Raw genomic sequence first — 57671 nt, 5'->3', positions numbered from 1 at the left:
AAACGCTGTCCTTGTCCCAGCACAAAGTGCCCTATTCGACAATCTCGATAGGCTGGAATAACAAAGTCAAAATCAACAATAAAATGATTATTTTCGTCTGGGTAACCAGAAAGTAACCCTGCCACTTCTGTATTTTCCATCATAAAGTAAAAGCGACGATTCTCTTGCTGCATTTTTTTAAAAAAACGAGGAAAGTGAAATTCAATGTCTTGACGATGATAATCAAGGAAAAAGTCCACATAGTTAGAGGGCATACTCACTTCTAAGACAGAGAAATGTTGCTCGGCTTGCATTAACATTTTTCGTAAATAAACAATATTGGTGATTGCAATAAAACCATTCAAAAAAGCCACAGGCGAAGCGCCAATAATTATTCCATAAATGCAAAATGAAGATGCGCCAAATAGGTTATACCAACGAAGCCGCACAATTGAGTTTCGAGTTAACGAAAATGCGATTAAAGCAGATGCACAATAGCCAAAAATTTCTACACCAGTAAGTTGCAAATGAAATATCCTATTCTAATGCTGGTTAATTAAACCATTTCAGTTAAACATAATTGGATTATACGCGAGTTCTATGGCAAATCCTGCTTATCCAAAGAATAATTACTGCCCACCTAACAACTAGGCATAATTAATATCAACTCACGATTGCTTGGCCAAGCAAGGTTATGGGACAATAACCGCATCTGAAGATTTAAAAGCTAAACATATGACAGCACAACTGATAAACGGAAAATCGATTGCCAAGCAGGTAAGAGAAAACGTCGCTTCTCAAGTAGAAGCCATTACGGCCGCAGGAAAAAGACCACCCGGCCTTGCAGTTATCAAGGTGGGGCACGATCCAGCCTCGGGCGTGTATGTTGCAAATAAGCGTAAAGCCTGTGATGAAGTTGGTTTTGTTGATAAAGCCCATGATTTACCAGCGGATATTACTCAGCAACAGCTGTTGGAATTAGTTGATACTCTCAATCAGGATGCTGAAGTCGACGGTATCCTAGTGCAATTACCTTTACCTGCTGGTTTAAATGCTGAAGAGGTATTAGAACGCATTCGTCCTGATAAAGACGTAGATGGTTTCCACCCCTACAATATCGGACGTTTAGTGCAACGTATGCCAGCTCTACGCCCTTGCACACCAAAAGGTATAATGACCCTAATTGAATCAACAAAACGGCCAGAAAAAGGCTTAGACGCAGTTATTGTTGGTGCTTCGAATATCGTCGGTCGTCCCATGTCCCTTGAGTTACTGTTAGCCGGATGTACCGTCACCACTTGTCATAAGTTTACCCAAGATTTAAAAAGTCACGTGCAAAGAGCCGATATTTTGGTGGTCGCCGTTGGCAAAGCCGAATTCATTCCTGGCGATTGGATTAAGCCCGGTGCAATTGTCATTGATGTGGGTATAAACCGTCAAGCAGACGGCTCCCTAGTTGGCGATGTAGAATTTGACGTTGCGAAGGAACGTGCTGGATGGATCACTCCGGTTCCTGGCGGTGTAGGTCCAATGACTGTGGCCAGTTTGATTGAAAACACCTTAGAAGCCTATGTGAAGTACCGCAGCTAGTGTCGGGCGCAAGTGAACAACTGGGTTACCAAGCTATTGAAGAGACAAAAGCTTGGTTAGATCAAGTAGTTATTGGCTTGAACTTTTGTCCATTTGCCAAACGAGAAGTGCAACGCAACGCCATTCGTTACGCCTATAGCGATTCGAAAAAAAGCAAAGATGTGCTCAAGCTATTTGCTCAAGAAGTCCAGATATTAGATAAAAATGCGGAGATTGAAACCTCACTCATTTTGCTCACCAACGGCTTTAAATCGTTTTTTGGTTATTTAGACGTGCTTGATTTAGCCCAATATTGGTTAGAAGAAAATGGCTATTCAGGGGTTTACCAGTTGGCGAGTTTCCACCCTGAATATGTATTTGATGGAGAACCGGAAGATTCTGCAGAAAACTATACCAATAGATCACCCTACCCGACCATCCACTTGCTACGAGAAGCCAGTTTAGAAAAAGCAATTAAGGCTTATAAACACCCTGAAAAAATTCCTCAAAACAATATTCATAAGGCGCAAAGTATGGGAGCAAGTGCCCTTAACGCCCTACTGCTATCCTGCATGAAAAATTAAAGGTGTGAAAACCCAAGTAAAGTAACGAAAGTGGTGGAGCTCCGAAAAAGAACTTTAAGACATGTTAGGTGGTGTGTTCACTCACCTAACATCTAAATTGAAGTGCAACGTAAATTCCTTATTGTGGTGATTCACCTTCATCAATTGGATATTCTTGCGGTAGCTGAGTTTGCGACCTCTTATCTTGAATAAAATCAGAGTAAGTTTTATCTATTTGCCCTGCAGAAAAGCTAGATAACTGATAATTAACATCATACCAATACTTACCGAAATCACCTCCAAAGCGAACATACGCAGCATCTGCGTGTTCCCACAGCCACATATTTAGAATACGGCCATCTTCTAGACCCACTTCAAAAGTGGCCGTCACTGATTGCGGATCAAATCCGGATTCTCCAGCATCTACAATTTTCTCAAATTTCAGATTAACTAGATTATCGACAAAAGCACTTAAAATACTTTGGTATTTGAGCTCTTCACTTTCGCCTAAGCCTTTTAACGTAAATCCATCTTCTTGTTCAAAATCCTTTTGAATTTCAAAACCTGCATTGCCTTCACGGCGCAGGTAACTCACTTGCTCTTTTAAGACATCCAAAATAGGTTGTTTTAACCACGCGTATTGATCCGTTGGTAAGTTAATGATGCGGTCCAACAGCCAGGTTTGTTTCTCGCCAATTAAGCGTGCAAATGATCCTTGGCCTAGGCTCGCACGCGCCCCAACTAACACCTGATAATCTTTAGTGCCAATGCGTATTTTTATGAGTGTGCCTTGACTGTCTACCTGGTCAATATCCTGCAAACCTAAACGCCCAAAGTTTTCGCTTTTGGCCGTTTTAGCTTCGAATAAGACCGCTTTTGATAAACCATCCACCAGCTCCGACAATGCTTTTTGCTGCAGCGGATACTCACGCTCACTCACGGGTAATACAGTTATCCATTGACCTTGCGATTGACGAGCATCAATTAAGCTTCCATTTGCATTGGAAACCTGTATTTGTTGAATCTTTTGAGCTTGTTCAGCAAGTTCAGGAAATAATTTCAGTTTTTCAGCAGACGCCTGATTAGCGCCTATAGTTAGAAAGTAAATAGCTGCCGCTAACGCCGCTATGATAACGACTAACGAAACCAATTGTTTATTCATAGGGTAGCCCCTCATCACCTTTAGAGCGTGTTCTCAATAGTCTTGCAAGTAGCATCAGAACAAGCATTAATACGATAGGGGCGATGGCAATATTAATAAACTTCAACCAATTTCCCAGTTCTTCAATATCCTTATCCAATTGATGCCTTACTTCACGCAAGGCTTTGCGAATTTCTGTGCGCTTTTCAACAAACTCATCTAATGCTTGCTGCTGTTCCGGCGTCATAACTAAGCCAGCGCCTTCCACTTGCTGGTTTTGCAATTGCGCAAGTTGCTGTTCTGTTTCATCTAATTGCTGCTGTAAAAGCTGTTCTTGCTCACGAAACTTGCGCTCTGCTTCAACTTTTAATGCATCTACGGTATTAAATGGACGCGCGAATGTACCGCGACTACGAATACTAATCAGCGCATCACTACCGCTTAAATTCTCTACCGCATTGGTAACAAAATCGCCATTATTGGCAAAAGGAGTGTAAACAGTATCACCAAAGAAATTCGCCTGCTGCACCCAAAATCGGTTAGCCAACAGATCTGTATCACCCACCACAATAACGTTTAATTGATCAGTGGAGGACATATGAGCACTTTCAACTACGCTATCATCTGGGGCTTGTTTATAAGCTGAAGAAGCCCTCCCTTGTAATCTAGCGGCCAGTACATGTTGCCGATTTTGGTTTGTGAATTCCCGAGCCAGCGCATTGGGATCTTGTAAAGAGGAGTAAGTGAACACGTCCATAAATCCCGAGTTAGCCGAAGATCGCATCAACGGAGTCCATTGTAAGTTGCTGCTATTAGACTTACTAAAGGCCCCAAACGAAGCACCATTAATAATCTCTAAATTGGCAGTGGTAACGTCGTCACGGTCGAGCTGTTGAGACTGAATCCCGACAAAACCAAAGTGTCTAGCCACACCACCATCAGCAGTGCGTATGTCTAAGCCAAGCTCAGCATCAAGCAATACCTGACTATCATCAAACTGCAATCCCCAGGCATCGAATAAAGGAGTTAGGTTAGAATTATTGTCACCCGAAGCAGCCATACCGGCCATCATTGCCATTGGATCGGATTCATTTTTTGGGTCCACAAACACAATCAACTTTCCACCTTGCATAACGTATTGATCTACTGCGTATAACAGCTTTTCATTTAACGATTGAGGATGGATTAACATCAGCACATCTGTATTGTCCGGTATAGTTTCAGCACTATTTGAAACCTGCTCCACTTCATACAGTTGTTGTAACTGAGTGTAAAACGTCCAAGCTGGGTCAAATTGACCTGTCATTGGATTTTGTCCACCTGCTAGAGGCAAGTCAGTTACCAAGGTTATTTTGACCGATTCAGGTTGTGATAGTTTGTGGATTAATTTACTGATTTCATATTCAAGAAACTTTTCTTTTTGAGGGTCAAAGAAACCAATGATTTCTTGGTCATCCAAAGCGTTAGTCGCGGCTAACCCCAAATATATGGCGTCTCCCATATTACCGAGCGTTGCAGCGGTAAGTCCAAACTCGTTTGCTTGGTCTTCAGCTTCTGAAAACGGCTCCGGATCAACAACATGCAAATTAATTTTACCATCAGCTGCTTTAGCGTATTCACGGAACATGGTTTCTACACGAGTGGCATAATTGCGCAGTGAAGTCATGCTTTTAGATGACTTATCCGAAAAAAAGAAATATAAATTAATGGGTTCATCAATATTAGAGACAATTTCCTTACTGCCATCCGATAGAGAATAAACTTGGTTTTGGGTTAAATCGAGACGAAGTGGACTCAACAACTGATTGTTCAGCACCGTTAAAGCAAAAAATAAAACCGCTAATAAAATTAAAATGATAGAGGTGGAAAATTTACTCATCTTATTAATCCGCCTTTTTACGTTCAATAATCAATAAACTGGCGTACAACCAAATTACAATTGAAATGCAGAAGTAGCCCACGTCATTGAGGGCAATAACACCTTTGGCAAGTGACTCATAGTGAGTTAAAAAGCTGAATGAAGCCACCGTATCAATTAACATTGATGGAGCCCAATTTTTAAATGCATCCAATACAATATTGCTACCACTGACCACAAACAAAAAGCACACAACCACCGCTAGAATAAAGGCCACCACCTGATTTTTAGTCATCGCTGACATACACATTCCAATTGCTAAAAATGCTCCGGCCATTAACCAACTTCCTAAATAAGCCGCAACCACAACACCATTATCAGGTTCACCTAAGTAATTGATGGTTAGCCACAATGGGAAGGTTAACAAGAGTGATAAGCCAAGCACCGCCCAAGACGCTAGAAATTTGGCAATAACCGCCTGCAAGCTACTAATTGGTAAGGTCATCAATAGCTCGATACTTCCGCTTTTACGCTCTTCAGACCAAGTACGCATAGCGATTGCTGGCACTAAAAATAAATATAACCAAGGGTGGAAATTGAAAAAGGGTAACAAGTCTGCTTGCTCACGCTCGTACAAATTACCAATAAAAAATGCAAAAACTGCAGATAGAATCAAAAATATAGTAATAAAAACGTACGCGACTGGAGTAGCAAAAAAGCTCGCTATTTCACGTTTAAATAGTGTCGAAATCATCCCCATTATTGCTTCGCTCCCTGTGTCAGTTCTCTAAACACTTGGTCAAGGCGGCCCCGCTCAACATACAAAGTATCTACGGGTAGCCGACGTTCATGAATATGTTGGTTTACGTCATGCAATACATCACTGCCTGGTTCTGTTAACAAGGTCACTTTACCTGTGGCGTGATCCGGCAGAATATCAACTATCCCTGGCACATCTAAAAAACCAGAGGTATCGGATGGATAGCTCAAATGCAGCGTAATGGCATTATGGTATTTGGATTTCTGGATGAGTTCTTGGGGTGTGCCATTAAATTTCATCTGGCCCGTAGCGATAATCATCACCCGGTTACACAGCGCCGAAACCTCTTCGAGAATATGGGTAGAAATAATCACGATTTTGTCTTTCGCTAGATTTTGAATGAGTTCGCGAACCTGATGTTTCTGATTTGGGTCAAGTCCGTCTGTGGGTTCATCTAAAATCAATATCTGTGGATCATGCAATAGTGCTTGGGCTAATCCGACGCGACGTTTAAATCCCTTAGATAAATTATCAATGGGTTTATCTAACACCGATTGTAAATCAATCTTATTAATCACATGACTAATTCGTTGCCGTTTTAAGTCTCCTTTTAAGCCTCGAATCGCAGCAATAAAATTCAAAAACTGCAAGGGTGTCATATCGCCATATGCGGGCGCCCCTTCAGGCAAGTAACCTATTTTTTGCTTTATTTTTTTCGCGTCTTCGTAAATTGATAAGTCATCTATTAATATTTCACCATCATCCGGTGTAATAAAACCTGTGAGCATTTTCATAGTTGTAGACTTACCCGCACCATTTGGCCCTAGGAAGCCAACAACATCACCAGGTTGGATATCGAAGCTAAGATGATTAACGGCGACAAAATCGCCAAAAATCTTCGTCAAATTTTTTACATAGATCATGTTATTCCCATTATGATCAGTGAGTTGTCCAAATTCATAGTGAATATGGTACTCAGAAAAAAGAAATCAAGAATTTACGCGAACAATTAAGAAAATTTTTATTTTTAGTAAGACGTCAGAATGTCGCACTTTTAATGCAAAAAGTGTATTAAAAATGCGACCTGATGCCAATATCTTTTAGAGTATCAAAAAAAGAGACCTAAACTCGGTAAAATGTTAATTTGTTCCAAGTTTAAGCCTAAGGTTGGTTCGGGAAGTGAACAATGAAATTGTAACAGATAAGCTTTTATATAAAGGTTTCAATTTAATGTCATTGTGTAGCAAAATGTGTCTTCTCATTCTCAATCATAAATTAAAATAAAACATAAATTTTACAAAGGCCTACATGCCCATTGAAATAAGCCCCATCGGGCATATCAACACCCCATACAAAGAGAAATTTGCCATTCCTAGGCAGCCAGGTTTAGTAACAGCTGCTATGGGTCAGATAATCTTTGCCCAAGGATTTAATTCTGCAGATTTTATTCGAGGTATCGAACAATTCAGTCATTTATGGTTGGTTTTTCAATTTCATCAAACTGCCAATAAATCCACTTCGCCATTGGTGCGTCCACCTCGTCTAGGCGGCAATGAAAAAGTAGGTGTGTTTGCATCACGCAGCACACATCGCCCTAATAACATAGGTATCAGTGCAGTTAAGTTTGAAGAGGTTATATTAGTCAATTCTCAAACCCGTATTGTGGTTTCGGGAATGGATTTACTCGACAACACGCCGATTATCGATATTAAACCTTATATTCCCTATTCAGACAGTATTCCCCATGCAGAAGCGGGATATGGACAAACTAAGCCACAAGAGACGCTCGCGGTAATATTCTCCCAAAATGCACGTGAGCAATTGGCTATTTACCAACAACAGCACCCACGTTTAGACACTTTGATTGAGCAAATATTAAGTCAAGATCCCCGTCCGGCGTACCACAAAACCAAAACCACTGATCGCCTATATGGGGTCGCCTTATATGATCTGAATATTCAATGGCGAGTGCTACAAAATACCTGTGTTGTAGAGCAAATAAGTCGGTTACAAGACTAGAACCTGTCATTTCTGTTGAATCTGCTATTCATCCCTCGGGTTAGCTAGCCTTTTGTCGCTCAACTAAACCTTTTTCGGCAACTAGAAGAATATCTCTTTTGCCTTTTAAAGGGTGCTGGTAGAATGTCGTCCGTTTACGATTTAAGAGCAAAATAAGGACCTACTAAGCTGATGCGTACCAGCCAATATCTATTATCTACCCAAAAAGAAACTCCTGCTGATGCGGAAGTAATTAGTCACAAATTAATGTTACGGGCAGGTATGGTTCGTAAACTTGCTTCTGGTTTGTATACTTGGCTGCCCAGTGGTTTGCGCGTGCTGAATAAAGTGGCTGATATTGTTCGTCAAGAAATGAACAAAGCCGGGGCAATAGAAATGTTAATGCCTGTAGTGCAACCTGCAGATCTTTGGCAAGAAAGTGGGCGTTGGGATGAGTATGGTCCGGAATTATTGCGCATTAAAGATCGACATAACCGCGATTTTGTTTTAGGTCCAACTCACGAAGAAGTTGTTACTGCATTGGTTAAAAATGAAATTAGCAGTTACAAACAATTACCCATAAACCTTTATCAAATTCAAACTAAATTTCGTGATGAAGTTCGTCCTCGCTTTGGCATAATGCGCGGTCGCGAATTTACCATGAAAGATGCCTACTCATTCCATACCTCAGAACAGTCATTGCAACAGACTTACGACGGAATGTTTCAGGCCTACTGCAATATTTTTGAACGACTGGGACTAGAATATCGACCGGTAATAGCAGATTCAGGTTCAATTGGTGGTGCAGTTTCCCATGAATTCCATGTTCTAGCAGAGTCTGGTGAAGATGCTATTGCCTTCAGCAATGGGTCTGATTATGCGGCTAATATTGAAATGGCTGAAGCTATTTCACCCGTTACCGAAAAAGCACCTATCATGGCGGTTAAAACAGAAGTCGCTACACCTAATGTGAAAACCATTGAACAAGTATGCGAGCATTTTAATATCAGTGCCGACAAAACTGTCAAAACGATTATCGTATTAGGTGAACAAGATGATAAAGGTCAACCAGGATTAGTAGCACTTGTATTGCGCGGTGATCACACTCTAAATGATATCAAAGCCGAAAAGCTAGATTCAGTATATGCCCCCCTAACAATGGCAAGTGAGCAACAAATTTTCCAATCTCTAAATTGTGAAATTGGTTCAATCGGGCCAATGGAGCTATCTATTCCTGTGGTTGTGGATCGAAGTGCCGCTCACTTAACTGATTTTGTTTGCGGTGCGAATAAAACTGGATTCCATTTTACAGGTGCAAATTGGGAAAAAGACATTGTCGATTATCAAGTTGCCGATTTACGCAATGTAGAAGCTGGTGATCCTTCTCCTGATGGACAAGGCTCATTGGAAATTAAACGAGGCATTGAAGTTGGGCACATCTTCCAGTTAGGCGATAAATATTCCGAAGCCATGGGCTGTGGTGTGCTTAATGAACAAGGCAAGCATCAAGTACTAACTATGGGTTGTTATGGAATTGGAGTGTCACGAATTGTGGCGGCTGCCATTGAACAAAATCATGATAAGTACGGCATTATTTGGCCTGAAGCAATCGCTCCTTTCAAAGTTGCTTTGATCCCAATGAACATGCACAAATCTCACCGCATTCAACAGGTTGCAGAATCACTTTACGAACAATTAGTGGCAGCGGGAGTAGATGTGTTGTTTGATGATCGTAAAGAGCGCCCTGGTGTCATGTTCAACGATATGGAATTAATTGGTATTCCTCACACCATTGTGATCGGTGAACGCAACCTAGATGAAAACAACGTTGAATATAAAAATAGACGGACTGGTGAAAAGCAGACAGTTAGCATCGAAGATGTCTTATCCCTTATACAAAATCAATAATCTGTAAGTTACAATGCCAACTCTTTGGTTGGTATTGTGTCTCCTACATCCTATATCCATATGCTTTTCAATAACTTTGAATAACTTTACATCTTATTTGTTGAATTGCTCGGTGATACGCTATGCTAATATCTGCGAATAACAGGTTCGTGCGGACAAACTGAAACTAAGAGATGGATTATGCAATTAACGTTTTACGGTGTAAGAGGTTCAATACCAGCACCGGGTCCGGAATATGTAAAATATGGTGGTAATACAGCCTGTGTGCACATTGAATTAGATGATGGCACAGACATTATTCTAGATGCAGGTACAGGAATTAAAAACCTCGGTCAGAAATTAATTTCCAAACAAAACGATTTACATTTGTTGCTTACCCATAATCATTGGGATCACATACAAGGTTTCCCGTTCTTCGCACCTATATACCAGCCAGGCAGAAACATATTCATTACCCCTGGTATGACGACACTAGAAGAAAATAACGCTATTTTAAACCAGATGTCCGGTAGTTACTTTCCTGTTCATCACGATACGTTACAATCCAATATCGAACTCAAGCCGATTCCTGAGGGGGTAAATAGTTGGCAAATTGGCAGTGCTAAAATTCATCGCCATCCAATGAATCACCCCGGCAGCGGGAGCTCTTATGTGATAGAAGCCGATGGCGCTAAAGTTGCCTATATCACCGACAATGAGCTTTATCCTCCCTACCGCAAAGAAACAGACTTTTTACAATGGGTAGAATTCGCGATGAATGCGGATATTATTGTCCATGACGCTCAGTATATGTTGTCTGATATGCCAGGAAAATCAGGATGGGGACATTCAGTAGCAGAAGAAGCGGTAAAGTTGGCCTTAGGATGCAGAGCTAAACGTTTAGCTCTTTACAGCCATGACCATATTAGAACCGATGATGATATTGCCGCCATTGAATCCCATTGTCAGGAAGTCATTGCAATTGCAGAAGATGATCTTCAAGTGTTTGCCGCTGCAGAAGGTCTGGCAATTAAGTTTTAACGATTACCCCTGCAAGTTATGGTCGACAACACAGTTGCGCCCTTTTTCTTTAGCAAGGTATAAACGTTCATCAGCTTTGACAAGTAAATCGTCTAGGTTGATTCCATCAGCGCCGTAATGGGAAATGCCAGCACTGAAAGTTATATTGACAGTTTGTTTATTGTATATAAACGGAGTTTCTAATAGTTTCTTACGCAAAGAATCGACTTGATGAAAACTGTCATTTGGTTTAGAGCCTTGCATCACTAACGCGAACTCTTCTCCTCCAAAGCGAGCGAGTAGATCACTTTTTCGGGTATGCTTTTGCAGAAAATTAGCCACAAAACACAGCGCAGCATCGCCACCATGATGACCGTGCAAGTCATTTATATTTTTAAAAAAGTCCAAATCAAAAAGCACGACAGACATATCAAGATTATGCCGTTTAGCATACTCACTAGTTGCAACAAACGAATCAACAAGCCTCATTCTATTGGCTAGCCCAGTCAATTTATCGGTACCGGCCAATTCCATTAATCGCTCTTCGTTAGTCTCACGATTACACTCGTAAACATGGGCTAAGGCTATCATTAGCACGCTGCTCAATACTACATTCAAAGACACAGTAACATTTAATGGAATATCGTCCGTTAGAAATTTTAAATGAAATATACAAATTCCGAGAGTCATAAAAACAATGGAAAAATAAAATCCAGGTTTTCTTCCCATTAATAGATAAGAAATCACAGGAATAGTCAAAATCCAAACATAGATCGACTGAGAAGAGTTAGGCACTGACAAGGCGAACATCATTATAGAGAAAAAGGGTAAAAGGTAGGCCATTACCCAGAATTGAAAACGTGTTGTATTCATTATTCGCCGCCACACTAAAAAGGAAAAAATTCCGTATCCCATCTCTAATCCGGCTAAAAGGTACAATCCTCGATAATTATTGATCAAACCAAAAACAAAACCTCCTATAAAGGTGATCATTAACAATACTTGCAAAACCTTGCGTCGGTATTGAGTGTTGTGGTCAAAATCACTATGCATAAATAGTCTCGTACGACATAAATAAGCCTACAGATTTACCCGTACAAGGGCAGCTAATCTATTCGCCATTTATTACTAAAAGAAACAAAAAACAATCTTGTTATAAGTGACAGTCTAATATTTTTGAAGGTAAAAGGGTATGTAATCCTTAAAGTTTAAGAATTAATCTTGACACAATCTAGGATCAGACTGCAGATTTTTGCCGCTAAGCGACTAAGTTAGGCCGCTTTATAGCAATTTTTTCCATTTTGTTTTGCTGCGTATAAGGCTTTATCCGCTCGATTAAACAATATCTCTTGATTATCGCCGAATTGATACATAGTACTGCCAATACTGCAGGAAATATTGTACTTAGATAAAACTACATTTTTACTCATAAGCCTCTGAATACGTTCAGCTATCTTACTGTTTACAAGTGCATCACTACCAGGTAAAAGACAGCAAAACTCATCACCACCAAAACGAAAAGCGTAATCACTATTTCGTAATGATTGATTTAGTACAGTTGCTACAGCAATCAAAACTTGATCGCCTTCATGATGACCAAAGGTATCGTTTACTGATTTAAATTTATCTAAATCGATGACAAGTAAACCAAAGCTTTCGCTGGCGCGTTTAGCGTGGCTAAGCAGCCTTATTAACGAATCTTGATAATGTACTCTATTACCTAAAGCCGTAAGATGATCTTTAAGAGCAAGTTGTTTAATTCTCTGAAAATCTAGGGCATTTTTTAAAGGAAACTTAAATAAACGATGCAAATCGCTGAGCATCGCGCTTTCTCGCAAGCTTAATACGTTAGAGAAAGAGTAGATTAGAGTCGCAAAAATAGTATGGCGACTTACCTGATCTAATGTTTTGTTATGTATGGATTTTTCTGTATTACCAAAGGTTAAAAAACTATCAGGATAATTAATTGTTAAGCCTTTTAGATTGATTTTTGCTTTCAACAGATGATAGAAAAGTTGAGAGAGCTCCTGTAAATCAATACTCGTAGACAGTTTCAACATGACTTGATGGGACTCAGTATGACTCAAGCCACTTTTATGAGAATCTGCGCCAAACAAATTATTGTCAGTCAATCCAGCGTCAAAAACCTGTGTCATATGCTCCAAAACGAGTGCTCCTGCCAATTTTTTGGCGAATTCGTGGCTAAATTGCCAATGAGTTAAATAGAAATGTCTTATATTTGATTATTTAGCAATCACTGTGCCATTGATCGCTGCTAAGATTAAAGTAGTTGTGTTGCTATAGTTGAGCACTGAAGTTAATCATCTTGACTTAAACCAATACAACAACAAAATTAGCGAAATAAAGAGAATAGATTTATGCATGTGGGTTTCGCAAACATATTAATATTGATGACCGTAGCCGTTTTAATTGTATGGGGTTTTAGGCGCATAAACTTGCCGCCGATACTCGCTTATTTAGCCTGCGGCGTGGCCGCGGGACCACACATGTTAGCCATCATCGATCACCCAGAAGAAATCCACTTTTTTGCCGAATTAGGCATTGTCTTTCTGCTATTTTCCTTGGGGTTGGAGTTTTCTCTTCCTAAAGTTATGGCGATGCGACACTTGGTATTCGGCATTGGTTTAGCACAAATGATAATCACAACGCTGTTTTTTATGGGCGTAGCCAGTGTATTCGGGTTTGACTTAAAAGCTGGATTAATAATTGGAGGAATGCTCGCCCTTTCTTCGACTGCCATTGTCATTAAACAAATGAGTGAAAGGGGAACCCTAAATACCACGCGAGCGCAAATGGTCGTCAGTATTTTGCTATTTCAAGATTTAGCTGTGGTTCCCTTACTTATTTTAGTGCCACTGCTATCAGATCAATCTCATACCAGCCTATGGTTTGCCATAGTAATGGCGTTATTAAAAGGCACAGTGGTAGTCGCTATTTTAATGTCCGTGGGTAAATGGCTGTTACCCAAAATATTCAATGAAGTGGCTCGGACTCGCACCGATGAACTCTTTGTACTTACCACAATTTTAGTTGCCCTTGCCGCTGCAGGTCTAACCTATTCCTTTGGATTATCCATGGCCCTAGGAGCATTCTTAGCAGGCATGATGCTAAGTGAAAGTCAGTACAGGCATCAACTAGAGGCTGATATTCGACCCTTTAGAGATATTCTCATGGGGTTGTTTTTCATCACCGTTGGCATGCGTTTGGAAATGCAAACATTGGCATCACAACTACATTGGGTGCTGCTTGGCCTAGTCATTATCATGCTATTTAAAACCTTAATCATTGCTGTTTGTGGAAAGCTATTTAAGGCAGATAAGCTCGATGCTTGGTCAACGGCCTTAAAGCTTTGTCAGATTGGCGAATTTAGCTTCATCATTGCCGCGCTGGCAGTCAACCATCAAATACTCAGTGCTGAGCAAGGCTCCCTTCTTATGGCTATCGGGGTGTTGAGCATGGCAATGACCCCGTGGCTCATTGAAAATAGCCTTTTGATGGCAAAATATATTATCGGAAAACCCCACTTACAATTAGCGCCTGAGGATGAAGATAATTACCATCCAAATATGCAAGATCACGTTCTTATTCTGGGTTTTGGCCGTGTAGGCCAATCTGTCAGCCGATTATTAACAATCGAAAAAATTCCCTATTTGGTGGTGGATTTTGACCCTGTTCGTGTCAATGAAAGCCGCAGTGCTGGACAAACCGTGGTATTTGGAGATGTCTGCCAACCAGATATTCTAAAGGCCGCAGGAATAGATACGGCTAAGCTGGTATTGATCACCTTCGATGAACATCAAAAAGCCTTGGATGTGATCAAAATTATAGCTGAAATGCATCCCCAATTACCTATAGTGGTAAGAACCAGAAAAGACTATCACTTAGAAGAACTATATGCCGCAGGTGCTAGCCAAGTTGTACCTGAAATTCTCGAAGGGAGTTTAATGTTGGTATCACAGATCCTACATTTATCCGGCATCCCCATGGCTCGGATATTAAAACGGGTGCGCTCTGAACGAAAAGACCATTATCGGCATATGCACGGTTTCTTTCCCGGAGAAACCACTGAAATTAGTCAAGGTACTAAGGATAAGCTCGAATTTATGCACGCGGTACAACTAACCGATGGAGCTTTTGCCGTTGGTAAATCAATTGCTCAACTCGAACTGAGTAAACGTAAAATTAGCATTCATGGGTTACGTCGTAACCACCATGAAATCACCAAACCAGACCTGACTCAGCCACTGCAAGCAAACGACGTTATTGTTATTTCTGGCAAACCACGGCGAGTAGAGCGTACAGAACATTTTTTATTAGAGGGAAGTTAAACGTCTATTTAATCCCGCTCCCTAAAGCGCTGACTGACCAACCTATACACCTTTAGAAAGCCAGGTTTTATAGTTACAAATAAAAATGCAGCCATGTAGGCTGCATTTGGGGATTGGCTATTAGTTGAGGGAATCAGACTAATTGCATCATCTGCATTAGCTTAGACTTTAGTTAACCAATTATGGATATCAGGTGCTTCGCCCCATTGGATTTGATTAAGCGCCTGACGCAACTTATTAGCCTTAGGACCAGCTTCCCCACTGCCCACTTGAATATCTTTACCATTATGGATTAAAGTGCCAACCGAAGTCAGAACCGCAGCGGTACCAGAAAGTGCAGCTTCAGTGCCCGGCTTGGCTACGCGCTCCAATAATTCATCAACTGAAAGGTTACGCTCACTCACTTTCATCCCTAAGTCGGCTGCTAAGGTCAGTAGAGTCGCCCGAGTAATACCATGTAAAAATGAACTATCTAAGGCTTTAGTGATGATTTCATCGCCATCTATCAAGATAAAGTTGGCAGCACCGGTTTCTTGTACATCACCATCAGGACAAAACAAAATTTGGTCAGCATTAAATTTCGCTTTGCCTTCCAATATTGGCCCTAGCGCACTAGCATAATTTCCACCACTTTTAATCATGCCCATATGAGGCGCACAACGCATACCGTCTTCGGCTAGAAGTAATCGTAATGGACGAGCGCCACCAGCAAAGTAATCCCCCACTGGTGATAACAAAACATACAGCATTGAGGTCGCTGACGGTGCAGCGGCTTTACCAATAGATGGCTCAGTACCAATATGGGTGGGTCTGATATACATTGAACCTGGAGGCTGAGGTACTTCGTCAGCGTATTTTTTTACCATATCAATAATCATTTTCGACAATTGGTTTTCATCAAAGTCGGGTAAAAACAATAATTTAGAGCTTTGCGCCATACGTTTAATATTTTCTTCCATACGAAAAATATTAACGCTACCATCTTTATGTCGAAATGCTTTCAGTCCTTCGAAACAGGTACTGGAGTAATGCAAGACATGGGCTCCGGGATGCATCTGTATACTTTCAGCGCTGACGTATTCAGCCTTACTCCAGTGATTATTTTCAAAGGTAGCAAGTGCCATTTCAGGCATAAAAACAGTTCCAAATGCAGCCATAACAGTCTCAATTCTCCAATATTTGAATAAGGTCAATTAACCGACAGAATTTAAAATTAAACCCAGCATGTAATATCTTACTGATTTTACGCTAGAAGCAGGGGCAAACACTAGCGTTGAAGAGATAAAAATGTATTTTAGTGCTCATGATTAGCTACGAGTGAGCGTGAAAACCCAAAATCGTCGAAAATTGAATCAAAGTTGCGGTGGGTTTGGTCGAAAGTGAAGCATTGTTCTAAGTTCACAGGGAATTTCGCTGGCAAAAATAATGTGTTGTTCACATAACACGGCAATGACCTTGTCTTGCCAAAATAACATCAAGCTCCGCTCTCTTTCCCAAACGGGCACATCCCATTGTTTAAACCATTGTTTTAATAACTTCGAATGAGGCGAGCCAAGTGGTTTGAATTTCAGGTTGTTGGCGCGAGAACCGATGAGTAGTTGGTCAATGTATTTTTCGTCAATATGTAAATGCCCCAAGTCATTAGGCAAGCGGGTGTTACTGGCAGTTAAGGTAAGTTTGACATCAAGCTCTGGTTTTCGTTTTTTTATACAATACAGATGTTCTCTAAAGCGTCGCAACTGGTAAAGACCTATATCAATGATGGGATTGCCATCTGGTTTGGCACCAAGAAGCTTAGGTAATTCGCCTAACACCGTTTGAGAGGGCATTTCAACTTTCTGTTCAGCCAACCAGAACCGTACTATTTGGTTTTGCCAAGCCTCAGAAAGTCTTTGTAATTTTCCGATATGGATGGCAAATCGTTGATTAACCATGGCTTGTAAATGTTTGGCATTAACCTCATCAAGCAATTGTTGTTGCTCTGCACACAACTGAGCAGACCGATTGGCGGCAGATGCTAGGTTTGGCCAGCGTCCCAATAAAGGTGGAATTATTTGGCTACGCAAAAAGTTGCGATCGAATCGGGTATCTTGATTCGACTCATCTTCTATCCATTGCAAGCCTTTTTGCTGGGCTAATTGCACAATATCCTGTTTTTCTAATTCTAAAAAAGGTCGAGCAAGGGTAATACTATTTTCATTTACTGTTGATTGCGCCATGGCAGATAAGCCTTTGGGACCAGCACCACGTTTTAATTGCAGTAAAATCGTTTCCAATTGATCTTGTACATGCTGCCCTAACAAAATCACACCATGGTGTTCAGTCATGGCTTCTAGAGCCTGATAGCGAACTTTCCTAGCAGCGGCTTCAAGCCCGCCGTTAGCACTAGCATCTACTTTCACCTGTTGAGCTTTAAACTGAATATTAAGTTCGTCACACACTTGTTGGCAGTGCTTTTGCCACTGATCAGCATTGGGACTTAAGCCGTGATTAACATGCACTGCAAGATAATGATGTGCAGGATAGATGCTTACCAATTCGGCAACTGTGACCAATAACAAGTGGGAGTCAACGCCACCGCTATAGGCAATAACAATTTGTTTGGGGGAGCCTTCTAGAAATTGAGAAACTAGCTCAGTAGTGTGGTTTTGCAGGTTCATAAGGCAAAAACCGCCTTGTAAACACAAGACGGTTTGCGAATCGCTGTAGTATTTAGGTTAACAATAACCAAAAGACATAATTCGCTCATAACGTTGTTCGAGCAATTCATCTTTGGACAAGCTCAACAATTGTGACAATTGTTGTTTAAGCGTCGCTTTAAGGTTCGCAGCCATGGCATCATGATTACGATGAGCACCACCTAAGGGTTCCTCAACGATATTGTTAATCAGACCTAAGTCTTTAATTTGTCCTGCGCTAACTCCCATAGCTTCAGCAGCTAGTGGCGCTTTTTCTGCACTTTTCCATAAAATAGACGCACAACCTTCAGGAGAAATCACCGAGTAAGTACTGTATTGCAGCATGTTGACTCTGTCACCAACACCAATGGCAAGTGCCCCACCTGAACCGCCTTCACCAATTACCGTACAGATAATAGGTACACTTAAATCGGCCATTTCTTTCAGGTTACGAGCTATTGCTTCACTTTGACCACGCTCTTCAGCGCCTACCCCTGGATAGGCTCCTGGCGTATCAATGAAGGTAACAATAGGTAAGTTGAAGCGTTCGGCCATGTGCATTAAACGCAAGGCTTTACGGTAGCCTTCTGGTTTAGGCATACCGAAGTTACGACGAATTTTTTCGTGGGTATCACGCCCTTTTTGATGTCCAATAACCATCACTGGTTGACCGTCAAAATCGGCTAGTCCACCTACTATTGCCTTATCGTCAGCAAAGGCACGATCACCGGCTAATTCGTCAAACTCTTCAAACAAACGCGGAATATAATCCAATGTATAAGGTCGCATTGGGTGTCTAGCAATTTGTGAAACTTGCCACGCTCCCAAATCGGAAAATATTTTGGCAGTCAATTCTGCGCTTTTTTCCCGCAACTTCGTGATCGACTCTTCAATACCGACATCAAACTCACCGCCCTGATTGACTAACCGTAGTTCTTCAATTTTTGCTTCTAGATCAGCGATAGGTTTTTCGAAATCAAGATAATTCAAACTCATTCCAAACCTTATATTTGTTTACAAACACACTATTGGTGTTAACTAAATTGCAGCTCTACCGCCTGTTTTGGTAGCATTTGCTGCAATTCATAAATTAATTGGTCTTCTGGTGTCACATACCACTGTGCGCCAAACGCTAAAACCATTTCAGCATCGGGATGAACAACCCGCATATTAACTGGGCAGCTCCCACCTTGATAATTCTGCAGAATTGCTTGCAGTTTAGCCACTCTTTCATCGTTACACCAGTCAGATTCTACTTCTAACCCTAAGCATTTTACATTTTTCTCTCGAGCCTGAACGATATCCATAGCGTCACGACCCGATATTGTATTGCCACCTGAGAAATCATCAAAGCTGACCTGTCCGGAAATCAGCAGAATTCGATCAGGTTGTAACAATTCTTCGTACTTCTCAAACATATCAGGGAAAAAGCGCGCATCCATTCGAGCACTTTTATCATCTAAAGTAACAATCGCCCAACGACGCCCTTTTTTGTTAGTCATCACACGCACACCGATAACTAAACCAACAGCAACAGAAGTTGTATCTTTGTTAGTGGGTTTTAAGTCCACCAAACGAGCTGAACTGTAATGTTTTAACTCTTTTTCATACTGATTTATTGGATGACCTGTCAAGTATAGGCCAAGAGTTTCTTTTTCTCCGTCTAACCATATTTTTTCTGGCCATTCAGGGACATTTGCAAACGCTTGCTCCACTTGATCCGGTTCGGTGGTTAATAAACCAAACATATCAGATTGACCATGGGATTCCGCTTTAGCATGTTGATCGGCAGCAGCTATGGCTTCAGGAAGCGTCGCCATGATACAGGCTCGATGTGGTCCTAAATTATCCATAGCACCCGCCATTACGAGCTTTTCAAGAACCCGTTTATTGATTTTTTTCAAATCCACTTTAGCACAAAAATCAAACAGGTCAGAAAACTTAGTATGTTCTTTACGGGCAGCAATGATAGCTTCGATAGGACCTTCCCCTACCCCTTTTATCGCTCCAATCCCATAAACAATACGACCTTGTTCATCTACCGTAAACTTATATTGTCCGGCATTCAAGTCAGGTGGCAATATGGTTAAGCCCATACGGTTACATTCATCTACCAAGGTGACGATTTTATCGGTATTGTCCATATCCGCTGACATTACCGCGGCCATAAACTCAGCTGGATAATGGGCTTTTAACCACAAGGTTTGATAAGACACCAATGCATAAGCTGCTGAGTGTGATTTGTTAAAACCATATCCGGCGAATTTTTCCACTAGATCGAATATTTTCATCGCGAGATCAGGGTCGATATTATTGCCTTTCGAGCCTTCAGCAAACACACTACGTTGTTTGGCCATCTCTTCTGGTTTTTTCTTACCCATCGCCCGACGCAGCATATCTGCTCCACCAAGGCTGTAACCCGCCATAGCTTGCGCTATTTGCATTACTTGTTCTTGATACAAAATAATGCCGTATGTGGGCTCTAATATTTCTTTTAAACACTCGTGTTGATATTCAGCATCCGGATAAGAAATCTCTTCTCGACCGTGCTTTCTATCAATGAAGTTATCTACCATCCCCGACTGCAATGGACCCGGTCTAAAGAGTGCTACTAAAGCGATAATATCTTCAAAGCAGTCAGGTTTAAGACGCTTAATCAAATCCTTCATACCGCGGGATTCCAACTGGAATACCGCCGTGGTCTCTGAATTGAGCAGAGTTCTAAAACTCTTAGGATCTTCTAAAGGAATGGCCGTGATGTCAATTTGTTTGCCACGACCTTCGGCAATCATATCTATGGCCCATTGAATAATCGTTAGCGTACGTAACCCTAAGAAATCGAACTTCACCAATCCCGCAGTTTCAACATCATTTTTATCGAATTGGGTAACCGGGTTTTTACCTTCATCGTCGCAATATAATGGCGCAAAGTCGGTAATCTCAGTTGGAGAGATAACCACCCCTCCAGCATGTTTACCGGCATTACGGGTAACGCCTTCTAAGATCCGTGCCATATCGATGAGGTCTTTAACCTCTTCGTCTTCTTGATAAAGCTCAGGCAATCTGGGTTCAACGGCAAAGGCTTTTTCTAAGGTCATGCCTGGATCAGACGGAATTAATTTAGAAATGCGATCCACAAAACCATAAGGATGTCCTAACACTCGGCCCACATCACGGACAACGGCTTTAGCTGCCATGGTACCGAAAGTAATAATTTGTGACACCGCCTGACGCCCATACATCTCGGCGACGTGGTCAATTACCTCATCCCGTCGGTCCATACAAAAGTCGACGTCGAAATCAGGCATGGAAACCCGCTCGGGGTTAAGAAAACGTTCGAATAACAAATCGAATTCCAAGGGATCCAAATCGGTAATATCCAAGGCATAGGCCACCAATGAACCTGCACCTGACCCTCGGCCGGGGCCCACTGGAATACCGTGATCTTTACTCCATTGAATAAATTCCATTACGATCAAGAAATAACCGGGAAAACCCATTTGGTTAATAACGGTTAACTCAATTTCCAAACGTTCGTCGTATTCGGGTCTTTTTTCAGCCCGTTCTTGTTCATCTGGGAACAAAAATTTTAAGCGTCGTTCTAACCCTTCCCAAGACACTTTCACCAAATAATCTGCATCTGACATGCCGCCGGTGGGGAATTTAGGCAAAAAGTATTTACCCAAAGTTACTGTCACGTTGCAACGCTTGGCTATTTCAACGGTATTTTGCAATGCTTCTGGAATATCTGAAAACAGCTCACACATTTCCTCGGGACTGCGCAGATACTGTTGTTCACTATAAAGTTTAGGACGACGTTTATCGTCTAGGGTATAACCATCGTGAATACACACTCTAATTTCATGAGCGGCAAAACCTTCTTTAGCGATAAAACACACTTCGTTGGTGGCCACTACTGGCAGGTCATGCTCCAACGCCCAATCAGTCGCTCGTTGAATATATTCTTGTTCACCAGGACGGCCAGTACGAGTTAATTCTAGGTAATAACAATCTTCAAAGTGGGTTTCATAAAACTGGGAAATTTGCGCAGCTAAGGGCATATTACCTTTGGTTAAAACTTGCCCCAAATCACCGGACAACCCACCAGATAAAATAATCACCCCTTCTTTATGCTCAACCAACCACTGTTTATCAATAACGGCTCTGTTTTGCACGTGACCACGTTGATAAGCTTTGGAGATCAACAGGGTAATATTTTTATAGCCTTGATTATTGCTTGCCAATAAGGTCAGTCTAAATAACTCGTCACCTAACTCTTCGCTTTGCACCCAAAAGTCAGCACCGATTATGGGTTTGATCCCATTTGCATGGGCGGCATCATAATACTTTACCAACCCGCACATATTCATTTGGTCGGTAATTGCCACAGCGGGCATGCCCATTTCTTTTACTTTTCCAAGGATAGGCTTGATCTTATTCAGCCCATCCATCATCGAGTAATCAGAATGAACCCGCAAATGTATAAAATTCACAGCGTCTTGAGAAACTTCAGACTGCATGGATAACTCCATTTTTTTGTATCAAAACCTGTTGTACAGGTTTAAAACTCATACGGTATTCTTTGGTGGGTCCAAGTTCAGCCAAGCGCAGCAAATGTGCTTTGGTTGGATAACCTTTATGTTGATTAAAGCCATACTCTGGATATTGTAAATGTAATTCTGCCATTTCCCTATCCCGGGTCACTTTGGCAATAATAGATGCAGCTGAAATCTCAGCAACACTACCATCACCTTTAACAATAGCTTCACTCGCGTATTGCCAATCTGGACATCGATTTCCATCTACTTTGACGAAATCAGGTTGAATTGACAAGCCTTCTACTGCGCGTTTCATTGCTAACATGGTGGCATGTAAAATATTGAGTTGATCAATTTCTTGCGGATTTGCCCGTCCTATCGACCAAGACGATGCATTTTCAATAATTTCATCAAAGAGTAAATTGCGTTTTTTTTCACTTAACTTTTTAGAATCATTTAATCCTAGAATAGGCTTGTTAGGATCCAATATTACTGCAGCGGTGACAACATCGCCCACTAAAGGACCGCGGCCAACTTCATCAACTCCGGCAATCAAATAGTTATCACTCATATTGAGCACCGATTAATTTTAAGACTGCCGTAGCGGCTTGTTTATCCGCATCTTGTTTTAACATTTTATGTAAACCCACAAATTCCTCGGGTATTTTTAGGCTATCACCTGCAAACATTGGGATAAGGTATTCGGAGATGGTCTCTGGATTAACGTCTTCTTGCAACAGTTCAGGGACTATGGGTTTATCAGCTAATACATTTGGTAGCGAAAAATAATTGGGTTTATACATGACTTTCATTATTTGATGGGTAAGCCATTTTAAACGATAGGCAACCACCATAGGGCGCTTACATAACATTGCTTCAAGGGACGCAGTCCCTGAGGCGAGTAAAATGCCATCGGCAGCAATCATAACGTTTCGAGATTGCCTCATAAGCACAGAAATATGCATGTTCTTGGGATAGTCAGACGAGTTCTTAAATGCAGATACGATGTCTTCTATTTGATTTTTCCGAAGTTCGTTAACCGCTGGAATAACCACATGTAAATCTTCTACTGTCGCGCACACTTTACTGGCACTTCGCAAAAAAACCTCAAGCAACATGTTCACTTCACCCGCGCGACTGCCCGGCAACAACGCCAGTACTTTCGCGTCTTTACTCAAGACTACGCCATCTAATTGCTGGCGAGCGAGAGTTTGACTAGGATAAATGTCAATGTCGTCAGCCATAGTGTGACCAACATATTGGCAGGGAAAGCCATGTTTGTCATAAACGGCTTTCTCAAATGGGAAAATACTGAGCACCAAATTGGTGGCCTCAGCGATGCCGTAAATTCTGTTTTCACGCCAAGCCCAAACCGTTGGGCTCACATAATGAACTGTTTTCACGCCTAACTTTTTGAGTTTCTTTTCTAAGGGAAGGTTAAAATCTGGCGCATCAACACCGATAAAAACATCAGGTGGATTATCTGTAAAATGTTGCAGTACCGTTTTTCGAATAAATAATAGGCGACGAATGCGAGACAGTACTTCCACTATCCCCATCACAGAAAGCTCTTCCATTTCAAACAAAGTAGAACAACCTTGCTCGAGCATATTCGGCCCAGCAATTCCTTCAAACTGTGCATCTGAGTGAATAGCTAGTATCTGTTTTATCATACCAGCAGCTAATACATCACCAGAGGCTTCCCCGGCAACGATAGCAATTTTTAATGGACGCTTAGACATATCAGATTGGCTCGCAGTTAGCGATAAAACTAAACACTAGAATGTAAACTAGGATTAGCGGATGATTCCTCGACTGGAGTTTGCAACGAACTCTGCCATTAATCCCACTTCTTTTGTGGTTTCGGCCATTTTGCGTAACTCTTGCACGGCTTCTTCGGCGCGGTTGCCACTGCGGTAAAGCACTTTATAAGCACGTTTAATACTCATTATTACCTCTTTATCAAACCCTCGGCGACGTAAGCCTTCAGAGTTAATCCCTGCCGGTGTATTGTCGATTCCGTTGATCATTACATAAGGAGGAATATCGCGCAATATAATCCCACCGCCTCCGGTAAAACTATTAGAACCAATTTTGCAGAACTGATGTACAGCCGTGTTACCACCTAAGATAACAGAACTGCCAACATGCACATGTCCAGCTAGAGTTGCATTATTAGCAAAGATATTATCATCGCCAATAACACAATCATGGGCGACATGAGCATAAGCCATAAATAGATTATTGGAACCTATTTTGGTTAGGGATTTGTCTTGAACAGTACCTCGATGAATAGTAACTGATTCTCGAAAAACATTATTATCACCGATTTCTAGTCGTGTTTTCTCGCCAGCATATTTTTTATCCTGGCATTCTTCACCTATGGAACCGAATTGGAAAAAACGATTGTTTTTACCAATTATACATGGGCCTTTAATAACCACATGTGACTCAACAACCGTTCCACTTCCTATCTCGACATCTTCACCAATAAGGGAATAGGGACCAATTTCAACGTCTGATGCCAATTTAACAGACGGATGCACAATAGCTGTATCATGGATCACAGGTTACATCTTCCTCATTGCACACATAAATTCAGCTACGCATGCTTCTTGACCATCTACGCTGGCTACGCCTTTGAATTTCCAAATACCGCGCTTTTCTTTGACCACACATACATCGAAATCTAATCTGTCACCGGGAACAACCGGGCGTTTAAAGCGAGCGTTATCTATACCGGCGTAGAGGTATAACTCATCACTATTACCTGCAGTTTTAAACCCTAATATGCCAGCAGCTTGCGCCATGGCTTCAAGAATTAACACACCAGGGAATATGGGTTTTCCGGGGAAATGACCGGTGAAACAAGGCTCATTAAAGGTAACATTTTTATAGGCTTTAATGGTTTCACCTAAAACGTACTCAGTCACCCTATCAATCAACAGAAAAGGATACCTATGGGGTAAAAGTTCCATGATTTCTTCGATTTCGATAGCGTTCAAATTGTCGGCCAAAGGCTGATCTCCTTTAAGAAGTAATGGGTGTCAACCCAATCACTTTGTAGTTTGTTGTTTTTCTAAAACTTTGACACGTTGAGCAATAGACGAAATTTTCTTGAGTTGAACCGCATTTTTACGCCACTCTAGATTTGGCACCGCTGGTATACCAGAGGAATACAAGCCAGGTTCAGTTACACTTTTCGTAACCATACTCATTCCAGTAAAGTGTGAGTTATCACAGATTTCAATATGTCCGTTAAAGCCACATAAACCTGCAACACTACAATTCTTGCCCACTTTTGTACTACCGGCGATAACTGAACATGCTGCCATAGCCGTGTTTTCGCCTATTTCTACGTTGTGTGCAATTTGTATTTGATTATCAATTATCACACCATCTGCGATAATCGTGTCTTCTAGAGCACCGCGATCGATTGTAGTACTTGCCCCAATCTCTACACGATCCCCAATAACTACACGTCCCAACTGAGGGATTTTAATCCATTTACCCTTTTCATTGGCATAACCAAAACCATCACTACCAATAACAGTAGCAGATTGCACTAAACAGTTTTCGCCCATAATCGTGTTGTGATAAAGGGTGACATTAGCCCAAATTTTGGTTTGGCTACCTAAACGGCAATTTTTACCAACAAAGCTACCCGCGCCTATTTGAACATTGTCGCCTAGCACAACCCCTGTTTCGATGACGGCTTGGGCTCCCACGCTCACATTATCACCCATTATGACGTCATCTGCGATAACGGCTGATGGGTGAATACCTGATGCGGCATCGGGAGTCGAATCAAGTGCCTGTGCAATTAACGCGAATCCTACATATGGATTTGCATGAACCAGCGCTGTACATGGGCAATTGGATAACTCATCTGGATGTAAAATAACAGCCTGTGCTCTGGTGTCAGCCAGATCACTACGATACTTGCTATTCGACAAAAAGGAAATCTGACCAATGCCCGCATTTGCCAATGTACTCAAACTATTAATCTGGGTATCTTCAGTATCATTGCCAGATAAATGGATGGTAGCACCAATAAGATCTGCCAATTGTTTTAAACTGAGTGACTGCATACAGGCTCCGGTAGTTACTTCATTTGACTAACTTTTTTCAATACTTTTTCAGAAATATCATATTGAGGAGTTGCAAAAACTACGGCTTGTCTATCTAAAACCATATCAATTTTTTCTTCTGTAACAACGGCTTGGATAGCTTGTTGAAGAATAGTCACAATTTTAGTGTTTTCTTCTTGTCTACGTTGTTGAAGTTTTTCTTGTAAAGGTTTTGCAAGTGCTTCAAATTCAGCGTTAGCAGCTTGTAAACGCTCTTGTTCTGCTTTGATTTGCGCTTCACTCATAGTGGGTGCGTTTTTCTTAAGTGATTCAAGATCTGTAGCGATCTTCTGACGCATAGCATCCACTTTTGAACCTTCGTCTTTAAATTCAATTTGTAACGCTTGTTGGCTAGCAATTGCTTGCGGCATTTGCTGAATCACAGCTTCACGGCTTACAACAGCAATCTTCTGCTCTGCGAAAGCAGCTGAACTTAATAAAGCACTACTTAAAAGTGCAGTAACAACTAAGGTTTTAAATATTTGTTTCAAGGGAAACTCCTTTCTGGTTTAAATTACGTTCTTAGCTCAAGCTAAGTATTTGATTAAGAATCTTTGTTTAAAATAGCGTTTAAAACGTTTGTCCAATGTTGAAAGAGAAGAATTTTACGTCGTCTCCAACACGTTCTTGTAAAGCTCTAGAGAAACTAAACACCATTGGTCCCATTGGCGAAAGCCATTGTACAGAAACTCCGTAAGAAGCTCTATAGCGAGTCCAATCACCATAATCGGCTACTGGATCTTCGCTTATCTGAGTTAAATCACGATATAAACTATAGTCAAATTCAGTATCCCACACATTACCGGCATCAAGGAATAAACTAGAGCGCACTGAATTATCAAACTCTTCACCTACAAAGGGGGTAGGCACAATTAACTCTACGCCACCAAGTAACATCGCGTTTCCACCTAAGGAACGAGAAGATACGGCAACTTGATCAGATTCGGGACCTAACAAGATAATGTCGCCGTCAGGACCAATAATACTGGTTGGCGCTAACTGCACTCCGCGGGGTCCAACGGTATTATTTTCGAAGCCACGTAAGGTATCGCTACCACCTGCAGTAAAGTTTTGAGTGAATGGTAATATCTGTTCGATCCCATTTGTTTCACCATAACCGTTACCGTAACCTGCACGTAATCGAGTTAGTACAGACCAGCGCTGATCGCGCGTTAGAGGGAAGTAGAATTTCGTATCAAAAATAGATTTGAAATAATTTACATCCGAATTCGGGGTCGTAATACTAAATGAAGCACTTTGTGACGAACCAGCCGTGGGGAAAATCCCTCGGTTTAAGGTACTACGAGTCCATGACACTGAAGCTAAGAAACTAGAATAATCAATAGGCGCATCTGGATCTTCTTCGTTGACAAATTGGTTATAGAAACGATCGGTTTGCTCGTAGTTGCTACGTCGAGATAGCTCAACATCACTGAAGCTCAGGCCAAAGTTAATACGGTTAAATTCGTTAATTGGATAACCCGCATTAATACCAATAGAATATTGTTTACTGTTGTATTGAACGAGGTTTGCACTACCAGCATCAAACTCACTGTATGAGATATTGCCACCCAAACTGATGCCATCAATGGTGAAATAGGGGTCTGTGTAAGATAACTGTATACTTTTTTGATAGGAAACCGTACTCACATTAAATGCTAAGCGCTTACCCGTTCCTAAGAAGTTATCCTGCTGAATACCCGCTTGTAAGCTTAGTTTTGTCCTATCACCGTAACCCACACCGGCATTAAATGAACCTGACGCTTGTTCTTTCACTTTATACACCACGTCAACTTTGTCATCTTCACCTGGTAAACGAATGGTTTCGAAATCCACTTCTTCCATATAGGTCAAACGTGACAAGTTATTTTTAGATGACTCCAAAGAGCTATTTGATAACCAAGTACCTTCCATCTGACTCACAGACTGACGTAGTACTTCATCAGCGGTAACGGTATTCCCTTCAAAGGTGATGCGGTTCACGTAAATACGCTTACCAGGGTCCACCGATAAGGTTAATTTAACGGTTTTATCTTCATCGTTTATTTCTGGAATGGTAGTAACAGTAGGATAAGCATAACCAAAACGACCCAGGTATTTACTGAAGAACTCTTCAGTGTATGTTACCTCAGCTTGGTTATACAACTCGCCAGCGGTAAGAGGTAATACTGCTCGCATATACTCTTCATTACCCAGCAAATCACCAATCAAATCCACTTCGGAGATGGTGTATTGTTCACCTTCAGAGATATTCATTGTGACATAAATACCGTCTTTTTCTGGTGTCATGGAAACCTGTGTTGAGTCTACTTGATAACGTAAATATCCGCGATCCAGATAGTAACTTCTTAAGGTTTCCATATCACCAGATAAGGTTTGCTTTTGGTACCGCGTTTCAGACAAAAAGTCCCACCATGGTGTATCGAATTTTAATTCCATTTGTCTAAGTAACTCAGCATCAGAGAACACTTCATTACCCACAATATTAATTTGTTGAATTTTGGCAGAGTCGCCTTCTTCAAACAGTAACTTCAAATCGACTCGATTACGAGGCAGTGGGGTTACAATGGCACTTACGTCAGCATTGTATTTACCAATGCTGTAAAAAAAGTCCTTTAAGCCGTTTTCTATTCCAGTTAAAACGGTTTTATCTAATGGCTCACCGACGCGGATATTATTGCCGTCCAAACTTTCTTGTAATTGTTCATCTTTTATATCGTCATTGCCGTCAAAGATAATATTACTGATGGTAGGTCGCTCTTTTACCTTAACCACCAAAGTGTTGCCATCACGAAGAATTTCGATACTTTCAAAGTGAGTAGATGAATACAGGCTGCGAATCAACTGAGCCGAGCGGAAGCTATTCATGGTATCACCTACTTGCACAGGCAAATAGGTCAGTGCGGCTCCCAAAGCAACCCTTTGTAAACCTTCAACTTTGATGTCGGATACGACAAACTCTTGGTCTGTAGCAGCTAATGCAAAGCTAGCACTGGACCATATTAATCCGGCTACAACTAACTGTTTAAACTTCATTTATTAATATTCTTCCTAAGCACTCATAGCCTACTTCGGCAATGTAGTTTGTGTCATCCACACTATAAACGCGCAATGTCATTATAAAAAGCTACTGTCATTAACAGTAACAAGATGATCCCGCCAATTTTAAATCCAACTTCCTGCACGGATTCCGGAACCGGTCGCCCAGTTAAAAGCTCTATAAAATAATAGAGTAAGTGCCCACCATCAAGCACTGGAAGAGGGAAAAGGTTAATAATTCCCAAATTCACACTAATTAGCGCTAAAAAGCTCAAAAATGCAACAATCCCAGCGCTAGCAGTCATACCCGCCCCCTGAGCTATCGATATGGGCCCACTTAGGCTTTTAACCGAAACATCACCGGTAAAAAGCTTACCAATCATGTTAAAACTCAATGTTACGAGTCGCCAAGTTTCACTTATTCCTTCAGATAGACCTTCAATTGGACCGTATTGTTTGTGAAATAAATATTCTTCAGGATAAGGTTCTAAATAGGTTATTACCCCTAATAAACCTGTATCAGGATCATCTGGTTTCACACCAATAGTCGCTGCTACCTGCTGCTCAACTCCATTTCTATCTATGGTGATAGTAACATTTTGTTTTGGGTGCTGCTCTATCAGCTCAACTATTTGTTCCCAATTTGCCACAGTAGTTCCATTAAACTTGAGAATAATGTCATTCACTTGCAATCCAGCTTGGGCTGCTGGCGAAGATTCGCTGACTAAAGCCAGCTGTTTTGTGGGATTGGTTCGAAATGGAGCAAACCCTAAGCTCGCCATTGGAGAAGTGGTTTCTGGGTCAAATTGCCAGTTTGTTAAGTCTAAATCTAATACTTTACTGTAACCACCTTTGCTTATTACTTGCACTTGAGTGTCAGAATTACCAATAAGCCGCATAACTTCATAGTTTACTGCTTGCCAATCGTTGGTTTCATGCCCAGAAATATGAGTAATTTGATCTCGCTCTTCGAAGCCTGCTTGAGCAGCAATAGAATTAGGCTCAATATTGCCAACAATGGGCTTAACGGATTGTTCGCCAATCAACAACATCAAATAGAGCGCAAAAATCGCAAAGATAAAGTTGACCATTGGACCGGCGGCAACAATGGCAATGCGTTTGAGTACATGTTGTCGGTTAAATGCGTAGGGTAAATCGGCTTCACTGACCTGCTCTACCCGCTCATCGACCATTTTAACGTAACCACCTAAGGGAATAGCGGCAATAACATACTCAGTCCCAAGTTTATCGGTACGTGACCATAACGCTTTACCAAAACCAATGGAAAACCGTTCCACTTTCACGCCACATCGACGCGCAACCCAAAAATGTCCCCATTCATGGACGGCAACAAGTATCCCAAGGGCAACAACAAATGCGGAAAGGTTACGAATAAACTCAAAAATCAAACTATGCTTCCTATAAATTGTTTTGCAAGGATCCTAACCTCTTTATCTACAGCCAAAATCCCCTCTATGTCGTGCAATTGTTGCTGTTCGATGCGCTGCAGCATTTCTTCATTTACTTGCGCAATTTGAGTAAAGCCTATTTGCTGCGACAAAAATGCCTCTACAGCCACTTCATTGGCAGCATTTAATGCGGTTGTTGCATGTTGTCCTGCATCACAGGCATCAATTGCCAGTTTCAAGTTTGGGTAACGCTGAAAGTCAGGAACCTGAAAACTAAAATCGGCTAACGTGGAAAAATCTAACGGCTTGACCCCTGCAGAAATACGATTAGGAAAGGCTAAGCAGTGAGCAATTGGTGTTTTCATATCCGGGTTGCCCATTTGTGCCAGCACTGAGCCATCAGCATATTGCACCATGGAATGAATTATACTTTGCGGATGCAATACTATTTGAATATCTGACGATTTTAAGCCAAATAGCCATTTTGCTTCGATAAACTCTAACCCCTTATTCATCATAGTGGCCGAGTCTACAGATATTTTTCGCCCCATATCCCAATTAGGATGGGCACAAGCCTGGTCTGGGGTAATATCTTGAAAGCGATCTAAAGCACGATTTAAGAATGGGCCACCAGAACCGGTTAACAATATTTTGGCGATACCTGATGTAGCTAAATCTCCATGTTCGAAATCTCTGGGGAGACATTGGAAGATAGCATTGTGTTCGCTGTCGATTGGCAACAATTGCGCGCCGCTTTTATTCACTTCTTGAATAAAAATATCGCCACACATTACCAATGCTTCTTTGTTCGCCAACATAACTTTTTTACCCGACTTAACTGCCGCTAATGTGGGTAATAAACCTGCTGCACCAACAATTGCAGCCATGACACTATCGACATTAGAAGCAGACGCAACTTGACACAAGCCTTCTTCACCTACTAATAACTCACAATTTAACTGAGCGCTTTTCACTGCCTGTTGAGCAGTCCCGTAAGATTTCGCATCTGAAATGACGAGATAATCGGGCTGAAACTGAGATGCTTGAGAGATGAGTTTGTCAACATTGGAGTGGGCAGTTAATGCAACCACATTGTACTTTTCAGGGTGAAGTTGAACAACATCTAATGTGCTTTGACCGATAGAGCCTGTAGCCCCCAAAATCGCGATATTCTGCATTATGCCATCCACAAAACATAGCAGTACGCAAACACTGGAAATGCAGCAGTGAGACTATCAATGCGGTCCAAAATTCCACCATGACCTGGCAGTATTTTACCGCTATCTTTTATTCCTGCGCAGCGTTTAAACATACTTTCATTTAAATCACCTAATGCGGAAACGCCTACCGTCAAGCCACCAATTAAAACATGCATCCAAATTCTCCCTGGATCTACTTGGTAGTGCAGAGCAGCAAAAGCAATGATTGCCGTAGAAGCTGCGATGCCGCCAGCTAAACCTTCAAGGGTTTTTCCCGGAGAAACATTAGGACGCAATTTGTGACGTCCAAATTTAACGCCCACAAAAAAGGCTCCAATATCTGCGGCCCAAACAATTCCTAATACATAAAAGATGAGTGACACGCCATACAATGGGTCGATGTCGTACATGTGTGAGCGTAGGGAAACGATGGCAACAAAGGTAGGAATTAGTGTAAATACGCCGAATAAGCAGCGTATGGCCTTACTGGTTCGCCATATTGATGAAAAGCGCGGATACGCAATTATCATGAGTAAGGAAACAAACCACCAAATTGCTGCTACACCTAGAATATATACGTACAGGCTATTTAGTGCACCTTGATACCAAATATTTTGTGTTGGTACCCAGTAAACTAAGAAAAGGCAACAAGAAAGAATGAAAAACGCATAAATTGCTTTTTGCGGTCTAGGCTTAATACTCGACATATTAGCCCATTCATATCCACCTAAACCGACCACTAGGGCTATAAATAATTCAAAGCCCAGTAATGGTAGAAATAAAATACAAATTAACGCTAGAGGAGCTAAAATAACTGCTGTAATTATTCGCTGTTTTAACATAATTAGCCTTTGAGCTTGGGGAAAAACACGATCATTTCGTTTCCACCTGCTCTCCTGTCATACCAAAACGCCTTTGACGTTCGGAATAATCATTTACAGCAAGCTGAAATGCCTGCTCATCAAAATCTGGCCAAAGGGTATCAGTAAAATAAAGTTCAGCATAAGCACATTGCCACATTAAAAAATTACTGATCCTGTGTTCACCACCAGTACGAATGAGCAAATCAAGTTCAGGTTGATCAGCTAAAGACATAAACTGGTTAAAATCAGCTTCTTCAGCATTGTTTACATTCAAACCTTGATCTGCGGCTTGTTTAGCAAATGCTTTAGCGGCATTTAAAATATCCCAACGGCCACCGTAATTGGCTGCAATATTGAGAGTTAATGCACTATTATGCTCTGTGAGTTTTTCGGCCTTTCTAATTTTTTCAACAAGTTTGTTATCGAAGCGTGATGTGTCACCGATCACTTTTAATCGAACATCGTTTTTATTTAGCTTTTTGGCTTCGCTATTTAGCACAAAATTGAATAAATCCATTAATACACCCACCTCTTCTGCGGGCCGATTCCAATTTTCACTGCTAAATGCAAACAAGGTAAGTGACTCTATGTCATTTTGACGGGCAAAACGAACGGCAGATCGCACAGACTCAACACCGGCTTTGTGGCCGAAAGTGCGGATCTTACCTTTCTTTTTTGCCCAACGGCCGTTGCCATCCATAATAATGGCAACGTGTTTTGGGGTATTTAGATTACTCATAAGGGAATAGGAATTAACCTTAAAGGTTATATTTCCATCAACTCTTTTTCTTTATCTTGCAAAGCGCCGTCGATGGTTTTTACAAATTCGTCGGTTAATTTTTGAATTAACTCTTCACCTCTGCGGCCGTCATCTTCACTTAATTCTTTTTCTTTCACCAACTCTTTAAGATCAGCGTTAGCATCGCGGCGAATATTACGTAAAGCAATACGCCCCTGCTCAGCTTCGTTTCTAACTACTTTGATTAGGTCTTTACGACGCTCTTCTGTTAACGGTGGTAAAGGAATTCGAATAGCAGCTCCTGAACTCATTGGATTTAATCCAAGGTCAGATTGCATAATCGCTTTTTCCACAGCCGCAGCTGCACTTTTATCAAATACCGTTAAGGCTAGTGTTCTTGCATCTTCGGCAAAAATATTAGCTAATTGTTTAAGTGGTGTATCGGCACCGTAATATGGCACCATAATGCTATCTAAGAGCGCTGGATGAGCGCGACCAGTTCTAATTTTACTTAACTGGCTTTTCAGTGCACTGATGCTTTTTTCCATGCGTTGTTTTGCATCATCATGAATTTCATTTATCACTGCAATCTCCCTAATTCTTATAATTCTAATCGTTTTTTTAGATCGTTGTTATTGATTATCTGTGCCTTGATGGGAAATTGTTGTCCCTTCATCTTCACCTAAAACAACACGACGTAAAACGCCTGGTTTGTTCATATTGTAGACGCGAATAGGCAAGCTATGGTCGCGAGCCAAGGTAAAGGCAGCTAAGTCCATGACTTTTAATTCTTTTTCTAAAACTTCTTGATAACTTACGTTTTTAAGTAATACGGCTTCTGGATTCGTCACTGGGTCATCATTGTATACCCCGTCGACCTTAGTACCTTTAAGTACAGCATCCGCCTCTATTTCTATTCCTCGTAAGCAGGCCGCTGAATCAGTGGTAAAAAATGGATTACCTGTGCCAGCAGAAAAAATTACTACACGCCCAGATTTTAAAAGGCTAATGGCCTCAGTCCAGTTGTATGCATCACACACACCGTTAAGTGGAATGGCTGACATTAAACGGGCATTTACAAATGCTCGATGGAGAGCATCACGCATGGCTAAACCGTTCATTACTGTGGCCAACATACCCATGTGGTCACCTACGACTCGATTCATCCCAGCTTTCGCTAACCCTTCACCGCGAAATAAATTTCCACCGCCAATTACTAATCCTACTTGCACACCCATTTCAACTAATTCTTTGATTTCTTGGGCCATTCTATCTAGAACTTTGGCGTCGATACCGAATCCTTCGTCACCCATAAGGGCTTCACCACTTAACTTTAGCAGAATTCTTCGATATGCAGATTTTGGTGCGATACTCATTTATTGGCAATTCCTTAGTCAATTGGATAAGGGGTGCAAACCCGCTAAATTTATCCGCGTAAATAGTACATATAAAAAGGCACCTCATATTGAGGTGCCGATAGTTTATATGACATTGGCTTTTCGCAAAAGCGAAAGGCTCAATTATTTCTTCGCCGCTTCCATTTGCGCTGCTACTTCAGCTGCAAAATCTTCTTCTTTCTTCTCGATACCTTCACCAACTTCGAAGCGTACGAAGTTGATAACGTCAGCACCTTTAGATTTCAAAAGTTGGCCAACAGTGTTTGAAGGATCTTTAACGAAAGGCTGACCAGTCAAGCTAACTTCGCCAGTGAATTTCTTCATGCGACCGATAACCATTTTTTCAGCGATTTCAGCAGGCTTGCCAGATTGCATAGCGATTTCAAGCTGAATTTCTTTTTCTTTCGCTACAACTTCAGCTGGAACATCTTCAGGTTTAACAAACTGAGGACTAGCCGCTGCAATGTGCATCGCGATGTCTTTTGCCAAATCTTCGTCACCGCCATTTAAAATAGCGATTACGCCGATACGACCACCGTGCACGTATGCACCAAGGTTGTCGCCTTCAACAGAAATAACACGACGAGGAGAAATATTTTCGCCAATTTTTGCTACTAGAGTGTCACGTGTATCAGAAACAGTAACGCCATCGATTTCGCTGTTATTAAGCGTATCCATGTCGTTGATTTTATTTGCAGAAGCAACATCAACTAATTTGTTAGCAAAGGCTAAGAAACCATCATCGCGAGCAACGAAGTCAGTTTCACTGTTGATTTCCATCATAGTTGCTACACCATTAGCAACTTTAGTCATGATCACGCCTTCGGCTGCAATACGGCCAGCTTTTTTAGCGGCTTTTGCTTGACCAGATTTACGCATATTTTCAATTGCTAGCTCGACATCACCGTCGGTTTCTACCAATGCTTTTTTACAATCCAACATGCCTGCGCCGGTGCGCTCGCGAAGTTCTTTTACTAGGGCTGCTGTCACTGCCATTTTGGTTTCCTCAGCATTTATAAATGGTTCTTAACTTAAGAAACAGGGGCCGTAAATAATTACCGCCCCTGATGAGATGTTTGTCATTTTACTGCACTTACGTCACAGAAAGATGACACGTTCACGACAAGCAAGTCGTGACGTTTTAATTACTCAGCTGCTTCAACGAAATCGTCTTTCTCAGCTTGTACTTCAAGGTTTTGTTCGCGACCTTGGCTTACAGCGTCAGCTGCAGCGTTCAAGTACAATTGAACAGCACGAATTGCATCGTCGTTACCAGGAATGATGTAATCAACACCATCTGGGTTAGAGTTAGTATCAACTACTGAAATAACAGGGATACCCAAGTTACGTGCTTCAGTGATTGCAATGTGCTCATGATCAGCATCAACAACGAACAAACAGTCAGGAAGACCACCCATGTCTTTGATACCACCTAAGCTGCTTTCTAGCTTAGTCATTTCGCGTTGAAGCATTAATACTTCTTTTTTGGTCAACTTTTCGAAAGTGCCGTCTTGAGACTGTTGCTCTAGCTCTTTCAAACGCTTGATTGATTGACGTACTGTTTTCCAGTTAGTCAACATTCCACCTAACCAACGCTTGTTAACGTAGAATTGGTCACATTTCTGTGCTGCTTCTTTAACTGCATCGCTAGCTGCGCGTTTAGTACCTACAAAAAGAACTTTACCTTTTTTAGCAGAAACACCGCTAATGTAGTTCAATGCTTCATTGAACAAAGGTACTGTTTTTTCAAGGTTGATGATATGAACTTTGTTACGAGCACCAAAGATGAAAGGTTTCATTTTTGGGTTCCAGTAACGAGTCTGGTGACCGAAGTGCACGCCCGCCTGGAGCATGTCACGCATAGATACGTTTGCCATTATTAATTTCCTCAAATTGGGGTTAGGCCTCCATACATCCCATCTATCGATCCGTTCAGGCGGCAAACCCGAAACAGACACCCCGACAAATGTGTCGATGTATGTGTGTTATTAGTTAATTTCGCATTAATTCATAGCCTAAAATCACGCTATTGAATTTGCGGTGCGCTTTATACCATGCTACACCCTGTCACGCAAGTAAAAAGCGATAGGCGGGCCATGGAAAACAACATAAATAAACTAAACCTGCATTTCCTCTACTCATCTATACATTTTTGAGCTGAAAAGATACAATTCAACCCATTATTGCAATGAGTTATTTTTTTAGGACGCAAAATTGACAATCACGATTAAAACACCAGATGAAATTGAAAAGATGCGTGTGGCAGGCAGATTGGCCGCTGACGTATTACAGATGATTGGCCCCTATGTTAAAAAGGGCGTAACAACTAATGAACTCAATCAAATCTGTCATGATTATATTGTCAATGAACAGCAATGTATTCCTGCACCTTTAAATTATGGGCATCCCCCTTTCCCTAAATCTATTTGTACGTCAGTTAACCATGTTATTTGTCACGGCATTCCTTCGGACAAAAAACTAAAAGACGGCGATTCCATCAATATTGATGTCACCGTTATTAAAGATGGTTACCACGGCGATACTTCAAAAATGTTTGTTGTAGGTAAGCCTAGTATTTTGGCTGAGCGATTAATTAGAGTGACTCAAGAGTGCTTATATAAAGGTATTGAACTGGTCAAACCCGGCGCTCGTTTAGGCGATATTGGCCACGTAATTCAGCAATATGCCGAGAAACATAATTACTCCATCGTGCGCGAATATTGTGGTCATGGTATTGGAGCTAACTTCCATGAGGAACCACAAGTGGTTCATTATGGACGACCGAATACGGGTGTTGAGTTGCAAGAAGGCATGTGCTTAACCATTGAACCTATGGTAAATGCAGGCAAACGTTATTCAAAAATATTACCCGATCAATGGACTGTGGTAACGAAAGATCGCAGTTTAAGTGCCCAGTGGGAACATACCTTATTGGTTACTAAAAACGGGGTAGAAATTCTGACTCTTAGAGACGACGAGACCATTGAACGAGTGATAAGTCATTAATTCAGAGTATTTTTTACTTATTATTAATGATTATGACTAACGTAAATTAGTTATTTGCTATACAACTTAGGTTAATGGACACTTTGTTTTACAGATTGAAATTTTTTAGTCTGTTTATATTTGGCGTACAGTCGTCTTATCCAGCTTTTTGAGGTACTAACATTGTCATTAGATCAGCTTATTGAAAACATTCAGAAAATCACTGATATTAATGACATTAGCAGCTTCAAAAAGTGCGTTACAGATAGCGTAGAATGGTTGACTCAGGAATTCACTAAAGTTCCTGTGGATCAGTTAGTTCATGAGAGAGCTGTTTTCATCGATGCATTACTGTTGCGAGCGTGGAGATTAGTAGATTTAGATCATCAAAAAGGATTAGCCCTAGTTGCCGTTGGCGGATATGGTCGAGGCCAACTACAGCCTCATTCTGATGTAGATCTGTTAATTTTAAGCGATAAAACCATCAATGCTAAACTCCAGGAAAAGATCAGTATCTTCATCACCTTCTTGTGGGATATCAAATTAGATGTAGGTCAGTCCGTTCGCACAATCAAAGAAACCTTCAATTTAGCCAAAGCAGACACCACCATCGCTACAAATTTAGTGGAATCAAGATTATTAATAGGTAGTGAATCTAGCTTTGACGAACTGCAAAAAAAGATAAAAGGCAAAGGGTATTGGTCCAGCAAAGACTTTTTCACGGCTAAATATGAAGAACAAATAGAACGCCACAGAAAATTCAACGATACCTCTTATAACCTTGAACCAAACGTCAAAGAAAACCCAGGCTGTTTGCGGGACATCCAGTCCATTGGTTGGGTAGCTAAACAACATTTTAACGTTTGGAATGGCCATGAATTGGTTGAACACGGTTATTTCACTGAAAGAGAATGGGCAGAGTTAATAGAGTCTCGCTCTCACCTTTGGCAAATACGCTTTGCATTGCATTTAATTTCCGGCCGCAGCGAAAACCGCTTATTGTTCGATTATCAGACTGATGTAGCTGAACGACTTGGATATGGTGAAGGAAAACAAGCAGTAGAGAGAATGATGAAATCCTTCTTTCGAACCGTACGCCGCGTGTCTGAACTTAATGGTATGTTACTGCAATATTTTAAGCAGGATATTCTAGAATTAAAAGTTAAAAACCATCGCATTATCGATGATAACTTTGAATTATTAGATGGATTAATTAGCCCCCTTCAAGACGATGTTTTTACCGCTCCTGAAGATATTCTTTCATTCTTATTACTCATTGCTAACACCCCAGATTGCACAGGTCTACACTCAAGTTGTTTACGCCAACTTCGTAATGCACGTAGAAAATTAAATGGTCAATACTACTGTGAAATCCCTAAATGTCGTGAGTTGTTTATGCAGCTTATGCGACACCCTAACTTTTTTGGTTTAGGCTGGGATTTAATGCATAAACACGGCATCCTGCAAGCATATTTGCCCCAATGGGACAACATCGTGGGCATGATGCAATTTGACCTATTCCATGCTTACACGGTAGATGAACATACCCATAGATTAGTTAAACATGTTTACAGCTATCACAGTGACGAAAACCGAGATTTTCCCCGCTGTAAAAAGATTGTTAGAGAAACAGATAAACCAGAATTATTATATTTAGCTGCTATTTTCCATGATATTGGAAAAGGTAGAAATGGCGATCATTCAGTTTTAGGTGCGGCAGATGTAGTCACCTTTTGCCAATCCCACGGCATCGATGGCGATGATGCTGAACTAATTAGATGGTTAGTAGAAAATCACTTGCTGATGTCTGTGGTTGCCCAACGCAGAGATATATATGACCCAGAAATTATTGGTGATTTTGCCCGAGCCGTTAAGAGCCAAAATCATTTAGAACACTTATACGCCTTAACTCTAGCGGATATACGAGCTACTAATAATAATCTTTGGAATGATTGGAAAGCATCATTAATCAGAGAATTGTATTTGTTAACCCAAAAAGCCTTAGATAACGGCCTTCAGTGCGGCATAACCTTACTTGAAAGAGTTAATAAACATCAAGTAGAAGCCAGAGAGATGTTGAACAAACAAGGGGTGACTGGCACACAAATAGACCAATTTTGGCATCGCTTAAGTAATGACTATTTTGCGAGATTCAGCCCGATCCAATTGGCATGGCATGCAACAGAAGTAGCAAAAGCGGAAAGCAAAGACGAGAATAACCTCACTATAGCGCTAAATGATTCCACAGCAAAAGCTGGCACTGAGCTATTAGTTTATGGTAAAAACCGTCCCGCACTTTTTGCACAAATTGCCTCGGTGTTAGATAGCCGAAATTGTTCGATACACGATGCACAAATTACCATTACCGACGATGATTATGTTTTCGATAGCTTTATTTTGTTAGAACAAGATGGCTCTCGCATATCCTCCCCTAGCCGTTTGAAAAGCTTAGTGGAAGCGATAGAAGACCAACTTGCTAAACCTGGCAGAGAACATAACAACAGGCGTAAAATGTCGCGTCGGATGAAACAATTGGACGTTGCTACTAAAGTTCGCTTTTACCAAAGTAACAGCGACGTCACTATGGTGGAGTTAGAAGCATTAGATGCGCCTGGCTTACTCGCCAAAGTAGGCCACTTATTTGTCGAGCTAAACTTAACCTTACACGTGGCAAAAATTTCGACCATTGGTGAGCGGGCAGAAGATTTGTTTATTATTGCCAATGAACAAGAGCAAGCCCTCACCACTGAGCAACAAGTTCAACTTAAAAAACGATTAACCCATTTATTAGATCAACCCTCAACTAGCGGTGAAGCATGTCAGAGTTAAAAAACCAAATAGAAGCAGCGTTTGAAAATAGAGCTTCGATTACAGCAGCGTCTGTAGATGACGCAACCAAGCAAGCGGTCATTAGTGCCATAGATTTATTGAATTCTGGTGAAGCCAGAGTTGCAGAAAAGATAGGCGGAGAATGGGTTGTTCACCAGTGGCTGAAAAAAGCGGTGCTATTATATTTTCGCATCAATGATAACGATGTTATGGAAGGCGCAGAAAGTCGCTTCTTCGATAAAGTACCATTGAAATATACCGACTATACAAAAGCACAATTTGAAGCCGAAGGTGTACGTATTGTTCCACCAGCAGCGGTAAGAACCGGTTCTTTCGTAGGCAAAAACGTAGTTGTTATGCCTTCATATGTAAACATAGGCGCTTTTGTTGACGAAGGCACTATGGTTGACACTTGGGCTACTGTTGGTTCTTGTGCACAAATCGGTAAAAACGTGCATTTGTCGGGCGGCGTTGGAATCGGCGGTGTTTTAGAGCCGTTACAAGCCAACCCAACCATCATTGAAGACAATTGTTTTATCGGCGCACGTTCAGAAATTGTTGAAGGTGTGGTGGTTGAAGAAGGCAGTGTTATTTCCATGGGTGTATACATCGGCCAAAGCACGCGTATCTATGATCGCGAAACTGGCGAAGTCCACTATGGCCGCGTTCCAGCAGGTTCAGTTGTAGTATCGGGTAGCCTACCAAGCAAAGATGGCAAATATAGCCTCTACGCTGCCGTAATCGTCAAAAAAGTTGATGCACAAACACGCTCAAAAGTCGGCATCAACGCACTTCTACGCGCGGCAGAATAGCCTACTCACAACCCATAACGGGTTGTAAAAAAACACAAACCAACCCTGTAAATTAATTCTTTTTTACAGGGTTTTTTATATTCCCCAACACAGCTGTGTTCAGCAGATTCCTTAACTAGACACCCATGTTTAATTACATGGACACCCACCATAAACTACTTAAACCCAATATCGTGGACAGGCATGTTTTAACTACGTGGACAGGCTCACTTTTCTTAACTAGACACCCATGATAATTACATGGACACCCACCATATATTGCTTGAACCCAATAACGTGGACAGGCAATAACGTGGACAGGCATGTTTTAACTACGTGGACAGGCACACTTTTCTTAACTAGACACCCATGTTTAATTCCATGGACACCCATGAAAAGGGGGCGATGAAATTTGCGTTGAGGAAATTAGTTTTGCTTAGAGGTTGCGATGAGTTTGTCTAGCTCTTGCCACAATTCATCACACAAACCTTGGCGGTAAGCAGATGTGCGAAATACATCGTGTTCGCGGCAATACATACTAAACATTTTCGAATTTTGGTCTTTCACACTGGTTTTTACATTTGACAGGCGGTCACACACTTTTACGATTAGCGCCAACTCTGTTTCGCCAGTCACTTTTGCCATTTTTTGGTAGGTTTTCTTTTTGCGCTCTTGTCGAGTTGCGCCTTTTTCGTCGGTTACAACGGCCACACAATCAGCAACTAATTTGCCAAACTGATATTCAATATCCTCAATCGTAGCAGAGGTATCTTCCACAACATCGTGGAGGTAAGCGATCACTTCGGCATCTTTTCCAAATGCCTTTGCTTTAGCGGCTACATCATCCAAATGATAGGAATAAGGATGTTTTCCATACTTTTGGTCAGCATGTAATTTTACTGCAAACTCCCTGGCTTTCACTTGCTCCTTGGCCATTAAAACGTTCTCCCGTTAAAGGTTAGGAATGTAACAGCGATGGATTTAGGAATGCCCCTAAAGCCCGTTAAAAATTAGTATAAAGCTATTTTCCGTCAAAAAGATAGCCCTGATAAAAAGGGCTACTTTTTGTAGGACAGAGTGGTTTTGCTAGATGGAAAAGTAAGGATACGACTGCAAGAAGTCATTTAACCTTGCCGTTATCCTTGTTGAGCTTTTCAACAGATAGATGTTGATTGAATTTTTAAGCCGTTAGTTTAGGCAAAAGACTTTCAACCCAAGGCACCACTTCTAATTCCGGTTCTAAGGTTTCAATGGCATCAACAATAAAAAGATCGGCAACGGGTTGTCCTTGAAGCTCAAGAAGTACTTCAAATATTTGTTTGCCAGCACCACAAAAACTATCGCTGTAACTACTATCGCCAAGGCCTACTACTGCAAAAGGTTTTTGGTCCATCAATGGCATAGTGTCTTTCATGTCCATGATTAAAAATTCTAAATTCGGAGGTACGTCCCCTTGTCCCGTTGTTGAGCTAATAAAAAGAACCGATTTGGTTTGTTTAAAGTTATCCAAGGTACCATCAATAAAGAGTTCTACACTGTGTCCCTTTTCGGCAATCATTTCCTCAACTTGCTCTGCAACATGTTGAGCGTTACCGTATACAGAGCCCACAAAAATTCCCACATCTACCATCGTAAAACGTTCCTTAGATTGTTTAACTAGCGGTTGGGCCAGTTAGTTGTTTTAGTTCATCGAGGCCAAGGCCCCATTGTTCAATTAACGCTGACATTCTTATATCAAATTGACAACGAATTTTCAGCGTATTTTGTGTGATTGGATGACTAAAAGTCATTTCACTGCAGGTTAGCCCTAATCCAACAAGGCCACAATGATCCCGTATAAATGCATTTTGTTTGCCGTCTCCATGTGTGGTATCCCCTACGATTGGATGCCGGATATGCGCCATGTGTCTTCGCAACTGATGTTTACGACCGGTCAATGGATGCAATTTAACAAGTGAGTAGCGAGCGGTCTGATAACGACCTACAGCAAAAGGTAACTCAAATTGCTGCAAACATTCGTAGTCAGTCACCGCGTCTTGAGCGGGTTTATCTTGACGTGCCTTTTTATCAGCAATTTTATCCAGTTTCTCTTTCAAGGGATAATCAATTCTGCCGCTATCAGGGCAATAACCACGAACAATTGCGAAGTAAGTTTTAGCAATATGTTTGTTAGTGAATTGCTCGGTTAAGGCTCTAGCCACCTCAGACGATAAAGCAAATATCAATACACCTGAGGTGGGTTTATCGAGGCGGTGAACAGGAAAAACATGCTGTCCCAACTGATCACGCAGAATTTGCATTGCAAACTGGGTTTCATGACGATCGATCATACTGCGATGAACTAATAAACCAGCGGGTTTATCGATTGCGACTACATATTCATCTTGATATAAAATGGTTAACGTCATGACTTGGGGTTACCTGCATTAAATAATAAATCGATTTCATTGATAGCTTTATATACCAACGGATAATCCTCTTCCCGCAACGAGTTTTGTACCGCGGGTAAAATCACCATTGAGTTAGGCAACGCCAAACCCAGGTTAGTTAATTCTGTCATCTTGGGAATAAACACAAACTGTAGCCATTGTTCAATGCTCAGAGTGTCAAAGGCAAAAGGGAGTTCACTTTTTAATGCATCTTGCGAAGGAGCTTGAGCCGCCCACAATTTTTCCTTTCGCATTACAACTTCCAAATTGTTTAGCCGGTTTAGTATTTCAGTACGGGAGATTGTCATGACACTTTATTTATTTTTACCTTAGACGGGTGTTCATTTTGAGATGGTTATTTATCTGTGATTTCTTTTTAATCACCACACAAAAAGATATACTCTGCCACTTCACATTTAGCACACTCAACATATTACCCTAAACTGATTATGAGCAAGCACGAAATTTCTTCTATTAGTGAATTTTTACTCCACGCAGGTACTGATTATCGCGTGTTCGATATGGGTCGTACCATTCGAGAAATTCCAAGCCAAGAATTCTTAGAACAAGAAAATGGCCAAATTAAACCCGCTTTCACCAGAGCACAACATGGGTGGTTTGGCATTGTCTTTTGGGATAAAACTCGCTCCGAACAACAATATATTTGGTTTGTGAAGCTTCCTACTGATGAAAATGGTTTTATCGTCTCTGCCTGCCGCAATCACTTTTTACAGATCATTGTTGATGCTTTAGGTGCGGAATTAGAAAACGCAGATAAAAAGAATGGGCAACTTCCTGAAAACCCTTACTCTTTTGTGCCAAATCAAAATCAAATTGCTGATTTTAACAGCAAAAGTAAAAAGGTTTTAAGCTTAGGGCAATCCCAATACTTTGACGCAGCCAAAGCTTATATTCAATCACCCATGGTAATTGATTGGCAGAGTATTGCACTACAAGGGTTAAGCGATTTAGTGGCAGAGATAGACTCAGCGGAAATACACAACGCCATTTGCCGCCACTTTTCACAGTTTCCAGAACAAGTGCAGTATCAGCTACTTATTAGCATGGAAAATTACCCTTTACCGGATGCCTGCGTGCAAACCATAGTGACTTGGTTAAACCAACATCCAGAAGATGAAGTGAAATGGCAGCATGGTTTACGAGCCTTGTCCCAAACCAGTGACTCAGAAAAGGTAATAGCGATCCTGAATCAAACCTTACAAAGCCAGTTGTCGAATAAACACAATATATTAGTGATTATTTCAGGTCGCCTTTGGCATCACCTAGCCACACCAGAGTTATTACTTAACTTTTTCGAAAAAGTGGCTGAAGCTGATGCTAATTTCGATTTATTTATGGGGATTTTCCAAGACTTAGTGCAGTTGCCAGATTTACGTGAGCAAGTATTATCGATGTTGCGCAACCCCAATAAATCGAACAATTTATCTGCCGCCGTTGGCCATTTATTTTCAGCTCATCAACGCCAGGACTCGTGAATGAATTTTAACCTTACCGATATACTGGTTCTTTTTATTATTGCCGCAATTGTATTTCAGTTTTGGCGAATTCGTGGCATATCAGAACAAGCGAAAGTGTATTTGGAAAAGTATTCTGAAGCTAACGGCCTGCAATTAATCAGTATTGCCCGCAGCAAAACCAAAGTGATTTTTCACAAAGCCAAACTAGATTGGTACACAGAATTTTCCTTTGAATTTTCCAGCACCGGCGAAGAGCGTTATTTAGGGTTACTTAAAATGCGCGGGAATAGCATCCAAGGTGTCGATTTACCTGCCTATAGAATAAATTGAATATCCAAACTTCTATTCTACATTCATTTTTAGCTCAAAGCTTTTTAGGCCAACACTCACCCCGTTAATGAGCACCTCTAACTTATGAACGCCTGGGTAATAGCGCCGAGTAGTGATTGCTTTAAAAGGATGCGATTTGGTGAGTAGCAATGGCTGTCCATGTTCTAGGGTGATAGTTTTCCACTTGAAGACTTTTGCTGTTAACTCGCCATTGGCTTTCAAATGATGGATAGCAAAGTCCACCATTAACAGCTGTTTTTTCTTAGAACTTGCTTCTATCTGTAACGAAAATGGCAGTTTTGAACCAAAATCAACCACTTCTTCTTCAATATTTAATATCACATTCTTTAATTGCGCAGGAAAGTAGCCAAAAATCTGCAACGCTTTAGGGTTCCCCTGTTTGAGTAAGGTTCTGCCTGCATGACGTAACAATTTTTTGCGCTCAGGACTCGCCCCTTTTCCCCATAGTTGTAGCGTATCGGCCACTAAGTCTGGGTGATCCTTGGCGATATCATTTAAATTATTCGCCACAGAACGACGCACATACTCTTCGTTGTCGTCTTTTAACTTTTCTAGCAGTTCAATAATGGGCTGCGGGTTCTGAATATAAATTGGTAACTGCATGCCCCATGGCAAACGTGGGCGGCAACCTTCAGATGCTAAGCGTCTTACATGGTGGTTGTCATCGTCACACCACTTGAGCATGGTACTGAGGGTCTTTTGTGGGTTGCTTAACAAGAAGTGACGTATGCCAAACTCTGCAGTAAATCGTTGAGTAAAGGCGTGGAACAAGTTCATTGCAGTATTAAAGTCATCTTGCCCATACACCCCAACATATTCAGCCATGGGCATAATTGCCCAGCCGTTTAAACCTAATGACAGGTCAGCATGTTGCGATAAATCACTGTTGTGCTCAGCGGCCAGGCTTTTTAACATGATGTCTGCGGCAAGGTTAAAATTATCAGGTAAGCAATGTTTCATTGCCTGCATAATTTGCGCTGAACGTTGTTTCAGCTCCAAGTTCTCTAAATTTTTTGACGCAATCTCGATAAAAATCTCAATATCAAAACCCTCACCACAACTGGCATTAGCATGGCTGGAAAAATGCTTGGCCATATGGCTAATAACATCATGGTTAAAAAGATTTTTAAGAGGTTCAGGCATGATTATTCCAAGCTAAATAGTTAAATTAGCGGTTGATGATTATCCACCATTATTTTATGTAAGGCTTCTCTAAACCAACTCAGGGCCGAGTCTTCTTCGGTGTTTTGATGCCAATACATATGCGTTGAAATAAGCGGCATATCGAAAGGCACCGCCACCGAGATTAATTTTTTATCTAATAAATGAGCGCCTAATGAACTGGGTAAGGTCAATAAAAACGGCGACCCTTTCAAAACTTCTTTTGCTGCATAGTAGTTTTGACAGCGCACCGACACCTTGCGGGTAAAGCCCTGCTCTTGCAGCATAAAATCTTCTAACACCGCCCCAGTTGGACGATGGGAAACACTAATATGTTCTGCTGCAAAATACTGCTCTTGGGTGATTGGCTGTTTTGATGAATTGGCGTTTTTCAGCAACGGATGTTGCCTGTCCATTAAAATCATAAATTTATCATTGCGCACGTTTTCATGACGAATAGGCGGTTTAAGAGGCATGGCAATATCAAATGCCAAATCAAACTGCCCTGAGGTTAATCCCTTAGCAAGTTGATTTCGCTCTACTTTCACACTTGCAAAGGTGATATTCGGCGCTTTCTCAAACAGTATCTTAGCAATGCTTGGCAAAATGGTGGGCTCAAGGGCATCGTGCATAGCAATGCGAAAGTGGTTTTTGCTAGTTAGGGGATCAAACTCGCCCCACTGTTGTAAAATTTGTCGAAGGCGACTCAGATTATCGATAATCAGAGGTGCCATGCGTTTACAAGCTGGGGTTGGCACCATCTTATTTTTGCTGCGCTCAAACAATGGATCTTGTAGACAATCCCTTAGTCGTTTTACCGCATGGCTCACCGCAGAAGGGGTGATATTCAGCCGCTCAGCGGTTCTTGTCATATTTTGTTCCAGATATAGACTCTCAAATACTTTTAATAAATTTAAATCTAATCTTTGAATTTGTTTTATTTCCGCCACAACTCACCATGAATTAAATTCACACAACTAATTAAGTATATTTCATTTCATTCAAATGGCAACAGTGTTTATGCTAGTCAGCAAGTTAATTATTCGGAGACGATTATGCATTTCGAGCACAGTCAAAAAGCACAAGATTACCTTTCTCGCCTAAAAACCTTTATGCAAGAAAATGTTTACCCCATTGAAAGTAAAATCTACGCTGAAATGGAAGAAATGAATCCCGGTGGTGACTGGAATAACTGGACACTGCATCCTGATGTAGAACGCTTGAAAGTAAAAGCCCGCGAACAGGGACTGTGGAATTTATTTTTGCCCGACGACAAGCTCGGCAAAGGGCTAAGTTGTTTAGAATACGCACCTTTGGCCGAAGAAATGGGTCGCGTTCCTTTCTCCCCTGAAATTTTTAACTGTAATGCGCCAGACACAGGCAATATGGAAGTGCTTTACCACTTTGGTTCAGAAGCGCAAAAACAACAATGGTTAACGCCCTTATTAGCTGGCGAAATCCGCTCTGTTTTTGGCATGACCGAACCCGAAGTCGCCTCCTCAGATGCAACTAATATGGCAGCCACAATAGAACTAGATGGTGACGAAGTCGTAATCAATGGCAAAAAGTGGTGGAGTACAGGGCTAGGCCACCCTAACGCCAAAGTTACCGTTTTTATGGGATTATCTAACCCCGAAAATGACCGACATGCACAACATAGCATGGTGCTAGTCCCCCTCGACAGCGAAGGTATTGAAATTAAACGTATGTTAACCGCCTATGGTGATTATGATGCCCCTTACGGCCATGGTGAAATGCACTTTACTAATGTACGTGTGCCTAAAGAAAACATCATTATGGGTCTGGGTAAAGGCTTTGCTATTGCTCAAGGACGACTTGGCCCAGGCCGTATTCACCACTGTATGCGCGCTATCGGTATGGCAGAAAAAGCCCTTGAATTAGCTATTTTACGTGGACAGGCACGTGAAGCATTCGGCAAACCAATCATAAAATTGGGAGGTAATCAGGAACGTGTTGCTGAAGCTCGCATGGCGATAGATCAAGCTCGACTACTGACCTTAAGTGCCGCCTGGAAAATTGATGCTGTCGGTGTTAAAAATGCCATGACAGAAATTTCGGCGATCAAAGTGGTTGTGCCAAGAATGTTGCAAAATGTGGTAGACATGGCTATCCAGTTCCATGGTGGAGCTGGAATGTGTAGTGACTTCCCTCTTGCACGATTTGCCGCAGCAGCTCGCTCTTTGCGACTAGCCGATGGTCCAGATGAAGTTCATCAGGGTATGGTCACCCGTATTGAGCTGAAAAAGTATTTAAATAAATAAGTGCAATTGCCGTAACGCGGTTAATACGCTAAGCCAATACAATCAATAATAAGCTTGATGAGCCCCATCAAGCTTATTTAACGACGATAACAACAACTGAATAGGAAAAACTTTGACGGCTATTTATTTGATTCGGCATGGCCAAGCATCTTTTGGCCAACAAAATTACGATAAACTGTCCGATATAGGGCACCAGCAAGCTAAGGTATTAGGCGGTGCGTTGCAAAGTCGGATAGGTAGTTTCGATAAAGTATTTTTAGGCAGTATGCTACGGCATAAACAGACCTTACAAAATTGTTTATCTGGTATGGATTCACAGCTAGACGAGGCGCACTGGAATATTGATGCCAGTTGGAATGAATACGATCATAACGACATCATTGCCCAAATGGGGCCAGAGTTCGCTGATGCCCCCTCGGTTAAAGGGTGGATATTAAAACATGATCACCCCAAACAGGCTTTTGAAAAATTGTTTAACGATGCCATGGATCGCTGGATGTCTGGTCAGCACTGTGAGCAATATGTGGAATCTTGGGATTGCTACCAGAAACGTGTCATCAGAGCCTTAAACAATGTGTCTAAAAACGCAAATGGCGCGAAAAAAGTAGCGGTTTTTACCTCTGGTGGGCCTATATCTGTGGTCAGCCAGTATTTGTTAGGGGTGCCGGCAGAAAAAGTTATGCAGGTAAATTGGACCCTAGTTAATTGCGGTATAACCAAATTAGTGAATACTCCCTCTAGAGTATTTTTATCTACCTTGAACGAACACAGCCATTTCGAAGGTGAAAATAGAGCATTGATCACCTATAAGTAACCCTTAAACCTAAACAAGTGTAGTCTAACAATGAACAGAAAAAACATATTAATTACCGGTGCCAGCTCTGGTCTAGGTAAAGGCATGGCCATCGAGTTTGCCAAAATGAACAGAAACCTAGCCTTGTGTGCTCGCCGTATTGAGCGCTTGGAAGAGTTAAAACAAGAACTACTCAGCATCAATCCGAATATTAAGGTGTCAATTAAATCTTTAGACGTGGACAACCATGATCAAGTATTCGAAGTATTTGACCAATTCCATCAAGAATTTGGCCAGATCGACAGAGTAATTGTAAATGCGGGCATGGGAAAAGGTGCGCCTATTGGTACAGGATATTTTTACGCCAATAAGCAGACAGCCATCACCAACTTTGTTTCAGCAATTGCCCAGTGTGAAGCCGCTATGGCCATATTCCGACAACAAAATGCTGGACACTTAGTCACAATTTCGTCTATCAGTGCCATTCGTGGCGCACGCAGAGCCATGAATGTTTATGCTGCCACAAAAGCAGGCTTAAGCTCCCTCACGGAAGGCATGAGAATTGATGTATTAGACACACCCATTAAAGTATCCACAGTGCATCCTGGTTTTATCAAAAGTGAAATTAACGAAAAAGTTAAAAAAGTTCCCTTTATTGTAGATACAGAAACAGGCTGTAAAGCCATGGTTAAGGCCATCGAAAAAGAAGGCGCAAACAGCTACGTGCCGGCATGGCCTTGGGTGGTCTTTCGACCCATTTTGAGCATAGTCCCCCTGAGCTGGCTAAAGAAAATGAGTTAAACAGCATATAAACAGAGCAAGTTAAGGCTTGCTCTGCTATCTACCTTTCGCAAACATTTCCCCTATGCGGCTCTAATACTCACATTAAATATCGCGCCACTAGCCTAAAAAAAAGATGCACTAGCCACTTTGCTTTGTGCATCCTCCTAAAACCACTCGAACTAAGCAAATTTCATTGATCAAGGTCATTATTTGCTCGTTTAGCAGTATTAACCTTATTTATTTTATGGTTATATTATCTACCTAAAGCTAACACCTGTTTACAAAGGCGGGATTTAAATTGAGCTAAGTTGGATAACACACCGTTAGGGAAATAGGACGAAATGAAATACAAAGATTATGACGTACTTATTGTTGGAGGTGGTGGAGCGGGATTACGAGCCAGCATTGCAGCTGCCGAGCAGGCACAAAAAAACGGCTGTGATTTACGTATTGGTTTAGTATCCAAAGTGTATCCTATGCGCTCCCACACAGTGGCGGCAGAAGGCGGTGCAGCAGCAGTAACCCGTGACGACGATAGTTTTGACGCCCACATTGAAGACACAGTTGCAGGGGGTGACTGGTTAGCCGAGCAAGCGGTCGTCGATTATTTTGTGCGCCACGCCCATCAAGAATTAGTGCAAATGGAACATTGGGGCTGCCCTTGGAGCCGCAAAAAAGATGGTTCCGTGCAAGTCCGTCGGTTTGGCGGCATGAAAATAGAACGCACTTGGTTTGCCGCAGATAAAACCGGTTTTCATTTGTTACATACGCTGTTTCAAACCTCCTTGCGTTATGGTCAGATCCAGCGTCTTGATGAATTTTTTGTACTCGACTTAGTGGTAAACGAAGAGCGAATCGCAGGCATTGTCGCCTTAGAAATTGCCACCGGTGAGTTACATCTCATTCGCGCCAAATCGGTTATTTTAGCCACAGGTGGTGCAGGCAGACTATTTCGCTTCAACACCAACGGTGGCATTGTTACCGGTGATGGTATGGCGCTAGCTTATCGACACGGCGTAGCGCTGCGAGACATGGAATTTGTGCAGTATCATCCCACTGGCCTACCGGGTTCTGGCATTTTAATCACCGAAGCCTCTCGAGGGGAAGGTGGTTTAATGCTAAATAAACAGGGCTATCGTTACCTGCAAGATTACGGCTTAGGCCCAGAAACGCCCATTGGCGAGCCGAAAAACAAATACATGGAGTTGGGCCCTAGAGATAAATTGTCTCAAGCGTTTTGGCACGAACAGCAAGCAGGACGGACAGGCCGTTATGGCGACAGTGATGTTGTCTATTTAGATTTACGCCATTTAGGAAAAGCCTATTTAAATGAACGTCTTCCCTTTATTTGTGAGTTAGCCAAATCCTATGTCAACGTGGATCCAGTTAAACAGCCTATTCCAGTGCGTCCGGCGGTGCATTACACCATGGGCGGGATCACCACCAATACCCAGTGTGAAACGACCATTAAAGGCCTGTTTGCCGTTGGTGAATGTGCTTCAGTGGGTTTACATGGCGCCAACCGATTGGGGTCCAATTCACTCAGTGAGTTGTTGGTATTTGGTCGTTTAGCCGGTGTACAAGCGGCAGATTTTAGTCAACAACAAGCACTCACCCCAGCGGCGACCTTAGAAGCTCAATTTCATCTTCAACAACAACGCATCAACGACTTACGTAACCAGCAAGGTTCAGAAAGCTGGGTAGCCATTAAACGAGAGTTAGTGAAAAGCATGGAAGAAGGCTGCGGAATATATCGCGATCAAGCAGGCATGCAGCAAACCCTCACTACCCTGCGGGCGCTAAAAGCTCGCTACCAACAAATAGGCATTAGTGATAAAAGCCTCGGCTATAACACGGAATTATTACAATGCATTGAAGTGGGTTTTGGCATAGATGTGGCCGAAGCAACCTGCTTGGCCGCACTACAACGCCGTGAATCCAGAGGTGCCCACCAGCGCCTTGAATCCAGAGGTGCCCACCAGCGCCTTGATGAAGGCTGCACCACCCGTGACGATGAGCACTTTTTACAACATAGTTTGGTGCACTACCAAGCCAATAATGATGCACAGCTAGCTTGGCAACCAGTTGACACTTCACTGTTGCCACCAGCAACACGGGCATACGGTGACGCAGGTAAGGAGGTCAAAAATGAAAACCATTAATATCAGTCGTTATTTGCCAGAAACCTCAGAAACGCCTTTTGTGCAGCAATTTGATATTCCCTGTGATGACAGCACCTCGGTACTCGGCGCACTGAATTATATTAAAGAAGAGTTAGATCCCTCTTTGAGTTATCGCTGGTCTTGCAGAATGGCAATTTGTGGTTCATGCGGCCTTATGGTCAATGGTATCCCGAAACTAGGCTGTAAAACCTTTTTGCGTAACTACCCCGACACTATATTCCTCGAACCTTTAGCCCACTTCCCCGTAGAGCGGGATTTAATTGTGGATATGGATGCGTTTTTAACTCATCTTGAAGCGGTAAAACCCTATTTGATCAGTGATGAGAAAAACATCACAGAAACACATAAACAAACCCCTGCACAAATGGCGAAATACCAACAATTTTCCGACTGTATAAACTGCGGACTTTGTTATTCTGCTTGCCCGCAGTTTGGCTTAAACCCTGAATTTTTAGGCCCGGCAGCTATCACCCTAGCCCATCGTTACAACTTGGATAACCGTGATCACGGCAAAGCCCAACGCATGCCGTTGTTGAATACCGAAGAAGGCGCGTGGAGCTGCACTTTTGTGGGATTTTGCTCAAAAGTCTGCCCGAAGAATGTAGATCCCGCTGCGGCAGTTAATCAATCTAAAGTTGAATCCGCTAAAGACATGATTATCGAATTATTTAAGGGGAATTTATGACTTATCACACAAGCCTGTCTCGCACCTGGTGGTTAAAACACAATGCCTTTAAAGCCTATATGTTGCGAGAAGCGACGGTATTGCCCCTCACATTTTTTATCTTGTGTTTAGTCTCTGGCATTTTCAGTTTATGGCAAGGTGAAAGTCATTGGCTCAACTGGCAAGCCGCCATGGCTCAACCTTGGGTGTTGGTCATCAACCTAATCGCCCTAATGGCCAGTCTATTTCACGCATGGACCTTTTTTGTGTTGTTTCCCAGAGTGATGCCAATTCGAATTGGGGAAATTACAGTGCCAGCCAATCTGCTCGTAGCAGGACAATGGGCCGGCGTATTCTCAGTGATCATCTTATTTTTCTGGTTATTTTGGGGGAACTTATGAATTCGCTAACAACACAAAACAGCGATAAGACTGCTACGAAACCCCAGCGCAGTATTGAACCGGTTTGGTGGGCATTATTCAGCGCTGGCGGCGTGTGTTTTGCGGTTTTTATTCCCGCCGCCGTGTTATTTTTAGGTTTACTGCAACCCTTGGGATTGATGGAGTTTAGCTATGCCCAAGCCCACAATTGGTTTTTTAGTTTTTGGGGGCTGATGTTCAGTGGCGCTTTTATTATTCTGCCCACATTTCATGCTGCCCACCGTATTCGCCATGGTTTACACGACTTAAAGGTACAACACCATGGGCTAGTCAAACTGATATGTTATGGACTCGCCGCAGTGATCAGTTTGCTAACCTTAGGCATTTGGTTAGCGGGTATTATCAGCTAAGCAAATGGCTTTTATCCTAGGGTTATACGCCTATGCCAGAGATAATATTTTCTAAGATTAACATCAGCAAAAACAGCAAACTGAAACGCCGAGTATATTGAAAAGCATTGGGCGCAAACCACAACGGCCAAACTTCTTTACGAAAGCCCTCTGGCATCTCTGTGGGCCGTTCCTTATTGAACACTTTAAGTGTTTGAATAAGCGTGGGTAAGGTGACTAATAAAATTAAAATACTAAAACCAATGTAGCCGTTTACATAAATGTAGGCGGCCAAAACATACTGAGATAACAGCATAACTTGTACCGCTTTTCGCGAATTACTGGCACCAAGCAACACCGGTAGGGAATAAATCCCTTTGCTCTTATCCATCTCAATTTTATCGATATGTTTACCAAAAATAACCGCTGTGGGTGCCAAAGCGTATAAAGTACCAATTAACATAGCAGCGTTACTCCATTGTCCGCTGCTAACATAATAAGCTCCGCCGACCATTAATGGCCCCCACACAACTAAAACTGACACCTCGCCTAGGGCAAGTTTCTTCAACGGCCAGGTGTAAAACAACACAAAAAATGCCCCAGCTAACATTAACCACAACACTTCAATACCGCGGATGTAAATGATACTGGCGCCACATATAATCGCTAAGCCCCCTGTTGCGACTATATACTTCATCAACTGTGATTTAGTGAGCAATCCGCTTTCCAGAACATGGGTACCGTATTGGGTGCGGAAGTAATTTCCTTTATCTACCCCTCTTGCCGAGTCGGTATAATCATTCAGCAAGTTATTGGTGGCATGGGCTAACACCAAACCGATGATGCACAAAGCCGCAAGGCTTAAATCGACACTAGCGGTACTTAACGCCAGTAATATGCCAATAATAGCCGAGGTAAAACTCATGATCGTGACTGAAAAGCGACTCGCCACCAGCCATTTAGTCAAAATATTTAAACTATCCCAAGATGCTTTATCGATCTGGGGCACAGTCTTAAGTGCATGAATCCATATGGCCTGTGACATTGTCACCTCTTCTATGTTGTGAGCTCAAAAAATTGACGTAGTGCAGTGAATGTATAATTAAAAACCGAAAAGCACGCGTACTCCACGGCCCTTAAAACTTCTCTTTGAGTATCTAAAGTTTACGCCCAAAAAACAACTCTAAAAATTGATCAACGCAGCACTCGCTGAAATAAAGCGACCGCCTGTTGATACATTTGCAAGGCTAAAGCACCGTCGTAACGCTCTCCTTCATCTCGCATAAATGCATGTACACCATTCACTTCACACCATTGATAATTAATGCCCGTTGCCAGGCATTGCTGATAAACAGTTAATCTACCCTCTTTAGGCACATGGGGATCTTGTTTACCCCACACAAAATGAATCTCCCCTTGAATATCGGCCATTCTGGCTAAGCTTTGTTGCTCTGGCGCTGCACTCAAAGCGTTATTGTGGATATCTGTTGCATATAAACAAAAAGCACCTTTAATGGCAGGGTTAAGGGCCGCCCGGTAAGCCAAGTGCCCACCAATACAGACCCCCATAGCTCCCACTTCACCTGAACAATAAGAAGCAGAATTCACAAAATCCAGCATGGCCACAGTATCGGTGTCATGGTCAATTAAGGGCTTTTGGCTCTTATCTGCATTACCTTTATCTTTGCCAACATCGTCGTAGGCTAAAACGGTGCCAAGGGCATTAAGCTCATGAAAAATTTCAGGAACAATCACCACAAAACCATGGCAAGCCATGATGGCGGCAGAGCGACTAATGGGCGCAGTTTGCTGAAAAATTTCAGAATAAAAAATAATGGACGGATAAACGCCCTCATCCACAGGGCGATAAATATAACAACGCATTGGTCCTGTGGCGGTATTTAAATCGATGGTGTCTTTTTGAATTTGCATGAATGATTACAACCTTATTTTTAGCCCAATTGGTTTAGTTGCCTTGATGGCCAGTTTGTTTACATAGCCTATATAAGCGGCTTTTAATTTTACTGCCAACTAACCAAAGCTGAGCCCTTAAATACATCAAGAAAGAATGGATTTAGCTCTCTAAAATCTGTATCAGATTTATGTTGCTCTTGTGCCTTACCTTTAAATCATTCTAACTCTGAACTTCTGCAATATACAGTTCTTCGCTTAATAATCAGGACAGGTTTGATAGTAACCTGCGGGGTTAGATCCCTTGAAATATCGTAAGCCAGACTTGAATGAATAAGCCATACCTTGATCAGCCCAATTCGATTAACAGAACTAAATCAATTCTGGTCGTCGCAAGTTTGCCATTTATAGTCTTTCAACCATATAGAAAATCAACGTCGCCTCTCCATCGAATAATGTCATTGTACACAGACTTAACTTCAACACCGTAACCATGCAAGATTACGGATAATTGCCGTATTTTCAAAGGAGGGAGGACGGATATCCGAAAAAACCTATATGTTGTAATAAGTTACACTCTGTGATTAGAATAGGTTAATTTGTATACGGTAAAAGTCCGTGTTTAAACACGGGCTTTTGCGACTTATTAATACTGTTAGCTGCCCTGAGGAAGATTGTGCATTTAGATAAAATGGAAGTTAAGGAGCTTTTACAACTACAAGCATCAATTACAAATGAGCTTAAAGGTCGCGGAGTTGTAAGAACTCAAAATAATCCTCTAGGTGATTATACTGAATGGCTTGTTGCAAAAGCTCTAGGTTTAGAGCTTGAGGCAAATTCCAAGGCCGGATATGACGGGATCAGTGAAACTGGAGTCAAGATCCAAATAAAAGGGCGTAGAGTCACTCCCAAAAATAATTCCAGACAACTTAGCGCAATTCGCAAATACAAAGAAAAAGACTTCGACGAATTGGCAGCGGTAATATATGACGAAAAATTTGATGTTCTCGAGGCATGGCTAATCCCTCATGGTGTAGTAGGTGAGTACGCTTCATATAGGGAGCATGTAAATGCACATATTTTAGTGCTAAAGGGGGCAATTCTTACTGACCCAAGAATTAGGTGTCTAAAACATGCCTTATGCAG

53 protein-coding genes (1 of these 53 running past the window's edge) are annotated in these 57671 nt (G+C 41.7%); 19 read left to right on the top strand and 34 right to left on the bottom strand.

Annotated elements, in window-relative coordinates; all coding sequences use genetic code 11:
• Positions 1 to 506 carry the 5' portion of a hypothetical protein gene (locus AB6T38_RS00265; RefSeq protein WP_372545272.1) on the bottom strand. 136 nt of this gene lie to the left of the window's left edge, so 506 of the gene's 642 nt are visible here — the first part of the coding sequence; it begins with the start codon at positions 504 to 506; its stop codon lies off the left edge, out of view.
• A gap of 208 nt (positions 507 to 714) precedes the next feature.
• On the opposite strand from AB6T38_RS00265, the gene folD reads away from it, so the two are divergent.
• Together folD and AB6T38_RS00255 are read left to right on the top strand one after the other, a co-directional pair.
• On the top strand, positions 715 to 1569 hold the full coding sequence (gene folD / locus AB6T38_RS00260) for a bifunctional methylenetetrahydrofolate dehydrogenase/methenyltetrahydrofolate cyclohydrolase FolD (protein ID WP_372545271.1): 855 nt from the start codon (positions 715 to 717) through the stop codon (positions 1567 to 1569).
• Positions 1569 to 2132 carry a DUF1415 domain-containing protein gene (locus AB6T38_RS00255; protein ID WP_372545270.1) on the top strand — a complete coding sequence of 188 codons (564 nt, stop codon included), beginning with the start codon at positions 1569 to 1571 and terminating at the stop codon, positions 2130 to 2132. The genes folD and AB6T38_RS00255 overlap by 1 nt, the downstream gene beginning before the upstream one ends.
• Before the next feature lie 118 nt (positions 2133 to 2250).
• On the opposite strand, the gene AB6T38_RS00250 is transcribed toward AB6T38_RS00255, so the two are convergent.
• The 4 genes from AB6T38_RS00250 to AB6T38_RS00235 are packed head-to-tail and all read right to left on the bottom strand — an operon-like array spanning position 2251 to position 6793.
• On the bottom strand, positions 2251 to 3273 hold the full coding sequence (locus AB6T38_RS00250) for a DUF4340 domain-containing protein (protein ID WP_372545268.1): 1023 nt from the start codon (positions 3271 to 3273) through the stop codon (positions 2251 to 2253).
• Entirely contained in the window at positions 3266 to 5131 is a 1866-nt protein-coding gene (locus AB6T38_RS00245) for a GldG family protein (protein WP_372545267.1), read from the bottom strand. The genes AB6T38_RS00250 and AB6T38_RS00245 overlap by 8 nt, the downstream gene beginning before the upstream one ends.
• A 4-nt stretch (positions 5132 to 5135) precedes the next feature.
• Positions 5136 to 5870 carry an ABC transporter permease subunit gene (locus AB6T38_RS00240; protein ID WP_372545266.1) on the bottom strand — a complete coding sequence of 245 codons (735 nt, stop codon included), beginning with the start codon at positions 5868 to 5870 and terminating at the stop codon, positions 5136 to 5138.
• Positions 5870 to 6793: an ABC transporter ATP-binding protein gene (locus tag AB6T38_RS00235; RefSeq protein WP_372545265.1), complete on the bottom strand. Its 924-nt coding sequence runs from the start codon at positions 6791 to 6793 to the stop codon at positions 5870 to 5872. Before AB6T38_RS00235 ends, AB6T38_RS00240 begins: the two co-directional genes overlap by 1 nt.
• 385 nt (positions 6794 to 7178) lie before the next feature.
• On the opposite strand from AB6T38_RS00235, the gene tsaA reads away from it, so the two are divergent.
• The 3 genes from tsaA to AB6T38_RS00220 all read left to right on the top strand — a co-directional run bounded on the left by tsaA (position 7179) and on the right by AB6T38_RS00220 (position 10796).
• On the top strand, positions 7179 to 7889 hold the full coding sequence (gene tsaA, locus AB6T38_RS00230; protein ID WP_372545264.1) for a tRNA (N6-threonylcarbamoyladenosine(37)-N6)-methyltransferase TrmO: 711 nt from the start codon (positions 7179 to 7181) through the stop codon (positions 7887 to 7889).
• Between the two features lie 171 nt (positions 7890 to 8060).
• Complete coding sequence (locus AB6T38_RS00225; protein ID WP_372545263.1) at positions 8061 to 9776, top strand: proline--tRNA ligase; 1716 nt, start codon at positions 8061 to 8063, stop codon at positions 9774 to 9776.
• Positions 9777 to 9956: 180 nt separating this feature from the next.
• Positions 9957 to 10796 (top strand): MBL fold metallo-hydrolase, encoded by an 840-nt coding sequence (locus tag AB6T38_RS00220; RefSeq protein WP_372545262.1) that lies wholly within the window; start codon positions 9957 to 9959, stop codon positions 10794 to 10796.
• Positions 10797 to 10799: 3 nt separating this feature from the next.
• Here the strand turns inward: AB6T38_RS00220 and AB6T38_RS00215 are convergent, their stop codons facing one another.
• Positions 10800 to 11828 (bottom strand): GGDEF domain-containing protein, encoded by a 1029-nt coding sequence (locus AB6T38_RS00215; RefSeq protein WP_372545261.1) that lies wholly within the window; start codon positions 11826 to 11828, stop codon positions 10800 to 10802.
• 218 nt (positions 11829 to 12046) lie between these two features.
• Positions 12047 to 12931, bottom strand: coding sequence for a GGDEF domain-containing protein (locus tag AB6T38_RS00210; protein WP_372545260.1), 885 nt, complete (start codon positions 12929 to 12931; stop codon positions 12047 to 12049).
• A gap of 222 nt (positions 12932 to 13153) precedes the next feature.
• Here AB6T38_RS00210 and AB6T38_RS00205 point away from each other — a divergent pair, with 222 nt between their 5' ends.
• Positions 13154 to 15124, top strand: a complete 1971-nt coding sequence (locus AB6T38_RS00205; protein ID WP_372545259.1) for a monovalent cation:proton antiporter-2 (CPA2) family protein — start codon at positions 13154 to 13156, stop codon at positions 15122 to 15124.
• 161 nt (positions 15125 to 15285) lie between these two features.
• Here AB6T38_RS00205 and AB6T38_RS00200 read toward each other — a convergent pair whose 3' ends face one another.
• The 19 genes from AB6T38_RS00200 to rpsB all read right to left on the bottom strand — a co-directional run bounded on the left by AB6T38_RS00200 (position 15286) and on the right by rpsB (position 36993).
• A complete protein-coding gene (locus AB6T38_RS00200; RefSeq protein WP_372545258.1) occupies positions 15286 to 16281 on the bottom strand; it encodes a branched-chain amino acid aminotransferase in 996 nt (331 codons plus the stop codon).
• Positions 16282 to 16476: 195 nt separating this feature from the next.
• On the bottom strand, positions 16477 to 17784 hold the full coding sequence (gene tilS / locus AB6T38_RS00195; protein ID WP_372545256.1) for a tRNA lysidine(34) synthetase TilS: 1308 nt from the start codon (positions 17782 to 17784) through the stop codon (positions 16477 to 16479).
• A gap of 57 nt (positions 17785 to 17841) precedes the next feature.
• Positions 17842 to 18798, bottom strand: coding sequence for an acetyl-CoA carboxylase carboxyl transferase subunit alpha (accA, locus tag AB6T38_RS00190; RefSeq protein WP_348492518.1), 957 nt, complete (start codon positions 18796 to 18798; stop codon positions 17842 to 17844).
• A gap of 38 nt (positions 18799 to 18836) precedes the next feature.
• Positions 18837 to 22256, bottom strand: coding sequence for a DNA polymerase III subunit alpha (gene dnaE / locus AB6T38_RS00185; RefSeq protein ID WP_372546026.1), 3420 nt, complete (start codon positions 22254 to 22256; stop codon positions 18837 to 18839).
• A gap of 55 nt (positions 22257 to 22311) precedes the next feature.
• Positions 22312 to 22911: a ribonuclease HII gene (gene rnhB / locus AB6T38_RS00180; RefSeq protein ID WP_372545255.1), complete on the bottom strand. Its 600-nt coding sequence runs from the start codon at positions 22909 to 22911 to the stop codon at positions 22312 to 22314.
• On the bottom strand, positions 22904 to 24082 hold the full coding sequence (lpxB, locus tag AB6T38_RS00175) for a lipid-A-disaccharide synthase (RefSeq protein WP_372545254.1): 1179 nt from the start codon (positions 24080 to 24082) through the stop codon (positions 22904 to 22906). Before lpxB ends, rnhB begins: the two co-directional genes overlap by 8 nt.
• A gap of 54 nt (positions 24083 to 24136) precedes the next feature.
• Entirely contained in the window at positions 24137 to 24907 is a 771-nt protein-coding gene (gene lpxA, locus AB6T38_RS00170; RefSeq protein ID WP_372545253.1) for an acyl-ACP--UDP-N-acetylglucosamine O-acyltransferase, read from the bottom strand.
• Between the two features lie 3 nt (positions 24908 to 24910).
• The gene (gene fabZ / locus AB6T38_RS00165; RefSeq protein ID WP_348492524.1) at positions 24911 to 25357 is read right to left on the bottom strand and encodes a 3-hydroxyacyl-ACP dehydratase FabZ; all 447 of its coding nucleotides are present in this window, start codon (positions 25355 to 25357) and stop codon (positions 24911 to 24913) included.
• Between the two features lie 39 nt (positions 25358 to 25396).
• On the bottom strand, positions 25397 to 26431 hold the full coding sequence (gene lpxD / locus AB6T38_RS00160) for a UDP-3-O-(3-hydroxymyristoyl)glucosamine N-acyltransferase (protein WP_372545251.1): 1035 nt from the start codon (positions 26429 to 26431) through the stop codon (positions 25397 to 25399).
• 14 nt (positions 26432 to 26445) lie between these two features.
• Entirely contained in the window at positions 26446 to 26961 is a 516-nt protein-coding gene (locus AB6T38_RS00155; protein ID WP_372545250.1) for an OmpH family outer membrane protein, read from the bottom strand.
• A gap of 79 nt (positions 26962 to 27040) precedes the next feature.
• Positions 27041 to 29506, bottom strand: a complete 2466-nt coding sequence (gene bamA, locus AB6T38_RS00150; protein ID WP_372545249.1) for an outer membrane protein assembly factor BamA — start codon at positions 29504 to 29506, stop codon at positions 27041 to 27043.
• Between the two features lie 62 nt (positions 29507 to 29568).
• Positions 29569 to 30915: a sigma E protease regulator RseP gene (gene rseP / locus AB6T38_RS00145; protein WP_372546025.1), complete on the bottom strand. Its 1347-nt coding sequence runs from the start codon at positions 30913 to 30915 to the stop codon at positions 29569 to 29571.
• Positions 30915 to 32096, bottom strand: a complete 1182-nt coding sequence (gene ispC / locus AB6T38_RS00140) for a 1-deoxy-D-xylulose-5-phosphate reductoisomerase (RefSeq protein ID WP_372545248.1) — start codon at positions 32094 to 32096, stop codon at positions 30915 to 30917. The genes rseP and ispC overlap by 1 nt, the downstream gene beginning before the upstream one ends.
• Complete coding sequence (locus AB6T38_RS00135) at positions 32096 to 32959, bottom strand: phosphatidate cytidylyltransferase (RefSeq protein WP_372545247.1); 864 nt, start codon at positions 32957 to 32959, stop codon at positions 32096 to 32098. Before AB6T38_RS00135 ends, ispC begins: the two co-directional genes overlap by 1 nt.
• A gap of 31 nt (positions 32960 to 32990) precedes the next feature.
• Positions 32991 to 33719, bottom strand: coding sequence for a polyprenyl diphosphate synthase (gene uppS, locus AB6T38_RS00130; protein ID WP_372545246.1), 729 nt, complete (start codon positions 33717 to 33719; stop codon positions 32991 to 32993).
• A gap of 26 nt (positions 33720 to 33745) precedes the next feature.
• Positions 33746 to 34303 carry a ribosome recycling factor gene (gene frr, locus AB6T38_RS00125; protein ID WP_372545245.1) on the bottom strand — a complete coding sequence of 186 codons (558 nt, stop codon included), beginning with the start codon at positions 34301 to 34303 and terminating at the stop codon, positions 33746 to 33748.
• A 48-nt stretch (positions 34304 to 34351) separates the two neighbouring features.
• The gene (gene pyrH, locus AB6T38_RS00120) at positions 34352 to 35095 is read right to left on the bottom strand and encodes a UMP kinase (protein ID WP_303474457.1); all 744 of its coding nucleotides are present in this window, start codon (positions 35093 to 35095) and stop codon (positions 34352 to 34354) included.
• Positions 35096 to 35239: 144 nt separating this feature from the next.
• Positions 35240 to 36112: a translation elongation factor Ts gene (gene tsf / locus AB6T38_RS00115; RefSeq protein WP_372545244.1), complete on the bottom strand. Its 873-nt coding sequence runs from the start codon at positions 36110 to 36112 to the stop codon at positions 35240 to 35242.
• A 149-nt stretch (positions 36113 to 36261) separates the two neighbouring features.
• Complete coding sequence (rpsB, locus tag AB6T38_RS00110; protein ID WP_372545243.1) at positions 36262 to 36993, bottom strand: 30S ribosomal protein S2; 732 nt, start codon at positions 36991 to 36993, stop codon at positions 36262 to 36264.
• Between the two features lie 337 nt (positions 36994 to 37330).
• Between rpsB and map the strand changes: the two genes are divergently transcribed.
• From map to dapD, 3 genes are all read left to right on the top strand, one after another.
• Complete coding sequence (map, locus tag AB6T38_RS00105) at positions 37331 to 38122, top strand: type I methionyl aminopeptidase (RefSeq protein WP_372545241.1); 792 nt, start codon at positions 37331 to 37333, stop codon at positions 38120 to 38122.
• 162 nt (positions 38123 to 38284) lie between these two features.
• Positions 38285 to 40930, top strand: a complete 2646-nt coding sequence (gene glnD, locus AB6T38_RS00100; RefSeq protein WP_372545240.1) for a [protein-PII] uridylyltransferase — start codon at positions 38285 to 38287, stop codon at positions 40928 to 40930.
• The gene (dapD, locus tag AB6T38_RS00095) at positions 40918 to 41742 is read left to right on the top strand and encodes a 2,3,4,5-tetrahydropyridine-2,6-dicarboxylate N-succinyltransferase (RefSeq protein ID WP_348492535.1); all 825 of its coding nucleotides are present in this window, start codon (positions 40918 to 40920) and stop codon (positions 41740 to 41742) included. The genes glnD and dapD overlap by 13 nt, the downstream gene beginning before the upstream one ends.
• A 405-nt stretch (positions 41743 to 42147) precedes the next feature.
• Here dapD and AB6T38_RS00090 read toward each other — a convergent pair whose 3' ends face one another.
• The 4 genes from AB6T38_RS00090 to AB6T38_RS00075 all read right to left on the bottom strand — a co-directional run bounded on the left by AB6T38_RS00090 (position 42148) and on the right by AB6T38_RS00075 (position 44458).
• Positions 42148 to 42657, bottom strand: coding sequence for an HD domain-containing protein (locus AB6T38_RS00090; protein ID WP_372545238.1), 510 nt, complete (start codon positions 42655 to 42657; stop codon positions 42148 to 42150).
• Between the two features lie 244 nt (positions 42658 to 42901).
• Entirely contained in the window at positions 42902 to 43351 is a 450-nt protein-coding gene (locus AB6T38_RS00085; RefSeq protein WP_372545236.1) for a flavodoxin domain-containing protein, read from the bottom strand.
• A 22-nt stretch (positions 43352 to 43373) separates the two neighbouring features.
• On the bottom strand, positions 43374 to 44129 hold the full coding sequence (truC, locus tag AB6T38_RS00080) for a tRNA pseudouridine(65) synthase TruC (protein WP_372545235.1): 756 nt from the start codon (positions 44127 to 44129) through the stop codon (positions 43374 to 43376).
• Complete coding sequence (locus tag AB6T38_RS00075; RefSeq protein WP_372545233.1) at positions 44126 to 44458, bottom strand: YqcC family protein; 333 nt, start codon at positions 44456 to 44458, stop codon at positions 44126 to 44128. Before AB6T38_RS00075 ends, truC begins: the two co-directional genes overlap by 4 nt.
• 141 nt (positions 44459 to 44599) lie before the next feature.
• On the opposite strand from AB6T38_RS00075, the gene AB6T38_RS00070 reads away from it, so the two are divergent.
• Both AB6T38_RS00070 and AB6T38_RS00065 read left to right on the top strand, forming a co-directional pair.
• Positions 44600 to 45646 carry a DUF3549 family protein gene (locus AB6T38_RS00070; protein ID WP_372545232.1) on the top strand — a complete coding sequence of 349 codons (1047 nt, stop codon included), beginning with the start codon at positions 44600 to 44602 and terminating at the stop codon, positions 45644 to 45646.
• On the top strand, positions 45647 to 45958 hold the full coding sequence (locus AB6T38_RS00065) for a DUF3301 domain-containing protein (RefSeq protein ID WP_372545231.1): 312 nt from the start codon (positions 45647 to 45649) through the stop codon (positions 45956 to 45958). It abuts the gene before it with no gap.
• A 12-nt stretch (positions 45959 to 45970) separates the two neighbouring features.
• Here AB6T38_RS00065 and AB6T38_RS00060 read toward each other — a convergent pair whose 3' ends face one another.
• Together AB6T38_RS00060 and AB6T38_RS00055 are read right to left on the bottom strand one after the other, a co-directional pair.
• Positions 45971 to 47122, bottom strand: coding sequence for a DNA alkylation repair protein (locus AB6T38_RS00060; RefSeq protein ID WP_372545229.1), 1152 nt, complete (start codon positions 47120 to 47122; stop codon positions 45971 to 45973).
• A 20-nt stretch (positions 47123 to 47142) separates the two neighbouring features.
• Complete coding sequence (locus AB6T38_RS00055; protein ID WP_372545227.1) at positions 47143 to 48090, bottom strand: LysR family transcriptional regulator; 948 nt, start codon at positions 48088 to 48090, stop codon at positions 47143 to 47145.
• Positions 48091 to 48195: 105 nt separating this feature from the next.
• On the opposite strand from AB6T38_RS00055, the gene AB6T38_RS00050 reads away from it, so the two are divergent.
• The 7 genes from AB6T38_RS00050 (at position 48196) to frdD (ending at position 54635) form a co-directional block, all read left to right on the top strand.
• Positions 48196 to 49422 carry an acyl-CoA dehydrogenase family protein gene (locus AB6T38_RS00050; RefSeq protein ID WP_372545226.1) on the top strand — a complete coding sequence of 409 codons (1227 nt, stop codon included), beginning with the start codon at positions 48196 to 48198 and terminating at the stop codon, positions 49420 to 49422.
• A 112-nt stretch (positions 49423 to 49534) separates the two neighbouring features.
• A complete protein-coding gene (locus AB6T38_RS00045; RefSeq protein WP_372545225.1) occupies positions 49535 to 50236 on the top strand; it encodes a histidine phosphatase family protein in 702 nt (233 codons plus the stop codon).
• Between the two features lie 30 nt (positions 50237 to 50266).
• Positions 50267 to 51016, top strand: coding sequence for an SDR family oxidoreductase (locus AB6T38_RS00040; RefSeq protein WP_372545224.1), 750 nt, complete (start codon positions 50267 to 50269; stop codon positions 51014 to 51016).
• Between the two features lie 323 nt (positions 51017 to 51339).
• On the top strand, positions 51340 to 53160 hold the full coding sequence (gene frdA / locus AB6T38_RS00035) for a fumarate reductase (quinol) flavoprotein subunit (protein ID WP_372545223.1): 1821 nt from the start codon (positions 51340 to 51342) through the stop codon (positions 53158 to 53160).
• Positions 53147 to 53866, top strand: coding sequence for a succinate dehydrogenase/fumarate reductase iron-sulfur subunit (locus AB6T38_RS00030; protein ID WP_372545221.1), 720 nt, complete (start codon positions 53147 to 53149; stop codon positions 53864 to 53866). Before frdA ends, AB6T38_RS00030 begins: the two co-directional genes overlap by 14 nt.
• Positions 53863 to 54246, top strand: a complete 384-nt coding sequence (locus AB6T38_RS00025; RefSeq protein ID WP_372545220.1) for a fumarate reductase subunit C — start codon at positions 53863 to 53865, stop codon at positions 54244 to 54246. Before AB6T38_RS00030 ends, AB6T38_RS00025 begins: the two co-directional genes overlap by 4 nt.
• Complete coding sequence (gene frdD / locus AB6T38_RS00020; RefSeq protein ID WP_372545219.1) at positions 54243 to 54635, top strand: fumarate reductase subunit FrdD; 393 nt, start codon at positions 54243 to 54245, stop codon at positions 54633 to 54635. Before AB6T38_RS00025 ends, frdD begins: the two co-directional genes overlap by 4 nt.
• 22 nt (positions 54636 to 54657) lie before the next feature.
• Here frdD and AB6T38_RS00015 read toward each other — a convergent pair whose 3' ends face one another.
• Both AB6T38_RS00015 and AB6T38_RS00010 read right to left on the bottom strand, forming a co-directional pair.
• Positions 54658 to 55659, bottom strand: a complete 1002-nt coding sequence (locus tag AB6T38_RS00015; protein ID WP_372545217.1) for a prenyltransferase — start codon at positions 55657 to 55659, stop codon at positions 54658 to 54660.
• Positions 55660 to 55808: 149 nt separating this feature from the next.
• Positions 55809 to 56546: a dienelactone hydrolase family protein gene (locus AB6T38_RS00010; RefSeq protein ID WP_348492554.1), complete on the bottom strand. Its 738-nt coding sequence runs from the start codon at positions 56544 to 56546 to the stop codon at positions 55809 to 55811.
• Positions 56547 to 57201: 655 nt separating this feature from the next.
• Here AB6T38_RS00010 and AB6T38_RS00005 point away from each other — a divergent pair.
• A partial coding sequence (locus tag AB6T38_RS00005; protein ID WP_372545216.1) for a hypothetical protein occupies positions 57202 to 57671 on the top strand: 470 nt, incomplete at its 3' end.

This window comes from Aliiglaciecola sp. SL4, from assembly GCF_041538045.1.
Classification (GTDB): domain Bacteria; phylum Pseudomonadota; class Gammaproteobacteria; order Enterobacterales; family Alteromonadaceae; genus Aliiglaciecola.
This window is presented reverse-complemented; position numbering and strand designations above follow the sequence as displayed.

Bases quoted from the DNA above. Each gene is read 5' to 3' on its own strand.
- folD (WP_372545271.1), top strand. From the start codon at position 715: ATGACAGCACAACTGATAAACGGAAAATCGATTGCCAAGCAGGTAAGA.
- AB6T38_RS00250 (WP_372545268.1), bottom strand. From the start codon at position 3,273: ATGAATAAACAATTGGTTTCGTTAGTCGTTATCATAGCGGCGTTAGCG.
- AB6T38_RS00245 (WP_372545267.1), bottom strand. From the start codon at position 5,131: ATGAGTAAATTTTCCACCTCTATCATTTTAATTTTATTAGCGGTTTTA.
- AB6T38_RS00240 (WP_372545266.1), bottom strand. From the start codon at position 5,870: ATGGGGATGATTTCGACACTATTTAAACGTGAAATAGCGAGCTTTTTT.
- AB6T38_RS00235 (WP_372545265.1), bottom strand. From the start codon at position 6,793: ATGATCTATGTAAAAAATTTGACGAAGATTTTTGGCGATTTTGTCGCC.
- tsaA (WP_372545264.1), top strand. From the start codon at position 7,179: ATGCCCATTGAAATAAGCCCCATCGGGCATATCAACACCCCATACAAA.
- AB6T38_RS00225 (WP_372545263.1), top strand. From the start codon at position 8,061: ATGCGTACCAGCCAATATCTATTATCTACCCAAAAAGAAACTCCTGCT.
- AB6T38_RS00220 (WP_372545262.1), top strand. From the start codon at position 9,957: ATGCAATTAACGTTTTACGGTGTAAGAGGTTCAATACCAGCACCGGGT.
- AB6T38_RS00215 (WP_372545261.1), bottom strand. From the start codon at position 11,828: ATGCATAGTGATTTTGACCACAACACTCAATACCGACGCAAGGTTTTG.
- AB6T38_RS00210 (WP_372545260.1), bottom strand. From the start codon at position 12,931: ATGACACAGGTTTTTGACGCTGGATTGACTGACAATAATTTGTTTGGC.
- AB6T38_RS00205 (WP_372545259.1), top strand. From the start codon at position 13,154: ATGCATGTGGGTTTCGCAAACATATTAATATTGATGACCGTAGCCGTT.
- AB6T38_RS00200 (WP_372545258.1), bottom strand. From the start codon at position 16,281: ATGGCTGCATTTGGAACTGTTTTTATGCCTGAAATGGCACTTGCTACC.
- tilS (WP_372545256.1), bottom strand. From the start codon at position 17,784: ATGAACCTGCAAAACCACACTACTGAGCTAGTTTCTCAATTTCTAGAA.
- accA (WP_348492518.1), bottom strand. From the start codon at position 18,798: ATGAGTTTGAATTATCTTGATTTCGAAAAACCTATCGCTGATCTAGAA.
- dnaE (WP_372546026.1), bottom strand. From the start codon at position 22,256: ATGATGGATGGGCTGAATAAGATCAAGCCTATCCTTGGAAAAGTAAAA.
- rnhB (WP_372545255.1), bottom strand. From the start codon at position 22,911: ATGAGTGATAACTATTTGATTGCCGGAGTTGATGAAGTTGGCCGCGGT.
- lpxB (WP_372545254.1), bottom strand. From the start codon at position 24,082: ATGTCTAAGCGTCCATTAAAAATTGCTATCGTTGCCGGGGAAGCCTCT.
- lpxD (WP_372545251.1), bottom strand. From the start codon at position 26,431: ATGCAGTCACTCAGTTTAAAACAATTGGCAGATCTTATTGGTGCTACC.
- bamA (WP_372545249.1), bottom strand. From the start codon at position 29,506: ATGAAGTTTAAACAGTTAGTTGTAGCCGGATTAATATGGTCCAGTGCT.
- ispC (WP_372545248.1), bottom strand. From the start codon at position 32,096: ATGCAGAATATCGCGATTTTGGGGGCTACAGGCTCTATCGGTCAAAGC.
- AB6T38_RS00135 (WP_372545247.1), bottom strand. From the start codon at position 32,959: ATGTTAAAACAGCGAATAATTACAGCAGTTATTTTAGCTCCTCTAGCG.
- uppS (WP_372545246.1), bottom strand. From the start codon at position 33,719: ATGAGTAATCTAAATACCCCAAAACACGTTGCCATTATTATGGATGGC.
- pyrH (WP_303474457.1), bottom strand. From the start codon at position 35,095: ATGAGTATCGCACCAAAATCTGCATATCGAAGAATTCTGCTAAAGTTA.
- tsf (WP_372545244.1), bottom strand. From the start codon at position 36,112: ATGGCAGTGACAGCAGCCCTAGTAAAAGAACTTCGCGAGCGCACCGGC.
- rpsB (WP_372545243.1), bottom strand. From the start codon at position 36,993: ATGGCAAACGTATCTATGCGTGACATGCTCCAGGCGGGCGTGCACTTC.
- dapD (WP_348492535.1), top strand. From the start codon at position 40,918: ATGTCAGAGTTAAAAAACCAAATAGAAGCAGCGTTTGAAAATAGAGCT.
- AB6T38_RS00090 (WP_372545238.1), bottom strand. From the start codon at position 42,657: ATGGCCAAGGAGCAAGTGAAAGCCAGGGAGTTTGCAGTAAAATTACAT.
- AB6T38_RS00085 (WP_372545236.1), bottom strand. From the start codon at position 43,351: ATGGTAGATGTGGGAATTTTTGTGGGCTCTGTATACGGTAACGCTCAA.
- truC (WP_372545235.1), bottom strand. From the start codon at position 44,129: ATGACGTTAACCATTTTATATCAAGATGAATATGTAGTCGCAATCGAT.
- AB6T38_RS00075 (WP_372545233.1), bottom strand. From the start codon at position 44,458: ATGACAATCTCCCGTACTGAAATACTAAACCGGCTAAACAATTTGGAA.
- AB6T38_RS00070 (WP_372545232.1), top strand. From the start codon at position 44,600: ATGAGCAAGCACGAAATTTCTTCTATTAGTGAATTTTTACTCCACGCA.
- AB6T38_RS00065 (WP_372545231.1), top strand. From the start codon at position 45,647: ATGAATTTTAACCTTACCGATATACTGGTTCTTTTTATTATTGCCGCA.
- AB6T38_RS00060 (WP_372545229.1), bottom strand. From the start codon at position 47,122: ATGCCTGAACCTCTTAAAAATCTTTTTAACCATGATGTTATTAGCCAT.
- AB6T38_RS00050 (WP_372545226.1), top strand. From the start codon at position 48,196: ATGCATTTCGAGCACAGTCAAAAAGCACAAGATTACCTTTCTCGCCTA.
- AB6T38_RS00040 (WP_372545224.1), top strand. From the start codon at position 50,267: ATGAACAGAAAAAACATATTAATTACCGGTGCCAGCTCTGGTCTAGGT.
- frdA (WP_372545223.1), top strand. From the start codon at position 51,340: ATGAAATACAAAGATTATGACGTACTTATTGTTGGAGGTGGTGGAGCG.
- AB6T38_RS00030 (WP_372545221.1), top strand. From the start codon at position 53,147: ATGAAAACCATTAATATCAGTCGTTATTTGCCAGAAACCTCAGAAACG.
- AB6T38_RS00025 (WP_372545220.1), top strand. From the start codon at position 53,863: ATGACTTATCACACAAGCCTGTCTCGCACCTGGTGGTTAAAACACAAT.
- frdD (WP_372545219.1), top strand. From the start codon at position 54,243: ATGAATTCGCTAACAACACAAAACAGCGATAAGACTGCTACGAAACCC.
- AB6T38_RS00015 (WP_372545217.1), bottom strand. From the start codon at position 55,659: ATGTCACAGGCCATATGGATTCATGCACTTAAGACTGTGCCCCAGATC.
- AB6T38_RS00010 (WP_348492554.1), bottom strand. From the start codon at position 56,546: ATGCAAATTCAAAAAGACACCATCGATTTAAATACCGCCACAGGACCA.